The sequence below is a fragment of the Clostridium amazonense genome, assembly GCF_056431285.1.
This window is the reverse complement of record NZ_JBWKMH010000028.1, coordinates 115,344-173,014: the sequence shown is the minus strand read 5'-3', so window position 1 is coordinate 173,014 and position 57,671 is coordinate 115,344. Positions and strand designations below refer to the sequence as shown.

Annotated in this window: 41 protein-coding genes, 1 pseudogene and 2 riboswitches (1 of these 44 only partly in view); of the genes and pseudogenes, 7 read left to right on the top strand and 35 right to left on the bottom strand. The window is 26.2% G+C overall.

The genetic code is table 11. The features are described from left to right. Nucleotides 1-995, bottom strand: partial view of a catalase gene (locus AC07E4_RS12260; protein ID WP_430828607.1) — the 5' portion only. Its footprint begins 466 nt before the window's first position; 995 of the gene's 1,461 nt are visible here — the first part of the coding sequence; its start codon is at nt 993-995; the stop codon falls past the left edge of the window. 235 nt (nt 996-1,230) lie between these two features. Between AC07E4_RS12260 and AC07E4_RS12255 the strand changes: the two genes are divergently transcribed. Next, on the top strand, nt 1,231-2,382 hold the full coding sequence (locus tag AC07E4_RS12255) for an amidase domain-containing protein (RefSeq protein ID WP_242838454.1): 1,152 nt from the start codon (nt 1,231-1,233) through the stop codon (nt 2,380-2,382). Between the two features lie 92 nt (nt 2,383-2,474). Here the strand turns inward: AC07E4_RS12255 and AC07E4_RS12250 are convergent, their stop codons facing one another. From AC07E4_RS12250 to AC07E4_RS12240, 3 genes are all read right to left on the bottom strand, one after another. Further along, entirely contained in the window at nt 2,475-3,230 is a 756-nt protein-coding gene (locus AC07E4_RS12250; RefSeq protein WP_478216546.1) for an N-acetylmuramoyl-L-alanine amidase, read from the bottom strand. 587 nt (nt 3,231-3,817) lie between these two features. Then, a complete protein-coding gene (locus AC07E4_RS12245) occupies nt 3,818-4,282 on the bottom strand; it encodes a UPF0158 family protein (protein WP_040330377.1) in 465 nt (154 codons plus the stop codon). 32 nt (nt 4,283-4,314) lie between these two features. After that, entirely contained in the window at nt 4,315-6,114 is a 1,800-nt protein-coding gene (locus tag AC07E4_RS12240; protein WP_430828606.1) for a MutS-related protein, read from the bottom strand. Nucleotides 6,115-6,426: 312 nt separating this feature from the next. Here AC07E4_RS12240 and nhaC point away from each other — a divergent pair, with 312 nt between their 5' ends. Beyond that, a complete protein-coding gene (nhaC, locus tag AC07E4_RS12235) occupies nt 6,427-7,836 on the top strand; it encodes a Na+/H+ antiporter NhaC (RefSeq protein WP_040330374.1) in 1,410 nt (469 codons plus the stop codon). 166 nt (nt 7,837-8,002) lie between these two features. Here nhaC and AC07E4_RS12230 read toward each other — a convergent pair whose 3' ends face one another. Continuing rightward, nucleotides 8,003-8,938, bottom strand: coding sequence for a dipeptidase (locus tag AC07E4_RS12230; protein ID WP_478216545.1), 936 nt, complete (start codon nt 8,936-8,938; stop codon nt 8,003-8,005). 608 nt (nt 8,939-9,546) lie between these two features. Between AC07E4_RS12230 and AC07E4_RS12225 the strand changes: the two genes are divergently transcribed. The 3 genes from AC07E4_RS12225 (at nt 9,547) to AC07E4_RS12215 (ending at nt 11,004) form a co-directional block, all read left to right on the top strand. Continuing rightward, complete coding sequence (locus tag AC07E4_RS12225; RefSeq protein ID WP_040330372.1) at nt 9,547-10,038, top strand: YajQ family cyclic di-GMP-binding protein; 492 nt, start codon at nt 9,547-9,549, stop codon at nt 10,036-10,038. 341 nt (nt 10,039-10,379) lie between these two features. Then, nucleotides 10,380-10,622: an AbrB/MazE/SpoVT family DNA-binding domain-containing protein gene (locus tag AC07E4_RS12220; protein ID WP_040330371.1), complete on the top strand. Its 243-nt coding sequence runs from the start codon at nt 10,380-10,382 to the stop codon at nt 10,620-10,622. A 229-nt stretch (nt 10,623-10,851) separates the two neighbouring features. Then, entirely contained in the window at nt 10,852-11,004 is a 153-nt protein-coding gene (locus AC07E4_RS12215) for a hypothetical protein (protein WP_158644514.1), read from the top strand. Nucleotides 11,005-11,043: 39 nt separating this feature from the next. Here AC07E4_RS12215 and thiE (AC07E4_RS12210) read toward each other — a convergent pair whose 3' ends face one another. The 3 genes from thiE (AC07E4_RS12210) to thiD are packed head-to-tail and all read right to left on the bottom strand — an operon-like array spanning nt 11,044 to nt 13,281. Further along, the gene (gene thiE, locus AC07E4_RS12210) at nt 11,044-11,667 is read right to left on the bottom strand and encodes a thiamine phosphate synthase (protein ID WP_478216544.1); all 624 of its coding nucleotides are present in this window, start codon (nt 11,665-11,667) and stop codon (nt 11,044-11,046) included. Further along, nucleotides 11,660-12,463: a hydroxyethylthiazole kinase gene (gene thiM / locus AC07E4_RS12205; RefSeq protein WP_478216543.1), complete on the bottom strand. Its 804-nt coding sequence runs from the start codon at nt 12,461-12,463 to the stop codon at nt 11,660-11,662. The genes thiE (AC07E4_RS12210) and thiM overlap by 8 nt, the downstream gene beginning before the upstream one ends. Before the next feature lie 35 nt (nt 12,464-12,498). Beyond that, nucleotides 12,499-13,281: a bifunctional hydroxymethylpyrimidine kinase/phosphomethylpyrimidine kinase gene (thiD, locus tag AC07E4_RS12200; protein ID WP_040330367.1), complete on the bottom strand. Its 783-nt coding sequence runs from the start codon at nt 13,279-13,281 to the stop codon at nt 12,499-12,501. A 66-nt stretch (nt 13,282-13,347) separates the two neighbouring features. After that, nucleotides 13,348-13,457, bottom strand: a riboswitch (TPP riboswitch). Between the two features lie 138 nt (nt 13,458-13,595). Here thiD and AC07E4_RS12195 point away from each other — a divergent pair. Further along, on the top strand, nt 13,596-15,953 hold the full coding sequence (locus AC07E4_RS12195; protein ID WP_478216542.1) for an ATP-dependent DNA helicase: 2,358 nt from the start codon (nt 13,596-13,598) through the stop codon (nt 15,951-15,953). Between the two features lie 41 nt (nt 15,954-15,994). Here AC07E4_RS12195 and AC07E4_RS12190 read toward each other — a convergent pair whose 3' ends face one another. The 6 genes from AC07E4_RS12190 to AC07E4_RS12165 form a co-directional block, all read right to left on the bottom strand. After that, nucleotides 15,995-17,329 carry a phenylacetate--CoA ligase family protein gene (locus AC07E4_RS12190; protein WP_478216541.1) on the bottom strand — a complete coding sequence of 445 codons (1,335 nt, stop codon included), beginning with the start codon at nt 17,327-17,329 and terminating at the stop codon, nt 15,995-15,997. Between the two features lie 289 nt (nt 17,330-17,618). Beyond that, on the bottom strand, nt 17,619-19,574 hold the full coding sequence (locus AC07E4_RS12185; protein ID WP_478216540.1) for a GTP-binding protein: 1,956 nt from the start codon (nt 19,572-19,574) through the stop codon (nt 17,619-17,621). A 574-nt stretch (nt 19,575-20,148) separates the two neighbouring features. After that, complete coding sequence (locus tag AC07E4_RS12180) at nt 20,149-20,808, bottom strand: ABC transporter ATP-binding protein (RefSeq protein ID WP_040330362.1); 660 nt, start codon at nt 20,806-20,808, stop codon at nt 20,149-20,151. 15 nt (nt 20,809-20,823) lie between these two features. After that, nucleotides 20,824-23,445 (bottom strand): FtsX-like permease family protein, encoded by a 2,622-nt coding sequence (locus AC07E4_RS12175; protein WP_478216539.1) that lies wholly within the window; start codon nt 23,443-23,445, stop codon nt 20,824-20,826. A gap of 72 nt (nt 23,446-23,517) precedes the next feature. Next, nucleotides 23,518-24,798 (bottom strand): sensor histidine kinase, encoded by a 1,281-nt coding sequence (locus AC07E4_RS12170; protein ID WP_478216538.1) that lies wholly within the window; start codon nt 24,796-24,798, stop codon nt 23,518-23,520. Then, nucleotides 24,771-25,463 (bottom strand): response regulator transcription factor, encoded by a 693-nt coding sequence (locus tag AC07E4_RS12165; RefSeq protein WP_040330358.1) that lies wholly within the window; start codon nt 25,461-25,463, stop codon nt 24,771-24,773. Before AC07E4_RS12165 ends, AC07E4_RS12170 begins: the two co-directional genes overlap by 28 nt. A gap of 315 nt (nt 25,464-25,778) precedes the next feature. Here AC07E4_RS12165 and AC07E4_RS12160 point away from each other — a divergent pair, with 315 nt between their 5' ends. After that, nucleotides 25,779-26,882 carry a DEAD/DEAH box helicase gene (locus AC07E4_RS12160; RefSeq protein ID WP_478216537.1) on the top strand — a complete coding sequence of 368 codons (1,104 nt, stop codon included), beginning with the start codon at nt 25,779-25,781 and terminating at the stop codon, nt 26,880-26,882. A 109-nt stretch (nt 26,883-26,991) separates the two neighbouring features. Here the strand turns inward: AC07E4_RS12160 and AC07E4_RS12155 are convergent, their stop codons facing one another. The 21 genes and pseudogenes from AC07E4_RS12155 to AC07E4_RS12055 all read right to left on the bottom strand — a co-directional run bounded on the left by AC07E4_RS12155 (nt 26,992) and on the right by AC07E4_RS12055 (nt 57,093). After that, nucleotides 26,992-28,797: an ABC transporter ATP-binding protein gene (locus AC07E4_RS12155; protein WP_478216536.1), complete on the bottom strand. Its 1,806-nt coding sequence runs from the start codon at nt 28,795-28,797 to the stop codon at nt 26,992-26,994. Next, a complete protein-coding gene (locus AC07E4_RS12150) occupies nt 28,794-30,596 on the bottom strand; it encodes an ABC transporter ATP-binding protein (RefSeq protein WP_430828595.1) in 1,803 nt (600 codons plus the stop codon). The genes AC07E4_RS12155 and AC07E4_RS12150 overlap by 4 nt, the downstream gene beginning before the upstream one ends. Nucleotides 30,597-30,905: 309 nt before the next feature. Then, on the bottom strand, nt 30,906-32,696 hold the full coding sequence (locus tag AC07E4_RS12145) for an ABC transporter ATP-binding protein (protein ID WP_478216535.1): 1,791 nt from the start codon (nt 32,694-32,696) through the stop codon (nt 30,906-30,908). After that, nucleotides 32,693-34,489 (bottom strand): ABC transporter ATP-binding protein, encoded by a 1,797-nt coding sequence (locus AC07E4_RS12140; protein WP_478216534.1) that lies wholly within the window; start codon nt 34,487-34,489, stop codon nt 32,693-32,695. Before AC07E4_RS12140 ends, AC07E4_RS12145 begins: the two co-directional genes overlap by 4 nt. 18 nt (nt 34,490-34,507) lie before the next feature. Beyond that, entirely contained in the window at nt 34,508-34,984 is a 477-nt protein-coding gene (locus tag AC07E4_RS12135) for a GNAT family N-acetyltransferase (protein ID WP_478216533.1), read from the bottom strand. 183 nt (nt 34,985-35,167) lie between these two features. Continuing rightward, entirely contained in the window at nt 35,168-36,976 is a 1,809-nt protein-coding gene (locus AC07E4_RS12130; protein WP_478216532.1) for an ABC transporter ATP-binding protein, read from the bottom strand. Next, the gene (locus tag AC07E4_RS12125) at nt 36,973-38,775 is read right to left on the bottom strand and encodes an ABC transporter ATP-binding protein (protein WP_478216531.1); all 1,803 of its coding nucleotides are present in this window, start codon (nt 38,773-38,775) and stop codon (nt 36,973-36,975) included. Before AC07E4_RS12125 ends, AC07E4_RS12130 begins: the two co-directional genes overlap by 4 nt. A 201-nt stretch (nt 38,776-38,976) precedes the next feature. Beyond that, entirely contained in the window at nt 38,977-39,249 is a 273-nt protein-coding gene (locus AC07E4_RS12120; protein ID WP_040329546.1) for a CD3324 family protein, read from the bottom strand. A gap of 466 nt (nt 39,250-39,715) precedes the next feature. Next, a complete protein-coding gene (thiC, locus tag AC07E4_RS12115; RefSeq protein WP_040329547.1) occupies nt 39,716-41,020 on the bottom strand; it encodes a phosphomethylpyrimidine synthase ThiC in 1,305 nt (434 codons plus the stop codon). Nucleotides 41,021-41,061: 41 nt separating this feature from the next. Next, entirely contained in the window at nt 41,062-42,096 is a 1,035-nt protein-coding gene (gene thiE / locus AC07E4_RS12110; protein ID WP_478216530.1) for a thiamine phosphate synthase, read from the bottom strand. A 95-nt stretch (nt 42,097-42,191) separates the two neighbouring features. Beyond that, a riboswitch (TPP riboswitch) is annotated at nt 42,192-42,288 on the bottom strand. Nucleotides 42,289-42,383: 95 nt separating this feature from the next. Then, nucleotides 42,384-43,016, bottom strand: coding sequence for a DapH/DapD/GlmU-related protein (locus AC07E4_RS12105; protein WP_478216529.1), 633 nt, complete (start codon nt 43,014-43,016; stop codon nt 42,384-42,386). Between the two features lie 424 nt (nt 43,017-43,440). Beyond that, the gene (locus AC07E4_RS12100; RefSeq protein ID WP_478216528.1) at nt 43,441-45,180 is read right to left on the bottom strand and encodes an ABC transporter ATP-binding protein; all 1,740 of its coding nucleotides are present in this window, start codon (nt 45,178-45,180) and stop codon (nt 43,441-43,443) included. Between the two features lie 2 nt (nt 45,181-45,182). Continuing rightward, nucleotides 45,183-46,919, bottom strand: coding sequence for an ABC transporter ATP-binding protein (locus AC07E4_RS12095; protein WP_478216527.1), 1,737 nt, complete (start codon nt 46,917-46,919; stop codon nt 45,183-45,185). 116 nt (nt 46,920-47,035) lie between these two features. Further along, complete coding sequence (locus tag AC07E4_RS12090; RefSeq protein WP_478216526.1) at nt 47,036-47,656, bottom strand: TetR/AcrR family transcriptional regulator; 621 nt, start codon at nt 47,654-47,656, stop codon at nt 47,036-47,038. Nucleotides 47,657-47,977: 321 nt separating this feature from the next. After that, nucleotides 47,978-48,679, bottom strand: a complete 702-nt coding sequence (locus AC07E4_RS12085) for a hypothetical protein (RefSeq protein WP_478216525.1) — start codon at nt 48,677-48,679, stop codon at nt 47,978-47,980. Between the two features lie 62 nt (nt 48,680-48,741). Beyond that, nucleotides 48,742-49,710, bottom strand: coding sequence for a Kiwa anti-phage protein KwaB-like domain-containing protein (locus AC07E4_RS12080; protein WP_478216524.1), 969 nt, complete (start codon nt 49,708-49,710; stop codon nt 48,742-48,744). Nucleotides 49,711-49,972: 262 nt separating this feature from the next. Beyond that, nucleotides 49,973-50,400, bottom strand: a pseudogene (gene tnpA, locus AC07E4_RS12075) (IS200/IS605 family transposase). A gap of 229 nt (nt 50,401-50,629) precedes the next feature. Further along, nucleotides 50,630-52,603 carry a hypothetical protein gene (locus AC07E4_RS12070; RefSeq protein ID WP_478216523.1) on the bottom strand — a complete coding sequence of 658 codons (1,974 nt, stop codon included), beginning with the start codon at nt 52,601-52,603 and terminating at the stop codon, nt 50,630-50,632. Beyond that, nucleotides 52,593-53,087 carry a helix-turn-helix domain-containing protein gene (locus AC07E4_RS12065; RefSeq protein ID WP_478216522.1) on the bottom strand — a complete coding sequence of 165 codons (495 nt, stop codon included), beginning with the start codon at nt 53,085-53,087 and terminating at the stop codon, nt 52,593-52,595. The genes AC07E4_RS12070 and AC07E4_RS12065 overlap by 11 nt, the downstream gene beginning before the upstream one ends. A 292-nt stretch (nt 53,088-53,379) precedes the next feature. Next, nucleotides 53,380-55,107, bottom strand: a complete 1,728-nt coding sequence (locus AC07E4_RS12060; RefSeq protein WP_478216521.1) for a DUF262 domain-containing protein — start codon at nt 55,105-55,107, stop codon at nt 53,380-53,382. An 891-nt stretch (nt 55,108-55,998) separates the two neighbouring features. Continuing rightward, the gene (locus AC07E4_RS12055) at nt 55,999-57,093 is read right to left on the bottom strand and encodes a TolB-like translocation protein (RefSeq protein WP_478216520.1); all 1,095 of its coding nucleotides are present in this window, start codon (nt 57,091-57,093) and stop codon (nt 55,999-56,001) included. Nucleotides 57,094-57,671 lie beyond the last annotated feature (578 nt).

The window sequence follows — 57,671 nt, the reverse complement described above, 5'->3', positions numbered from 1 at the left end:
TATGAAGCTTCTATTCCTGGTACTAAATTTGCTGGACAAAATGCAGCTTGTTCAACTTCTGCAAAAAAGTTTTTTGGTGCATCTGTTAATGTTAACTTTCCTACTTTCATAAGTGGTAATAAATCTTCTGGCCATGTCTTTGTCGCATCTAAAGGATCAAAATCATAACTAAATTCATCTTTCACATCCATAATTTGAACAAACAATTCATACTCCACATTTTTTCCTTTATTTAAAGTGTCATATAAGTCTCTTACTGCTACATCTGGATCTATCCCTGCAAGCTTCTCTGCTTCATGCCTATCTATTGTTCTAAGTCCTGAAAGTGGTTTCCAATGATATTTAACATATACTCTTTTTCCTTCTTCACTAACCCAAACATATGTGTTTACTCCAAAACCTTCTATAGTTCTAAAACTTTTTATTGTTCCTCTATCTGAAAATAGAAATGTAATCATATGCATTGATTCTGGTGTGTTAGTTACAAAGTCCCAAAATCTATTTGCATCTGGTATATTAGTATCTGGTGATGGCTTAAAAGCATGAATTAAATCTGGAAATTTTATTGCATCTCTTATAAAAAATACTGGAAGATGATTTCCTACTAAATCATAATTACCTTCCTCTGTATAAAATTTAACTGCAAATCCTCTTGGATCTCTTAATGTATCTGCAGACCCCTTAGAACCTATAACTGTAGAAAATCTAACAAATACAGGTGTTTCTTTATTGGGTCCATTTAAAAATTTAGCTTTTGTATATTTTTTCATCGAATTACAAATGCGAAAATAGCCATATGCTCCGGCTCCTTTGGCATGAACTACCCTTTCTGGTATTCTTTCCCTGTTAAAAGAAGCCAGCTTTTCTATGAGCTGTATGTCTCCTATTACTACCGGTCCTCTTTCTCCAACAGTTAACGAGTTCTCATCATTTGATATTAAAACACCTTGATTCGTAGTCAAATAATCATTATTTTCTAAACTTCTTCGACTCATATATCCTCCAATATTATACTTATATATTAATACATTATATTTATATGTTTATTTCTTTATTACCTTATAAAGCATGCTAGAACTATACTTAACTTATATATTTTTAAACTTTATTATATAATTTGTATTTTTTTCGATGTTTTTTTCATTTTAACAATTATTAAATACACATAACTTAAAAGTAATTTGCACAAACTATTTATTATAAATTCAATACTAAAAGGAGATATTTAATGTGAAAAAGACTATTGTAAAGTCAATAATATGCACTTTCATAAGTTTATCATTGCTAATTTCTAATTTTAATTCAGTTTTTGCACTTAACTTTGATGACGATGACAATTTATATTCAGAAGTCTTTGATACTTCATCATCAACAGATGAAAGTGTTCTTAAAGATGAATTTACTGAATTATTAATGGACTTATTTTCAAAACGAAATAGTGCAATACTCTCTGGAAATTGTGAACAATTAAAAAGCTTCTATAATTTAGACAAAAAGGTTAGCTTATATGCTTATGAAAATGAAGTAAAAAAAATTAACTATTTAAAAAATTGGTGTGAAAAACAATCCGTTAACTTTAATAATATTGATGCTATTATTAAAGTTAGAAAAGTTCGTGAACGAGAACCTAATTTATTTGGAATAACTTGTAACGTTTCCAGCGAATTTGATTATACTTATACAACTAATCCTGATGAGCATAATAAATTCAAACTTGGTACCTCTCATTATTTGCATTTGTTAAAAGATGGTGATAAGTACATAATAACAAAGGAATGGTATACAGATCCTTTTTCTGATTCTTTAGATCTTGAAAACATAAATTCCGACAAAATTAAAGAATATATACTTTCTAGAAAAGCTGAAGAAATCACACTAGATGAAAGAACTCAAAATGCAATTGATTATGCACATAAATTCTGTGGTTTATGTGATGAAACTGATTATATTTTTAAATATAATAAAGATTACACTAATTTCAATCCAGCTGGTGGTGATTGTGCTAATTTTGCATCTCAGATTCTTTATGAAGGTGGAAGGTTTAAAAAAAATAAAACTTGGAACTACTTAGGTAAAGATGGTTCTAAAGCATGGGTAAATGCACAAGCTTTTAAAAATTATATGGTTAATAGTGGTAGAGCATCCTATATTGCTAAAGGTACTTATGAACAAATTTATAAAGATGCCTATAATCTAAGACCTGGAGATTTTGTTGCATATGAAAAAGGTGGAAAAATAGTTCATGTATCTACTGTTACAGGGTTAGATTCTAAAGGTTACCCATTAGTTACCTGTCATAATACAGATAGACTATTGGTTCCATATGATTTAGGTTGGAGCAATTCAAATATTAAATTCCATCTAATTGATGTTCACTATTAATTTTTTATAGTTAATAAAAAAAAGAGAATGATTAAAATAAATTTTCATTCTCTTTTTTTGTACTTTAAAATTTATTAATATAAATGTATAACTTATTCAATATTTTTATCTTCGTTGCATTTAATTCTATATTCATCTACTGAATTTGCAACTACTTCCATTAATTTTTGTTGATAATTTTCATCACATAACATTTTATCTTCATTCCAATTGCTCATAAATCCCATCTCTAATATGACAACTGGCACTTTAGACCAATTAAATCCGGTCATGTCACCTCTTTCAAATACTCCATTAACTTTTATACCGCACTCTTCTAAATGTTTTTTCATAATGTTTCCATATACATTGCTTTCTTCATATATAGCTGTTGTATGTTTTCCTGTTTTAGATGGTATTAGAATAGATGCACCTGTTTTTCCCGAATCATTTATTCCATCACAATGTATTCTTATAACTAAATTAGCGTTTTTATCATTTGCAAATTGTGCTCTTTCTGCATTGCTGATATTTACATCATGTGTTTCTCTTGTCATAACAACTTTATAACCCTTATTTTCAAGTAATGTTTTTAATTTTTGAGATGCCTCTAGATTTACTACATATTCTGGCTTTTTTGTAGCAACACCTGCTGTTCCAGATGATACTCTAGGTTTTTTTTGTGATGCTCCTGGTGCTATTGGTTCACCCTTAGAGTCACCTTTTTCTTGATGTCCAGGATCAATACAAATAATAAAATTTTCTTTTGTATTCTCTAAATTTAAAGCTTTTACTACATTGCTACTTAGATTTAGTGTGATTACTAACATTAATATTATAACTAATTTTATTTTGTAACCTTTTTTCATTAAAATTCCTCCTTAGATCAACACATTTATATTTAATAAATTGTGAAATTTAAATACATCTGTTTCTTTTTAATAAACTATATATATTTATTATCTCTCTTTTAAAAGGAATTTATTAAATATATTACTTTTTACTACTATTCCTTTTTAAATTTGTTGCACTTGTAATATTGAAATTTCCTTCTTTCATTAACAATAATTATTTAATACAATAAATAATTATTAATTTAACTTTACAAATTAATCTTATTTATCAAATTTACAAATAGTCTATTTTAATCATATATTTATCTATTTTTAATGAATTTAGTTGATTTTAAATTAAAATTATTTCTTTTTAATAAACATTTAATTATTTGTATTGACCATTTTTATAGCTTATATATAATTTAATTATAGGATACCTATTTTTTACTTTTCAGTTAAATTAAAGTTTTATTTTATTAAAAATTATTATTTATTGCAAAGTTTTTAAACTTATATAATAATTTTTATAAAAACTATATCATTCAAATTCCCTTATTTAATTTATTCATAAAATAAAGAAGTAGTAATTTCCCCATTACTACTTCTTTATTTTTAATATATTAAATGCAATCTAAACTCTTATCTTTACACCATTCTATTATAAATTTTTCAAATTCATTATCTCTAACCTTATACCATTCATCAATTAGTCCACACGAATATAGTGAACTTTTAAATTGTCTAAATGCACTTTCTCCTTGAACATCTGAATTCAAAAGTTTAAGAAACTCTTCATTGTTGCAGTTTTTTATGAATTTCTCCATTGTACTATATTCATCAAATTCATCTCTATTTGGTAATTTAATATAATCACATGGATTTTCTATAAAATCTTTGGCTTCTAAAATTATATCTTGTTTCCATTCATCTATTTCTTCAATATTTTTATCAGATTCTGCAAGTTCTATATCCTCTTTAGATAGCATAACTATTTTACCAGTTAATTTATTATAATAATTATTTATATCATCTAACTCCATCTCATATATTTCTATTATCTCTTTTAAACTTATTTTATATCTCATATTTTAATCTCCTATATTCTTTACTTTAGTTTCTATTCTTCTAAAATTTCAATGCCTATCATATTCATTAAATACTTTGCATTAGTAGATGTAGCCTTTCCACTTTTCATTTTATAGTCAAAAAATATTTTATTTTCCTTATAGTGTTCAGAAAAATGATAGTTTTTTATTCTGTTATATTTATCTAATGTACATAACTCTAAATCATGTGTAGTTATACAACCAATCACACCTATTCTATTAAGATTAGCTAAAACATTCAATGCCCCTGTTATTCTATCACTAGAATTTGTTCCTCTAAATATTTCATCTATTAAAAATATCATATCTTTCTTTTCTTTAGAATAATCTATTATTTTTTTTATTCTTACAAGTTCTGCATAAAATGTAGATACTCCATTTTTAAGTTCATCACTTATTCTCATAGATGTAAATATGTTCATTACTGAGCAAGTCATATCACTTGCACATACAGGTGCACCACTATATGCTAAAACTAAATTTATTCCAATTGTCCTTAAAAATGTAGTTTTTCCTGACATATTAGAACCTGTAATAACTAAAATATTATCATCCATATTTAAATCATTATTTACTCTAGCATTTTGATTTATTAGTATATGCCCTAAATTTTCAGCTTTTATTAGTCTTTTATCTTCTTTAATTTTAGGATAACATATATCTTTATTTATATGATTAAGTACAGCTAAACTCATAAGGCTTTCTATTTCACCTATTGATACAATATATTTTTCAAGTTTATCATAATATTTTTCTTTCCACTTTTCTAATGAAAATATACACTGATAATCCCATAAAAATAATCCATTCAATATAAAAAATAAAAAAGGATTAAATCTTAATCTAATTTTTATCATTATATTATCTAGTTCCTTCATAGCACTTAAAGAATCACTATTTTTACTAAATAATATTTCTTTTATTTCTTTTAACTTTTCACATTTAAACTCTTCCTTCTCTAATAACTTAAGAATTTTATAATATTTATCAAAACCATCTTTAAATTTATTTATTTCATCAAAACTATTATTTATTTTTGCAAGTCCTATTGACCATATAAATAATTGTATTGCAAAGATTAAAATCATTACTTTGTAAAAATTTATAACTTTAAATATCAATACAAATAGTAATAAAGGTACTGTTATCATTGGTAGTATATATATAATTTTTTGAAGTATTTTAGAATTTGTAAGCTTATCATTTTTTCTAGAATACTCTATTAATTTTTCCTCATTTTCTAATTTTCCCTTTAAATCTTTTGTGCAATATTCTATGTTTTGACATAGCTCTAAATTATCTTTTAATTCTTTTATTGCCTCTTGTCTTCTTAAGATTTCTTCTTTGTTACACAGTGGATTTAATAGTGTTTTTGCTAAAGTTTTTCTTCCTATGGAAGTATTTGTTGTATTTACAAGTTGAAATAGAGATTCTTTACCAATTATATCCAAATCATAAGAGTATTGATGATTTTTATTTATAAATTCTTCCCCTATATCTTTAAAATTAATCCATTCACCATTAATTCTACTTATATAATCTTTATTTATTTCATACATACCTTTTGCGTATGATAATTTTTCACTTATTTTCCTGTGATATATAACTAAAATAATAAATGCTATATAACTTACTACTGCTATTATCCTATAAAATGTATTTATACCTATATTTAATGCTGCATAAGTAAAAAATACAGACCATAAAAATATAATAAGCCTCATTACTCCTATAAAGTTATAAGTTTTATTATATTTCTTAACTTTTTCATCATACTTATCAGTATTTTTTTTAAAATTATCCTCTAACACTAGCTTCCTCCTATTTATTGTATTTAATAAGTTTTAATCATAATAAAAAACATATAATATCATTTTACCACTTTTATCAAATTTCTAAAGAGTATTTATGTAAATTTACAAAATACTTATATTTTTGCTTTATTGTTGTAATGAGTTATTTTAATAAAGTATTAATTTTTTTAAATTTTATACAAACTATTTATTATATAAACAAACTGTATACTTTGTAAATTTTTACATTTCATCCTATTTTATAAATTTTTTTGTATTATAATCAAATAAATAAACTTATTTTTTAATGATTTTAAGGGAGTTGATTTTATGAATAATAATCCTAAGCCTAAGGTTTGGGAAGCATTAGTTCCAATATTAATCTTAATTGTAACTTTAGGATGTGCAATAATCTTATTTGATGCTTCACCTCATATTCCACTTGTCATTGGTGCTGCAGCTGCTGCATTAATGGCTATAAAAGTAGGATTTAAATGGAGTGATTTAGAAAAAGGAATTGTTAAAACAATAAATTTGTCACTAGAGGCAATAATTATACTAATGATTATTGGTATTGTTATAGCTTCATGGATAGCTTCTGGTACTGTTCCTACTTTAATTTACTATGGACTTAAAATTCTATCACCATCCATATTCTTAGTTGCTACCTGCATAATTTGCTCTATTGTCTCCGTTTGTACTGGAAGTTCATGGACTACTGCTGGAACTGTAGGTGTTGCCTTAATGGGGGTAGGATCTGGCCTTGGAATTAATCCTAGTATGACTGCTGGTGCTATAATATCTGGTGCCTACTTTGGAGATAAAATGTCTCCACTATCTGACACAACAAATCTTGCTCCTGCTGTTGCCGGTTCAAATCTTTTTGATCACATAAAACATATGGTATATACAACTGGTCCTAGCCTTATTATATCTTTGATTTTATTTGGTATATTAGGTGCTGGATTTAGTGGAAAAGCTTTAGATGTTTCACAGATAGACTTAATCACAAAAGGACTTGAAGATAACTTTAATTTAAGTCTCTTAACATTAATACCACCTATTGTAGTTCTAATAATGGTTTCGAAAAAATTACCTGCTACTCCTGTACTTCTACTAGGATCATTACTTGGTTGTATTCTAGGAGTATTTCTTCAAGGTATTGCTCCTGGTGAGTTCTTTTCAATTCTAAATGATGGTTTTGTTATTAATAGCGGTGTACCTATGATTGATAAACTTCTTAGTCGTGGTGGACTCCAAAGTATGATGTCTACAGTTGCTCTAATATTTTGTGCCATGTCCTTTGGTGGTATAATGGAATATGCAGGATTTTTAAATATATTAGCTGAAAAAATTCTAAAATTAGCTGTTAATACAGGTTCTTTAGTTCTTATAACTGTAGTTTCTTGTATTACATTAAACTTTTTAACTGGAGACCACTATCTTTCAATTCTAATTGGTGGCAGAATGTATAAAGATGAATTCGAAAAAAGAAATTTAGCACCTAAAAACCTTTCTAGAATATTAGAAGATGCTGGTACAATAACATCACCTTTTGTTCCTTGGAGTACTTGTGGTGCATTTATGAGCAAAACATTAGGTGTTGCAAATTTTGCATTTTTACCATTTTGTTTTTTAAATTTAATAAATCCTATAATATCTATAATATACGGATTTACTGGAATAACCATGGCTAAAATTGATGAAGATAAACCTATTGGAAAGAATTTATCTATGTAATCTTTAATTTTTATTTTCTTTATATATAAGATCAAAGTCTTAGATATAATCTATAAATTACAATGCTTTAGCTAGACTTGTTTTTGTCAAACTATAAATAACTATATAAGAAAAAAGGTAATATATTTTATAGCCAAATAAAATATATTACCTCTTTTATTCATAATTATTTTAATATTTCTTTTAAAACTCTCTCTGTATTTCTAAATAATATTTTTTCTATTTCATTATCTTTAAAACCTTCTTTTTGTAATCTATCACTTAATTTCATCATTTCTGATGTATTCCTTATTTCTACTTCATTATCTATTCCATCAAAATCTGAACCTAATGCTAAAATATCTATTCCACCCACATTATATATATGTTTTATATGAGCTATCATTTCATCTATGCTCGAAACTTCTAAATCTCCTAAAAAATCTGCACAGAAATTTAATCCCATAACTCCGCCTTTATCAGCTAATTTTTTTATCATTTCATCAGTTAAATTTCTAGGATGATTAGTTACATATCTTGAATTAGAATGAGATGCTACAAATGGCTTTTTACATATATCAACTAAGTCATAAAACCCACCATCTGATAAATGAGAACAATCTGGTATTATTCCTAGCTCTTCCATATATTCAACTATCTCTTTTCCTTTTGGAGTTAAACCTTCATTTTTATATTGAAATCCACAATTTGGATATCCTAATTTATTAGGATAGTTCCATGTAAGTGTTATGAGCCTTACCCCTAAATCATAAACCTCTTTTATCCTCTCAATTTTACCATCTAAAACTTCGCCTTCTTCAATTGTCAGGAAAGCTCCTATTTTACCTTCTTTATTGCATTTTGTAAGTTCTTGAAAACTTCTTACTACTTCTATTTCCTTATTATTAATTTCTATTTCTTTCATAAAATTATCATATTGCTTTTTAAATTCTAAAAATGGATCCTCTGTATGTTCTAATTCTATAAAAAAAGCAAAAAATTGAGCTAATGCATTACCTTTTTTTAACTTATTTATGTCTACCTTTAAATTACTTTCTTTTAAATTTAAGTTTTGATAAAGAAGTGCACTTGCAGTATCACAGTGCATATCAATAAAATTCATTACTATTCCCCCTTTTTAGTCATATTAAAAATTAACATTTATATATATAGATTAACATTTTTTTATATAAATTTCGAACTAAATTAATTTTATGTCTTATTTATACCTCAAATAAAATTAATATAATATTTATCCATAAAAAGTTTATTTTCAAGAATAAATTCCAAATATAGAAAAACAAGTTCAAAAATGAAATTACTCCTATTTAAATTGAAAATTCTAATTAATTTAATTGAAAATTGAAAGTTGAAAGTGAATGTAAAAATTTGATTTCCAATTTTAAATAATGATTTTTTATTAAATTTGCTAAGCAAATTAGTTGAAAACAATATAAAAACGTAGTTTTTAGGTATTTCTATTTTAAATATTAAGAACGAAGTGAGTAATATTCACCATCACTATTCACTTTTCACTCTTACTTTTTAATTGGATTCCAACATGATAATTGAATAAACTATAAGCTTAATACTATCACTTAATAAAGATATTATTTAAAATTTGAATTTGGAACCCTATGTTGTTTTATTTTTTTATTAGTGTATAATTATAAAGTATATGTTTATAATATTTTAAATATAATATATGTTCACTATTTAGGAGGATTTGAAATGGCAAGTAGTTACTCATTTGATGTTGTATCAGAAGTTGATATGCAAGAAGTTGATAATGCAATTAATCAAGCATTAAAGGAAATTAAACAAAGATATGATTTTAAAGGTTGTAAAGCTTCTATAGAACTTTCAAAAGATGAAATTAAAATTGTATCTGATGACGAGTACAAATTAAATGCAGTTATAGATGTTTTAAAAGGTAAACTTATAAAAAGAGGTGTTTCAGCAAAGGCTTTAGATATAAGCAAGATTGAAAATGGTTCTTTAGGTAGTGCTAAAACAACTGCTAAAATAATAAATGGAATTTCTAAAGAAAAAGCAAAAGAAGTAGTTGCTGAAATTAAAAGCAGTAAAATCAAAGTCCAAACTCAAATACTAGATGAAAAATTAAAAGTTACTGGCAAAGACAAAGATGACTTACAAGCTACTATACAACTTTTAAAATCTAAAGACTTTGGAATAGACTTACAATTTACAAATTATAGATAATTTAAAACCTATGATTTTTTTCATAGGTTTTTTTTATTTTATTCTACATATAATATACTTTGATATTAATCTCATTTCATATATATTACATTTTATATATTTTTCTAAATTTTTTATTTAAATTAAATAAAATTTTCCCATTGTAAAAATTTTTTATTTAACAACTTGTACATTATGTATATTTTTAGATTAATTGGATAATTTAATAATATAGTTCCACTGTTATAAAGTTTTTTATATTTTTTACATCAAAACTAACACCTATATAAGTAAGTTTTGATAATATATACTATAAGTGTTTTTTCACTTATAAATTTATCGTAGCGATTAGGAGGATAAAAATGAAATCAACAGGTATAGTTAGAAGAGTAGATGAGTTAGGTAGAATAGTAATACCTATAGAGCTTAGGAGAACTTTAGATATTGAGATTAAAGATGCATTAGAAATATATGTAGATGGTGATCAAATAATTCTAAAAAAATATGAACCAGCATGTATATTCTGTGGCAATGCTAGAGATGTAGAAAACTATAAAGGAAAAAATATTTGCAAAAGCTGTCTTGCTGAATTAAATCAAAAATAAATATAAAACTATATAAAGAAAGTGACTTTTATTTGATATTAGAGATATTTTTTTCTTTATTGTTATAAAAAGTCACCCTTTATATATATAAGTCATAATATAGAATATAAACTAATCTAAATAATAAAGTTTAGATTAGTATTATATTAACAACAAACTTATTTTTATATTAGGAATCTTAATAAAACAAAATGATTTTATAAGATTCCTTCTAAATGGGGGTTATAAAATGGATGAACTTTGGTTCTTTATTATATTATTATTTTTCTGGCCAGTAATAGGTCCTTGTGGCATAATAATTCTACTTCTTTTATTCGGAGGATTTGATGATGATTGTGGCTGTGGCTGTGATTGTGGATGTGACTATGGCTGGGACTTTTAATAAATTTAGAAAAGGGTCAGTAAATTGACCCTTTTCTTCTTATTTTATAAAAAAGCTTTTCAAGTTTTTAGCTGCTAATTCTATATCATTTTCAGAAAGTATAGCACTAACAACAGCTATACCATCTATATTACATTCTATTACCTCTTTTGCATTATTCTTATCTATTCCACCTATAGCAACTATAGGTATTTTTATATTATCTCTTATTTCTTTTAACATATTTAATTTAACATTTTTAGCATCTTTTTTAGTGCTTGTACTATAAATAGCCCCTATTCCTAAATAATCTGCTCCATCCTCTACAGCTTTTTTAGCTTCTTCCAAATTTGACGCTGATATTCCTAATACTTTATTTTTTCCTATTAATTCTCTAACTACTTTAGCTGGAATATCATTTTGTCCAACATGAACTCCAGCTGCATCTATTGCTAGTGCAATATCTACTCTATCATTTATAATAAGTGGAACATTATATTTATCAGTGATTTCTTTAACTTCAATTGCATATTCAAGGAAATCTTTTCCACCACACTCTTTTTCTCTTAATTGAACTAGAGTTACGCCACCTTTAATAGCATTTTCTACCTCATCTTTCAAATCTCTATTTTTTAAAATATTTCTATCTGTCACTAAATACAGTGAGTAATCTATTTTATTCAAAAATTACATCTCCCATCTCTAACTGCTTTTCATCTAACAATGATAGTTTATCTATTATACCTACTCTTAAACTTCCAGTGCCCTCACCTTGTTTTAAGTCTTTAACAGCATTTTCACCACACAAACTCATAGAAAGTGTACCTAATGTTGCAGCTATAAATCCATCCTTAATTGCGCCTATGTATGAACCTATTAAGGATGCTGTCATACATCCTGTTCCCGTTATTCGTGCCATCATCTCATGTCCATTATTTATTTTGGCAACTTTTTTCTTATAACATATGACATCTTCTTTTCCTGTAATCACTACTGTTGTGTCTAACTTTTCTGACAATGCTTTTCCTAGCTCTACTGCATTTTCCATATTTTCTATTGAATCAACACCTTTTACAGTAATATTAAGTCCCAATATACTTTTTATTTCAGCCATATTTCCTTTTATTACATCAAACTTAATATTTTTAACTAAATCTTCTAAAAGTTTCTTTCTCGCTGATGTTGCACCTGCCCCTACTGGATCTAAAATTACAGGTTTTTTAAATCTATTTGCTATCATCCCTGCCTTTTTCACTATATTAATCATTGATTTATCCATAGTTCCTATATTTATAACTAATGCTGATGCAAAACTTAAAATTTCCTCTAGTTCATCTTCACAAAAACTCATAAGTGGTGATGCACCTATTGCTAAGGTTACATTAGCACAATCATTTATTGTTACAGCATTGGTTATATGATAAACCAACGGTTTCTTTTCTCTTACTACATTTATGTACTTTGAAAATTCATTTATCATAATTATCCCTATTACCTTTCAAATAACTTTATTCTTTAATAAAATTTATAAAAATGATTTACAGGTCCACTACCATGTCCTACATCAAAACTATTTTTTATTGCACCTGTTATATATTCTTTTGCAAGTCTTACAGATTCTAAAACATCATATCCATTTGCTAAATTTGATGCTATTGCTGATGATAAAGTACATCCTGTTCCATGTGTATTTTTAGAGTTAATTCTTTCTCCTACTAATTCCACTATATTATCTTTTGATACTAAAACATCAATACAATTACCTTCTAAATGACCACCTTTTACTAATACATATTCAGGTCCCATTTGAAGGATTTTTTTACCTGCTTCTTTCATATCCTCTATAGTATCTATCTTCATATCACATAAAACTTCAGTTTCTCTTAAATTAGGTGTTAAAACTTTTGCTATTGGAAGTAAATTTTCTATAAGAGCCTTTTTAGCTTCCGGTTTTAAAAGATCATATCCTGTTGTTGATACCATAACTGGATCTACAACTATATTCTCTGCATTATATTTTTTTAATTCACTTGCTATTTTTATTATAATTCTTTCATTAGATACCATTCCTATTTTTGTAGCTGACACTTCAATATCCTCAAATATAGCTCGTATTTGAGATTCTACAGTACTTTCTGGAATATCAAATATATCCGTTACCCCCATAGTATTTTGTGCTGTTATTGCTGTTATAACACTCATTCCAAAAGTTTTATTTGCTGAAAACGCTTTTAAATCAGCCTGAATTCCAGCTCCCCCGCTACTGTCTGACCCTGCTATTGTAAGTACCTTTTTCATAAACATCCCTCTTTCTTTTTTTAATAAAAAAACTCCTTACCAAAACTTGATAAGGAGCATAATATTCTTAATATACTTTAAGATTTCCTACGCTGGCATTATCCAGATCAGGTCAACGGTCGAAATATCTACAATTTCCTCTCAGCAAAATGCTTTTTGCTCCCATACTTACATTTATTTCTTTGTTAATTCTATATTAAAACATATTTAATAAAATAACAAGTGACGAATATATTTAATTCTCCCTTGTAAACTTATCCTACTTTGATAAAATATTATTATATTACAATCTTTATACGAAATGGGGTTAAGTTTTGGATAATGACAATACTTGTGCTAAGCTTTCTGTAAGAAGCCTAGTAGAATTTGTTTATAGATATGGTGACTTAAATAGTGAGTATGTATCTTCTAGTTCTGCTATTGAAGGAACTAAAATACATAAAAACATTCAAAAAGAATATGAAAATGAACATAAAGAAAAAGAAGAAGAATTTTTAAAAGAAGTTCCAATTAAAGATACTTTTAGTTATAAAAGTTTAAATATTTTTTTAGAAGGTCGAATTGATGGTGTAATTTCAAAAGATAACTACGCTGAAATCTTGGAAATCAAAAGTACATCACGAGATATACTTTCTATTGAAATATACAATGAACTTCACATAGCCCAAGCCAAAATATATGGTTATATGTATTGTAAACTCTATAATCTTGATAAAGTAACTATTAAGATTATATATGTAAATCGAGATACATTTTTATCAAAAGATTTTAGTGAAATTTTTTCTTTTGATGATCTTAAAGATTTCTTTTTTTGTACTATTGATAAATATTTCAAATTTTTAACTTTAGATTATAATTTTAAAAATTTAAGAAATAATTCTATAAAGATTTTAAAATTTCCCTTTGAAAAATATAGACCCAATCAAAGAGAGCTTTCTGTAACAGTTTATCAAACAATAAAACATAACAAAAAATTATTTTTAGAAGCTCCAACTGGAATTGGTAAAACTATTTCAACTGTGTTTCCATCATTAAAGGCTTTAGAACAAAAACTAGGTAATAGAATTTTTTATCTTACGGCAAAAAGTAGTACTAAAATTATAGCTGAAAATACTATAAATCTTTTAAGAAATCAAGGTTTAAAGTTAAAAACTTTAACTTTAACAGCAAAGGAAAAAATATGTTTTAAAGAAAATGTGAATTGCGATCCTACTATTTGCGAATTTGCTAAAGGACATTTTGATAGAGCTAATAATGCTATACTAGATATTATTGAAAACGAAGATAACATAAATAAAGAAATAATAAATAGTTATAGTATGAAGCATAAGGTTTGTCCTTTTGAAATATCTCTTGATTTAATAAGTTATTGTGATTTTATAATATGTGATTATAATTATGTTTTTGATATGCAAGTATCTTTAAAAACATATTTTAATGAAAAGAAAAATGAAAACATATTACTAATTGATGAAGCCCACAATTTAGTTGATAGAGCTCGTGATATGTATTCTTCTTCACTTTCTAAAAGTGAATTCTTAAACTTAAAGAAAATTATAAAAAATGATGACTTTTCACTTTATAAAAAATTGGATAAAGTAAATAAAGTAATGATTGAAATTAGAAAATATAATGAAGAAAATAACTTTTATATATTTGATTCTGTCCCAACTGAATTTATAAAATCTTTGCACATAGTTTTTGATGCTATGACAACTTATCTTGCTAAAGATAATATTAATTTTAAAGATAATGTATTAGATTTATATTTCAAAATTAATGATTTCCTTAAAAAAAATGATATTTTTGATGAAAATTATATTTGCTATAGCGAAAAAACTAGTTCTGAACTTACAATAAATATATTCTGTATAAACCCTAGTTCAGCTCTTAAAATTTCTTTTAAAAATGCAGTATCTACTATATTATTTTCTGCAACTCTTTCACCTATGCCATATTATAAAGAACTTTTAGCTTTTGATGATGGTGATTATAATCTTACTTTGACATCTCCATTTGATACAAAAAATAGAGAAATTATTATAGCTAATAATGTTTCCACAAAATATACAAAACGTGAAGCAAATTATAAAAAAGTTTGTAATTATATTCATACTACCTTCAATATAAAGAAAGGAAATTACATGGTATTTTTTCCTTCTTATAAATATATGAAAGATATTTATAATTTAATGACTGAAGAGTTTAATTACAACAATATAATTATGCAAGATACATTTATGACTGAAGATGAAAGACTAAATTTTATTGATAAGTTTAATACAACACAAAACATAATAGGTTTTTGTGTTCTTGGTGGAGTATTTTCAGAAGGTATAGACTTAAAAGGAGATTCTTTAATTGGTTCTATTATCGTTGGAGTAGGACTACCTAAACTTTCATTAAAACAAAATTTAATTAAGGATCATTTTGATAGTAAAAATGGTGATGGATTTCATTATGCATATACTTTTCCAGGAATAAACAAAGTAATTCAAGCAGCTGGAAGAGTTATAAGAAGTGATGATGACAAAGGAATTATATTTTTAATAGATGAACGTTTTTCCTCTTCATTATATCAACAACTATTACCAAAGCACTTTTTCCCACAAACTATCATAAATACTTCATTAAAATCTGAAAATATAATAAAACAATTCTTCAACATATAAAAAACGGAGTTGTGTTAAAACATATCACAACTCCATTTCTTTTATATTTCTTTTATAACTATCTTAGTTTTTCCAGTATTTTTATTTACCTGTAATTTATCTACAAACTTTATATTATATTTTACATTGTTTAAATCTTTAGCACTTAAAAATCTATCTATTTGATTTTCTATTTCTCTTTTTTCTAAATTTTCATTTGCCCTACTTGATGTTATACATCTTATTTCAAAATAATTTATGCTTTTCTGTACAAATTGATATTTTGTTATTCCTTTAACATCTAAATCATCTAAAAATAATGGATGAAGAAAATCTCTTTTTCCTTTTGAGTTTACAAACCACATAATTTCTTCTTCTCTTCCCATAACTTTGTTCATATGAGTATATGGAAGACTACCAAACTGTTCTTTTGTAAATCCATCTACAATATCACTTAATCTATATCTTATAAGTGGAAATTCTCTGTTATATAATGGTGTTATTATTAATCTATTACTATCATCTACTTCAGTATAATTTAAATCATCATAAAGATAAATTCCATCATAAAAGCTACTACCTGCTCCTATAAAAATAGATTCAGTGCAACCATAATAATCAATTACATCTGCACCAAACACTTTCTTATAATATTCACTAGCTTCTTTTGTTAAAGATTCTCCACCAGTGATTATTTTCTTCGGTTTTATATCTATTCTTCCTTCTTCCTTTAATGATGCAACTAAATTTAAACAAGATGGATAACCTGACAAATAAGTAGGATTATAATCTTTTATAAGTTTTACCCATTCATCTAATGGTTTTTGTGCATTTATAACAACACTTTTACATTTATATTCTTGCATTCCAAATATAGCAAGTGCAGTACACGCATATCCACTTCCCACTGGTGCTATATAAAGATTTCTTAAAGGAAAATCACTTAATCCTAATTTTTTTTCTCCACCTTGCAATGTTAATCTCACAAAGTTAGATTCAAGAATCATTAATGCTCTCTTATTATACAAAAAATTAGTAGGAATTCCTGTACTACCCGATGTATGGACAATATATTTTTCTCCTACTCTTGGTAATAAGCTGTCACCCTTTATAGCATTTTCAATTTTGTCTTTAGATATATTGCTTACTGCTATATCATAAAAATTTTCTCTAATATATTTTTTATCAATGATAGGAATATCCCTAATATTTATATTGCTTAAATCTCCATATTCTATTCCATTTGAAGAATATAACTTCTTATAAAATTCACTATTTCTATAAGCATACTTTATTGTCCTTCTAAACTTACGTTCACTATAATTTATAATTTCTTCTCTACTAAATTCATTATGTTTGTATAGTTTCTTACCGTACTTAGCTAAATCTATAAGCATATCCTTTCACTTCCTTATATATCGTATCAAAGTCAAAATAACCTCTTTATCAATTGACAAATATACAGTTACCATTTATTCCTATTAATATATTTTCAACTAATCAAAAATTAACAATAATAGTTGATGTTGAATATCCCCATGGATTGAAATCCACTCTACAATATTTTCTTTGCCTTTAAAACAAATTATAATATTTTATAAAAAACTAGTTTTTAACTAATTTTCGCTTCCTATAAATCAGTATATACCATTATGTGTAAAAATGTTAAATTAGTTACATACTATATCATTTCAAGCAATGCATATGATTCTCTGCTTCATTTCCCTTTACAATAAATCCTTGACCTTTAGAACAAAACACAGAACTGGATGTATACTCTATATCTGCATCCTTATTGTAATTTATTTTTTCTATAATTTCCTCACTATTATGACACACATCGTAACCAGCAAAATTAAAACTAATCTTGCCTTTTCCTTTTGTAACTTTTATAAGTTCTTTTCCATAATCCATAAATGTTGCAACAGGGCCTCTTCCTTTTATAACTACTTTGTCCATTTGTATATCAGGTGATTCAAAAATCCCATTTAATTTCTGTATATCACTTATTATTCTTCCCATATAATCCATTTCAGCCTCTATCTTGAAATTATAATAAGGTTCTAATAAAATATTATTTGCTTTTTCTAACCCTTGTCTTAATGCTCTTAATGTAGCTTCTCTAAAATCTCCACCACAAGTATGTTTATTGTGAGCTCTACCAGTTAGTAATGTTATTTTCAAATCTGTTAATGGTGAACCTGTAAGAATTCCCCTATGTTCCTTTTCAAGTATATGTGTACCTACTAAATTTTGATTACCTGCGGTTAAATCATCACTATGACATTTACTCTCATAAACAACTCCTGATCCTCTTTCTCCATTTTTTATACTAAGATGTACTTCTGCATAATGTTTTAAGGGCTCAAAATGTCCATATCCTATACTCTCATTTTCTATAGTTTCTTTATACAAAATCTCACATGGTCCAAAATCTACATTCATATTAAATCTTTCATTTATAATATCTTTTAATATTTCAAGTTGTATAGTTCCCATAATATTTACATGTAATTCTTTTAAATGTTCATCCCATTTTATATTTAAATTTGGATCTTCTTCCTCTAAAATTTTAAAAATATTTAAAACATCTTTTATATTTAGTGATGCATCATAAAACACCTTTGATTTTAAAGTTGTCTTTATATCACTATATACCTTTTCTTTTACCTCACCTAATCCATCTCCAGCTATAGCATTTTGAATTCCAATAATGCCACATAATTCACCAGCTTTCACACTTTCTACTGCTTTAAATTTAGTACCATTATAAATTCTTATTTGATTTATTTTATTTAAATTATTACTATTTCCACATTTAACACTAATCTCTTCTTTTACTTTTAATCTTCCCTTAAGAACTTTAATATATGTAATTCTATTTTTATCTTCATCATACTTAACTTTGTAAACTCTTCCACTGAACAACTCATCTTCATTGTAGTTAGTATAAGTTAAAATATCTAATGAATCTATAAATTCATATATTCCTATATCTTGAAGTGCCGAACCTATAAAACAAGGAAAAACTAAATTATTTTTTATCATTTTCCTCAAAGCTTTTATACATTCTTCTTTTTTCACTTCACATTCTAAATATCCTTCTAATATTAATTCATCTCTTTCTGCTATAAATTCAACAACTTCATTATCTAATTGTTCATCTTTTAAACTATCCTTTATAAAAAGAGTATCTAAACTTAAGTTGTTTTTAATTTCTTCTATTATATTTTTATAATCCACATGAGGAATATCTATTTTATTTATAAAGAAAAATGTTGGTATATTATGTTTTCTTAGTAAATTCCAAACAGTTTCTGTATGACTCTGTATTCCATCAGATGCACTAACTATAATAATTGCATAATCCATAATCTGAATTGCTCTCTCCATTTCTGATGAAAAATCTATATGTCCTGGAGTATCTACTAAAAAATAATTACTTTCATTATAATTAAACATAGCTTGATCAGAAAAAATTGTTATTCCCCTTTCCTTTTCTATATAATGACTATCTAAAAGTGTATTCTTATGATCCACCCTTCCTCTATTTCTAATACATTTTGTGTGATATAAAACTTGCTCACAAAACGTAGTCTTTCCTGCATCTACATGTGCTAAAACACCAATTGTTTTATTCATATTTATTACCTCTATTTCATATTTCTATCTATAAAAAAAGCTGCCCAAACTAACTTCTCAGCCACCATTTTAAAACACCAAAATTAACATCTTATTTTAATTTGAAAATAATAGCTTTCTCAAATGATATTACTTATCTTATAGTTTATTCCATTGTTATGTTTGGAACCAATTATCAATTAACAGTTAGCAATTACCAATGCTGGTTAATATTATTCACTTCGTTCTTAATATTTATGAATAGAACTGCCTAAAAACTACGTTTTTATATTATTTTCAATTAATTTACTCTGCAAATCATTATAAAAATTGTTTTTTTTAAAACTGATACTTCAGTTTTATCCTTCATTGTTAATTGTTCATCGTTAATTGCTAATTTGTGTATAACACTCGACTATATCTTTATCAATTGAAATAAGAGTAATTTCATTTTTCAACTTGAAATCCTATAGTATTAATTGTATTTTATCATAAATATTAACTACTTTATATTTATATACATATGAAAATATGAAGATTAAAAGTTAAATTATAAAAATAAAAGCTAGTCTTTTAAGACTAACTTCTATAAAAATCAACTTATAATCTTTCCATCAGAAAGTGTAATTATTCTATCTGCCGCTGATGCTATTTCTAAATCATGAGTTACCACAACTAGTGTTTGTTTATATTTCTTAGAAGATAACTTAAGTAGTTCCATTACTTCTTTTGAATTTTCCTTATCAAGATTTCCTGTTGGCTCATCTGCAAATATAATTGAAGGTTTGTATATCAACGCCCTTGCTATAGCAGCCCTTTGCTGTTGTCCTCCTGAAAGCTGAGATGGAATATGATTTTTTCTATCTTTTAATTCTAATAAATTTAATAATTCATTTAAGTAATACTTATCTGGTTTTTCATGATCTAATAATACAGGTAGTTCTATATTTTCCTCTAAAGTCAAAACAGGTATTAAGTTAAATGATTGAAATACAAATCCTATATTTCTTCTTCTAAAAACTGCAAGATTATCTACATCTAAATCATATATATTTTCATTATCAATAATTACATTACCTTCTGTTGGCTTATCTATTCCAGCCATAGCATGTAAAAGCGTACTTTTCCCTGAGCCACTAACTCCTACTATAGCAACAAATTCTCCTTGATTAATAGTCAGATTTATATTTTTTAAAGCCTCCACCTTTATATCTCCACATCCATATGTTTTATAAAGATTTTCTACTATTAACATTGTCTTCCCCCTAAACTACTTTTCTTTATGTTTTAATAAATTTTCTTTTTTTACTCTTTTTAGCGGAATATATATTGCAAGTATTCCAATCACTAAAAAAAATACTATACTTATTAAAGTTTCTTTATAAGGATACACATATGCTATATCATGTGCACTTCTAAACATCACATTTAGGAATATAGAATTTATTCCCCCAATAATAGCTCCATATATTATTCCTATAACAGAATACAAAATTCCTTCTAAATACATTATTTTATTTATGCTATTTCTTGAAGCCCCAACAACACTTAAAAGTTCTAGTTCTTTACTTCTTAAGGTTACATTAGTATTTACTACATTAAACACATTTGCCATACTTATAATAGTTATAAATGCTATAACACTAAAATAAAATAGTTTACTAAACTTAATATATTTGTCATCTACATCAGTAAAAATTGTATTGCTACTAAAGTTTTCACTATCCATATTACTAATTTTTTCATTTTCAATATATTCGTTCCACTTATCCATTAATGTTTTTCCAATATCACCTCTTTTTTTATTTCCTAAATCTTCTTTATAACTTACAACCATACCCTTAACTTCTGCTGGCTGCAGCCTATCTAATTCTAACTTTTTATTAACGTCTTTTTCATTATCTTTAACTGAATTTATGCGTTTCTTTTCAATTAAATCATTATAAAGTTCTGTAGTCATATATATTGTTGGATAAGCATTCTCAATGCTTTCTTTATCAAAAAGATTTACTCTAACTGTGCCCAAAACCTTTACCTTCATAACTTCATTTACTGTACTATTATTACTTTCAAATTTATTAGTACTCATTAAATTTGATGTATCAATTAATATTTCATCTCCAACCTTCAACTTTGTAATATCTTTCTTATTATATTTTATATTTCCTAAATTTTTCATGTCTTGTTCATAGCTTACTTGAGTAATATAGACACCTTTTCCCTTTTTCATTTTTTCTTTATTATTAAAACTATTTAAAAGATATGGCGAAATTTCATCAATACTTTCTAAATCAATAGGCACTATTTCTGATTTTAAATTAGTATATTGGGAACCATTTATACTTATTGTATCTCCTTTTACCATTACTTTATTTTTAGGCATAAAAGTATAGGATTTTATGCCCTCATATATTTTATATACATTTTTAACTCCATCAATCTTTTTTGCATTATCTACAAGTAACTTTATTTCTTCACTATTTCTTTTTATAATTTTCATACTATTTTTATCATCATATATATTAGTAAAATAATGATTATACCTTGCCATATTCTTATCTATTGGAAAAGCCTCATATGGTAGCTTGTCTATATTGCAAACTAAACTGCTAAATGTAATAAAAATTGTTATTGATATTACAATTGAAATTACTGTTGATTTAAATCGTCCTTTATTGGTTCTTATATTTCTATTTGCAATAATTCCTTCAATGCTAAAAATTTTACTATTTAAATTCATTTTTCTATTATTAAGTTTTTTTATCTCACAATTCCTATTAGTAAAGCAATCTAATGGTGATATTTTTTTTACTTTTCCTAGCACTGAAATTACTGATAAATATAATGTAATGAAAGTAATTAATATTGCTATTAAAATACTTTCTAGAGAAAAATATGTTTTTACAGTAAGTGTATTATTTAAAATTAAATTGTTAAATGTTTTAAATAGTTTAGAACTTGCTATAACACCTAAAATTAATCCTATGGGAAGTGCTATTAATCCAATTATAAAAGTTTCCTTGATTATAATTCTTCTAATTTGTTTATTAGTTCCACCTATAGCCTTTATTAACCCGTATTCTTTCATTCGTTCCATAGTAGCTATATTAAATGAATTATATATAAATATTAACGTTGCAATCATTACAACAATAGCTACCATAAAAAAAGTAATGTAATCTATAATTGCACTTTTACTTCTTCCTTCACCTATTGCATTTAAAAGTGGTTCATTTTTAAAAACTTTATCACTTTTTATATTAAAATCTTCAACTAATTTATCTATTTTATCATTTAGCTTTCCTACCTCTTTTAATTTTAAATAAACTTCTACATTATCCATAACTATATTCTTACTAATAGTATATGCATCAAATATTTCTAAAAACGGTCTATTTATACATTGAGAAAAACCTACAACAGTATATTCCATGCTTTTTCCATGAAATAATTTAACCGTTATCTTATCTCCAATCTTTTTTGTATCACTCTCTTTAAAATCTCCACTTAATATTATTTCATTGGAATTTTCCGGAAATCTCCCTTCTTCCACCCTTACACCCAATAAACTAAACTTATCACTATTTATTTCATTAATAACTAATGTTTTTTCTCCTAGTTTTACATTTCCAACTTTCTGACGAAAAGTTGACTTATCTACTACTACATGCGCCTTAATATTTTCATATTTTTCCTTTTCATCTAATTCAAATTTAACGTGGTAATCTCCATCAGCTCTTAGCATATTAATAATGTTCTGCTGAGAAGAATAAATTATATGCCCAGTACCACTTATGAACATAATAGCTACTATTATTGCAATTATATTAAGCATGCTCCGTTTTTTATTTTTCATAAAATATTTATTAGCTATATCTATGTAGCTTTTCACATTACTTCCCCTCACTTTCCTCTACACTTATAAATATACACTTTAATTCTTACTATAAGATAAATACCTTTCTTACAAATTTGTAAGAAAGGTAACTATAAATTTACTTCCCTTATCTTTTATACTTTCTACTTCTAAAAACCCTCCCTGACCTTCTATTATGCTCTTAGAAAGAGCCAATCCTATGCCTATAGAATCTTTTCTTTTTATTTTGCTTTTCCCCTTATAAAATCGTTCAAAAATATGTGGTAAATCTTCTTTATTAATTCCAGTCCCATTATCACTTATACTAATTTTATGATAAATAGAATTATTTTCATAACAAATAGAAATTTCACCATAGTCACTTATGTGCTCAATAGAATTTTTTATTATATTAGTTAAAGCTTCACTGGTCCATCCCTTATCATGAGGATATACTCCTTCTTGAAGCTTTAATTGTAAATTTAAATTTTTTTCTTCAATACTTGTTAACAAAGGCTCCAAAGCATTTTCTATAGTTTCTTTTAAACTACTGTTTATCTTTTTATATTCAACAACTCCACCTTCAATTTTAGCAAGTTTCAATAATTTTCTTATAAGCCATTCCATAGAATACACAGAACTCCTCATCTTATAAGCTATTTTTTCTACATCACCTTTATCCATAGAAGAGTTATTACTTAATACTTCAGTAAATAAACTCATAGATGTTATTGGAGTTTTAAGCTGATGGGATATATTTACTAAGGTATCCTTCAAAAATACTTTTTCTTTGTTAAGCTGATTTATTGCATTTTCTAATCTCTCTGCCATTTGATTAAAATTATGTGAAAGTACACTAAACACACCTTCCCCCATAAATGAAAATCTTAAAGAAAAGTCTCCTTCAACTACATTTTTTATTCCCTTATTTATCATTTTTATATAACTAACAATCTTTTTATAAAAAATAAGTACAATTAAATATAATATAAACATAGAACTAATCACTAAAGCATTGATATGTAATTTTAATGTTTTATAAGATTTATTTATATTTGGTAACAATTTAATATCCATATTTTCTTTATAACCATAAGAAGATAAAATTTGCTTTCCTTTTTCACAATCCCCATATTTAGCACCTTGTGTGAAAATTTTAGCTATGGTGTCTTCTTCCATAGCTTGTCTATTATAAAATGAACCTATTATTGCATAACTTTCATTTATATAATTTTGTTTAATTTTTTCAAAGCTAATATCAATACTAATATTTAATATAATCATTAAAAGTGCTACAACAATACTCCATAATAAGTTAAATTTTAAATAATTATTTTTATATGTATATTTCATTTTGCACTTTACTCCTCTATAACATTTTTGTTCCATCTATAACCTAACCCTCTTAAATTTACTAAAAATTTAGGCTTTGATGGTTCATCTTCAAGTTTTTCTCTAAGTCTTCTAACATATACAGCTGGTGTATTTTCATCTACAAAATCTCCCTGAATATCCCAAAGTCTATGTAGAATTTCTTCTTTAGAAATGACCTTGCATGGATAAGACATAAAATATAAAAGTAATTTATATTCAACAGATGTTAAAGTAATTTCTTTTTTATTCTTGTACACTTTTGCACTTAAGCTATTTACTTCTATATCTCCAGAAATAAGTTTTGTTTTATTTGAGTTATTTGTTCTTCTAAGTACAGCTTTAATTCTTGATAAAAGTTCTTTTATTCTAAATGGTTTTATGACATAATCATCTCCACCAAGATCAAATCCTAATACTACATTAACCTCTTCATCTAATGCTGTTAAAAATATTATTGGCATCTTGCTCTTTTCTCTTACATATTTACAAAACTCATATCCATTGCCATCTGGTAATCCAATATCTAAAAGAATAAGTTTAAATTCTTCACTAAATAACCTTTGAGCCATAGCCATATTTTTAGCTAATGCTACCTGAAACCCTTCATTTTTCAAATTATATTCAATGCCTAAGGCAACAGCTTCATCATCTTCAACTAGTAAAATTTTAATATTATCCATAATTCCCCCTATTTCAGTAAGTATTTTCACATTTATCCTATAGAAATAACCATAGGTTCAACATTATTTATAACTTAATTCCCTTACAATAACTTTACAAGGTATATTATACATTTTTTACAATTATTTTTCCTTTAAATAGTAAAATACCATTAAATAATTTATTTAATAATAAATAATAAATATTAGTATTAATTATCACCTTGTGATATTATTAATAGATGTGCAAATAAAAACTTAGATATATTAAAACTGTAAATAAAGATAAAATTAAAAAGGTTTTAATTTTATCTTATAAACGAAAGGTAAGAAATAATGAATTTTAAAGAATTAGGAATTAATAATGATATTATTGATATATTAAAAAAATCTGGTATTACAAATCCAACACCTATACAAGAAGAAAGTATTTCATTCATAAAAGAAGGAAAAGATGTTATAGCTGAAGCTCAAACAGGTACAGGAAAAACTCTAGCATTTTTACTGCCTATGTTTGAAAATATATCTCCAAATATAAATGAAGTCCAAGGGCTTATTGTAACTCCTACAAGAGAACTTGCAATACAAATAACAGAAGAGGCTATGAAGTTAAAATGTGCTAAAGATATAAATATATTAGCTTTATATGGTGGAAAAGACATAGGTTCTCAACTAAAAAAACTTAAAGGAAATACTCATTTAATTATTGCAACTCCTGGTAGATTGTTAGATCATCTTGATAAGAAAACTGTAAATCTTTCTAAGTTAAAGACTTTAGTTTTAGATGAAGCTGACCAAATGTTATTTATGGGATTTAAAAATGAAGTAGAAAAAATTATAAAAGAGTGTTCTAAAAAACATCAAACATTATGTTTTTCTGCAACTATGGATTCAGCAGTAAAAAAACTTGCATATAGATATATGAATGATCCAATAGTTGTTGCAGTGAAAAAAGAAGAAGTTACTCTTACTAATATTAAGCAAAATGTAGTTGAAACTACAGATAGACAAAAGTTAGATTCACTATGTACTGTGTTAAAAGAAGATAATCCTTTTATGTCAATAATATTTTGTAGAACTAAAAGAAGAGCCGACAACCTGGAGCTATCTCTTGCTAAAAATGGTTTCCGTTGTGAAAAACTTCATAGTGATGTACCACAAGCTAAACGTGAAAGAATAATGAAAGCTTTTAGAAATGCCGATATTCAATATTTAATAGCTACAGATGTTGCATCTCGTGGTTTAGATGTTAGTGGCGTAACTCACATTTACAACTATGACATTCCAGAAAGTGTTGAATCATATATTCATCGTATAGGTAGAACTGGAAGAGCTGGTGAAAAAGGATACACTTGTCTTTTTGTAGATCCTAAAGATGACAGAATGCTTCATGAAATTGAAAAAGCAATTGAATTTAAAATCGAAAGAAGATATGTTTAAAGTCATTTCTCCTGTTTTTAAAAGATAAAAAAATATATACATAATAAAAAAAGAATCTAAAAAGCTTTAATTACTTATTAGATTCTTTTCTGTTTTGCATATTTTAAAACTAAACTGTTTCCTCTTCTCTTACATACCATTGTCTTTGTGCATCATACATTTCTCTATATTTCCCATTACTCTCCATTAGTTCTTCATGACTTCCTATTTCTGATATTTTTCCATCATCCATAACTACTATTCTGTCTGCAATTTTAGCTGAACCTAATCTATGAGTAACTATTATTGCTGTATTCCCCTTAGCCATTTCTGAAAACTTTTTATATATTTTTGTTTCTTCAACAGGATCTATTGCTGCTGTTGGTTCATCTAAAACTATCATTTTATGATTTTTATAAAATCCTCTTGCAATAGCAACTCTTTGCCACTGTCCACCAGAAAGATCTACACCATCAAACTCTCTTGAAAGCATTGTTTCATATCCATTTGGAAAACTTCTTTCATTTATATCTAAATCTGATTTACATATAGCAATTGCTAAATTATTTTCATTATAATCATCATCACATATTGCATTGCTAATGCATATATTTTCCTTAAATGTCATTTTGTATTTTTGATATTTTTGAAAAACACAAGATATATTTTCATATAATGATTTCATAGATGCTTTTTTAGTATCTACATCTCCTATTTTTACAGTTCCCTCTGTTGGCATATAAATACCCATTATAAGTTTTACTAATGTAGTTTTTCCTGCTCCATTTTCTCCTACAATAGCAATGGTCTCATTTTCTTTAATCTCTAAATTTATATCATCTAAGCTCTTTTTGTTAGTATATGGATACTCAAATGAAACATTTTCTATCTTAATTCCTATTTCTCCATCTATATTTACATCTTCACCTATTCTTTCAGGCATGTCCAAAAATCTAATAAAGTTTCTAACTAACCCCAACTTTTTCGTAATATTTCCTATGTGCTTGTAAATGACTTCTTTCATCATGCTAAACATAACATTTATAGATTCAAAGACTGCTCCAAAAGCTCCCACTGATATTTCTTTTTTCATTAATGCATCAAATAATAAATATAGAACTCCGGCATATCCTAAAAATGTTAATACACTCATAAATATTTCTATAAGTGCTAGTCTTTTTTCAGTTTTCCATATATCAGTATTCAATCTCTTCAAAGCATCTTGATATAAGCTTTTAAAATAATTAAATGCACCTAAAATTCTAGTTTCTTTAAAGTACTCTTTTCCCACTATACATTCTTCATAATATTCAGTTTGTCTTCTTAGTGGTGCTACTTTATTTTCTAAATCTCCAAACATTTTAATCCTAAGAAATTGAGTAAATCCAACTGGTACAAAAATTATTAATATGGATATAGATAAAAGAGGCTTTAATTTATAAAGATATATAGCCATAAATATAAAGTATGGAGTATACGCTATGACTATAAGCAAAAGTAGTCTAACAGTTTCTATTGCTCCCATTGCCCCTTCTTTTGCTTTATTTATATCATCTAAGCAATTGGGATTTTCAAAGTCTAGTTGATTTAACCTTGCTGCCTTTGCATTAATTAATTTAAAAAAGTTTCCCTTTATTATTTTTCCTAAATTATTAGACATAAAAATTAATACACCATTTAATACCTGAATTGTAATAACTACACTTCCTAGTAATATTACACCATATATTACTTTTCTGAAACTTCCACCTATATTTACTTCTCTTTCAACTGTATCAAAAAATCTTTGTGTTACATAAGTGTTTACTCCCCAACCAATGCCATTAATAGCCCCTATAATATTAACAATTATCATATATACAGGGCATGAGAAAAAGGCTAATGGTATTGTTTTCTTCAACACTGTAAAAAATGATATATCTTTCTTATTTATCATAAATACCATCTCCTTTGACTTTCATACATATTTTTATATATTCCATCTAAACTCATAAGTTTATCATGTGAACCATTTTCTACAACATTACCATTGTCTATAACAAAAATTTCATCTGCGAGTTTAGTAGATCCTAGCCTATGACTTATAAAAATAGTAGTTCCGCCTCTACTTATTTTCTCAAACTCCTCATACATATTACTCTCGCTTATTGGATCTAATGATGCCGTTGGTTCATCTAAAATTTTAAGTGAAGCATTACTTACAATTGCTCTAGCAATTCCTAGCCTTTGCCACTGTCCTCCCGAAAGATCTACTCCCCCCTCTTTAATCTTTCCAAGTTCTGTATTAAGCTTATTAGGAAGAATATTTACAACTTCATCTAATTTTACTGTTCTAATAGCATCTTTTATATATTCATCATCTTTTTCATTTTCCATTTTATTAATATTACCTAGTGCAACATTATCTTTAATTTTTATAAAATACTTTGAAAAATCTTGATGCACTATAGCAAACATTGACTTTAAATCAGCTTTTCTGTATTCTCTTATACTTTTATTATTTATAAGAATTTCACCCTCAAAGTTATCATATAATCCAGTTATAAGTTTTGTTATTGTACTTTTTCCAGCACCGTTAGTTCCTACAAAAGCATAATGTCTCCCTGCATCTATTTTAAATGAAAGATTCTTTAATATATAATTTTGCATTCCTGGATATTTGAAGCATACATCTTTAAATTCTAGTGATTCTATATCTATACTATTCTTACAAGGTTTTTCTATAGCTCCTTCACTTTCTTTCATATTTATTAATTCAGTTAAATCCTTTAAATACTCTTTATTTTTTGCAAGAGTATCTACATTCCATGAAATTCTCCATGATAACGTATTAATTATTCCAAAAACTGCATTAGATATAGCTATAAAAAAGCCTACAGTAATTTCCTTATTTAGCACTGGCTTTACAAATACAACAACTATAAGTACTGAAATTAATGTTGTTATAACTCCATTAGATTTCATTTTTACAAACCATTTTAAAAGCACTTTACATTCTATTTTTCTTGCCGTTTCATACTGTTCTATCCATTTTTCATTTACAGCATCTGTATACTGGAATAAACTTCTTTCATCTACAGCTTCTCTTCCTGTAAGTACATCTCCTAAATATTCAAACTTTCTTTGATATTTTGAAAGTTCTCTTTCAGCCTCATAACTAGCTTTTCCACCTTTTAAAGCTAGCTTAAATAATGGAACCGAAATAATCAATATGACAATTGGTGTCCACCATACCTTAGTAAATAATATAACTAATAATCCTATAACTCTAAGTGACATCTCCATCATTGTTAATAAATTATCTAATGCATCTTTAGATTTTGTTTCAGCATCTTTAGATACTCTAGACATTAAATCCCAACTTTTACTATTTTCTATATACTTATATTCAACCTTTGATCTTTTTTCGACTATGCTAAACTTAAAAGCCTCTCTAAGTCTAATTTCAAGCTTTGATTCCACAAGTTTTAAAACCTTATCCGAAGTCCAACTATACGCAATTAGAATTATTAATATAACTAATGAATCAATTATGGAACTATATTGTTTTTCATTTTTAAATATTGCAATGGCTGTATCCAAAAAACTCCCTACTACCACCACTTGAATTGTAGGAATTAATCCATTTAAAAGCTTAATTATAAAAAATAATATAGTATAAACTTTAGATGCATTAAATGGAATTTTTAAAATATCTATGGTCTTATAATTCTTCTTTTCCAAATTAAACTCCAAAATTCTCACCCCTTTAAGCGTTTAAAGTAAAGTTATAAAGACTATATAATTCATTTTTAACAACTCTACATATTATAAATATCTGTGTACCTTTTTACATTATAGCACCATTTATGTAAAATATTATAAATTTTTTATTAACAATATATTACATAGTTCTAAAGTTATTTTTTTCTTAATATACTAATGTATTATTTATAATGAACTTATGATTAAATATTGATTAATAAAAAAGGAATTTAAAAACTATAACATTTTTTAAATTCCTTTTCATTTTATTTACTTAAATATCTATTTTAAAACTATTTTTTATCTTACATACCATTCTCTTTGTGCATCATACATTTCTCTATATTTTCCACTACTCTCCATTAATTCTTCATGACTTCCTATTTCTGATATTTTTCCATCATCCATAACTACTATTCTATCTGCAATTTTAGCTGAGCCTAACCTATGAGTAACTATTATTGCTGTATTCCCCTTAGCCATTTCTGAAAACTTTTTATATATTTTTGTTTCTTCAACAGGATCTATTGCTGCTGTTGGTTCATCTAAAACTATCATTTTATGATTTTTATAAAATCCTCTTGCAATAGCAACTCTTTGCCACTGTCCACCAGAAAGATCCACACCATCAAACTCTCTTGAAAGCATTGTTTCATATCCATCTGGAAAACTTTTTTTATTTACATCTAAATCAGATTTATATATAGAATCCTCAAAATTATTTTCAATGTACTTATCATCACCATCTACATATCCAATAACTACATTTTCTTTAAGTGTCATTTTATATCTTTGATATTTTTGAAAAACACATGAAATATCCTTATATAATGATTTCATTGATGCTTTTTTAGTATCTACATTTCCTATTTTTACAGTTCCTTCTGTTGGCATATAAATACCCATTATAAGTTTTACTAAGGTAGTTTTTCCTGCTCCATTTTCACCTACAATAGCTATAGTTTCATTTTCTTTTATTTTTAAATTTACACTATTTAAAGATTTATTTTTAGCATATGGGTATATAAAAGATACATAATTCATAACAATGTCAAAAGTATCTATATTTATAGCTTCACCTGTTTCTTCAGGTATTTCTAAAAATCTTATAAAGTTTCTAACAGCTCCTAAACCTTTTGTGAGTTCACCTATATGACTACAAATTATTTCTTTCATTATACTAAACATTATATCTACCGATGCAAAAACAGCTCCAAATGCACCTATTGATATTTCTCTTTGCATTAATGCCCTAAACAATAAATATAAAACACTAGCATATCCTAAAAGTGTTACTATACTCATGCCAATTTCAATAAAATCTACTTTTCTCTCTGCTTTCCATATTTTTTTATTTAGTAACCTTAATGACTTTAAATGCAAATCTTTAAAATATCCAAAAATCCCTAAAATTCTAGTCTCTTTATAATACTCTTTTTCTACCATGCAACTTTCATAATAATTATTTTCTCTTCTTAATGGAGCTGCTTCATCTTCTAAATCTCCAAATACTTTCACCCTAACAAATTGTGTTAATGCTACTGGTATAAATATTAATATGATTGAAAATGTTAAAATAGGTTTTAATTTGTAAAGATAAATTCCCATAAAAATAAAATAAGGAACATAAAATGTTAAAAGTAATGCAATGACTATAACTATTTCTACACTAGCAGTTACTCCCTCTTTAGCCTTATTTATATCATCTAAAAATTTAGGGTTTTCAAAATAAATTGGCCTTATATTTCCAGACTTTTCATTTACTATTTTATTCATAGAACCTGTTATTTTCTTTACTAAATTCATACTTGCAAAGTTACTAAGTCCATTTAAAATCTGATTTATAATAAGTACTATTCCTAACAATATAGTCATATAAACTACAGTTTTAAAATCACCTTTGATTTTTATAGTATTTGCCACCGTATCAAAAAACTTTTGAGTCATAAATGTGTTTACTCCAAAAGAAACTCCATGAAAAACACCTAATATACTACTAAAAATAAAATATAATGGACAAGTCAAAAAAGCTATTGGTACTACTGTTTTTAGCATTTTGAAAATAGATATACGTTTATTATTATTTATCATAAGTACCAGCTCCTTTGACTTTCATACATTTTCTTATATGTTCCATTTAAATTCATTAATTTTTCATGTGATCCACACTCTACAACTTTTCCATTATCTATAACAAAAATTTCATCCGCAAGTTTAGTGGAACCAAGTCTATGGCTTATAAAGATAGTAGTTCCCCCTCTACTTATTTTCTCAAATTCTTTGTACATATTGCTTTCACTTATTGGATCTAATGCTGCTGTTGGTTCATCTAAAATTTTAAGTGATGCATTACTTACAATAGCTCTAGCAATTCCTATTCTTTGCCACTGTCCCCCTGAAAGATCTATACCATCATTCTTAATTTTTCCAAGCACAGTATTAAGTCCTTTAGATAATTTTTCTACAAATTCATATAATCCAACAGTTTTTAACGTTTCCTCTATATATTTATCTTCCTTTCCCATATTATTTATATTTCCTAATGCAATATTATCTTTAATACTTATATAATATTTTGAAAAGTCTTGCCAAACTACGGAAGTTAAAACCTTTAATTCACTTTTTGTATATTCATTTATACTTTTTTGATTTATAAGAATGTCTCCCTCAAATTCTTCATATAATCCTGTTATTAATTTTATTATTGTGCTCTTTCCTGCACCATTCGTTCCTACAAATGCATAATGCTTTCCTTCTTCTATTACAAATGAAAGATTTTTTAATACATAATTATTTGTTTCTGGATATTTAAAAGATACATTTTTAAATTCTAAAGACTTAACTTTAATTTGTTTCTTATATGGTTTATCTATGGCACCATCACTTTCATCTAATTTTACAAATTCATCTAAATCTTTTAGATATTCAGCATTTCTTGCAAGTTGATCTGAGTAATTTGTTAACTCCCATGACATCATTTGTATTAATGCAAACACTGCATTTGAAATTGATATAAAAAGTCCAATACTAATTTTTTCATCTAAAACTGGTTTTATAAAAACAAGTATTATTAATATGGAAAGTATTGCAGTTAATATGCCACTACATTTCATTTTTATAAACCACTTTACTTCCTCTTTATACTCTATTTTCCTTGCAATTTCATATTGTTCTTTCCAGTTTTCATTTATCTTATTTGTATATCCAAATAAAATTCGCTCATCTACACAGTCTCTTCCTAAAAGAACATCACTTAAATATTCAAATTTTCTTTTATATTTTGAAACTTTTCTCTCTGCATTATATGTAGCCTTGCCTCCTTTTAATGCTACTTTAAATAGTGGAACTGAAACTAAAACTATAGTAAATGGAGTCCACCAAACTTTGGTAAATAACACAATTAATAATCCTAATACCCTAATTACCATACTACTCATTGATAATAAATCTCTATATGCATTTTTACATTTGCTTTCTGCATCTTTTGAAACCCTAGATATTAAATCCCATATATGTTCATTTTCAATATATTTATATTTTAATTTTGCTCTTTTTTCTATTATTTTAATTTTAAAACTTTCTCTTAGTTTAATTTCTAATTTTGTTTCTATCATCTTTATAACATTATTTGAAATCCATACATAAGCTATTAAAATCATTATTAGTGCTATATACATAAAAATATCACTATAATCTCTTTCACCTTTAAATATTAATATTGCTACATCTAAAAACTTAGCTGTAACTATTACTTGTAATGTTGGAACTACCCCATTTAAAATTGAAAATACAAATAATAATAACGAATAAATTTTTGATGCTTTAAATGGTATTTTTATAATATCCATAATGTTATAAGTTTTTGATTCTAATTTAAATTCCAACTCTATCATCCTTTTAACTTATTTCCATTTTTTATTCATTTCAATAAATTCTTTCTGTTCTCCATTAGCATTCATTATAAACTCATCAATTTTTTTGAAACCTATTTTTTCATATACTTTTATAGCTCTCTTATTAAACTTTGCAACTAATAGATTAATTTCATTATACTTAAATTTGCTTTTTCCAAATTCTAAAGCTTTTTCTACAACTTCTTTACCAAGTCCTTTTCCCGTAAGTTCTGGCTTCATTTGAATGCCAAATAAAAGCACCTCTTTACCATTATCATCTTCATCTCTATCAAAACAACAATTCCCTATAAGTTCATTATTTTCATTGTAAATGACAAATGCAAATTCATCTTCAAACATGTTTTCTATACATTCTTTTTTGGCTTTTGTTTTATCATTGTCATAAAATGAATACTCCCCTTCAAATTTCCAATTTACCATTAACTTTGACTCTTCTCTTGTAGCTTTTCTAAACTCTAAATTCATTTTTCCCCCTCCTCAAATAACTTCTATACTAAAATACTAACATAGCCCTAAAGGAAACTATATCCCTTAAACAATTACTAATTAAACTTGAGAATATAGACTTTCAAATAATAGAAGCATAAAAAAGAACCTAAAAAGCTTTAACTACTTCTTAGATTCTTTTCTATTTTACATATTTTAAAATTAAACTGTTTCCTCTTCTCTTACATACCATTGTCTTTGTGCATCATACATTTCTCTATATTTCCCATTACTCTCCATTAGTTCTTCATGACTTCCTATTTCTGATATTCTTCCATCATCCATAACCACTATTCTATCTGCAATTTTAGCTGAGCCTAATCTATGAGTAACTATTATTGCTGTATTCCCCTTAGCCATTTCTGAAAACTTTTTATATATTTTTGTTTCTTCAACAGGATCTATTGCTGCTGTTGGTTCATCTAAAACTATCATCTTATGATTTTTATAAAATCCTCTTGCAATAGCAACTCTTTGCCACTGTCCACCAGAAAGATCCACACCATCAAACTCTCTTGAAAGCATTGTTTCATATCCATCTGGAAAACTTTTTCTATTTACATCTAAATCAGATTTATATATAGAATTATCAAAATTATTTTCAATGTACTTATCATCACCATCTACATACCCAATAACTACATTTTCTTTAAGTGTCATTTTATATCTTTGATATTTTTGAAAAACACATGAAATATCCTTATACAATGATTTCATTGATGCTTTTTTAGTATCTACATTCCCTATGTTTACAGTTCCTTCTGTTGGCATATAAATACCCATTATAAGCTTTACTAACGTAGTTTTTCCTGCTCCATTTTCACCTACAATAGCTATAGTTTCATTTTCTTTTATTTTTAAATTTACACTATCCAGTGATTTTTTATTAGCACATGGATATTGGAATGAAACATTGTCTATATCAATTCCTATTGATCCATTTGTATAAACTTCTTCACCACATCTTTCAGGCATATCTAAAAATCTAATAAAATTTCTAACTAAACCTATTTCCTTGGTAATACTACCAATGTGCATATAAACTATTTCTTCCATCATTCCAAACATCATATCTACAGATGCAAATACTGCTCCAAATGCTCCTATAGATATTTCCTTTTTCATTAATGCATCTAATAATAGATATAAAACACCAGCATATCCTAAAAAAGTTAATATACTCATAGAAAGTTCTATAATTGCTGCCTTCTTCTCAGCTTTCCATATATTATTATTAAGCAACTTTACAGCATCAGTATATAATTTTCTAAAATAATTAAATGCACCTAAAATTCTAGTTTCCTTATAATATTCCTTTCCAACTATACAACCTTCATAATATTCAGTCTGCCTTCTTAATGGTGCTGACTTATCTTCTAAATCTCCAAATATTTTTACTCTAACAAATTGGGTAAATGCTACTGGTATAAATATTATTACTAATGATATAGCTAAAATAGGTTTTAATCTATAAAGATAAATTGCCATGAAAATAATATATGGAAAATAACACATAAGTATAAAACTAAGTACTAGAATAAGATTAATACTTCCCTTAGCTCCTTCTTTTGCCTTATTTATATCATCCAAACATTTAGGATTTTCAAAATCAACTTGATTAAGCTTTCCAGCTTTTTCATTAATTAACTTTAAAAACTTTCCTGTCATCTTTTTTTCCATATTATTGCTCATAAAATTAGACACACCATTCAGTACTTGACTTATAACAAGTACAATACCAAGTACTATGGCACCATAAAGTATTTTTGAAAATGATCCTCCTAATCTTACTTCTCTTTCTGTTAAGTCAAAAAATCTTTGTGTTACATAGGTATTTACACCAAAGCTCATTCCATGAAACATTCCTACAATGTTATTAATCATAAAGTATATAGGGCATGCAAAAAATGCTAATGGTATTGTTTTCTTTAGTATTGTAAAAAAAGATATTCCTTTATTATTATCCATCATAAATACCATCCCCTTTGACTTTCATACATATTTTTATATATTCCATCTATATTCATAAGTTCATCATGAGAACCACTTTCTGCAACTTTACCATTGTCTATAACAAAAATTTCATCAGCTAGTTTAGTAGAACCGAGTCTATGACTTATGAAAATAGTAGTTCCTCCTCTACTTATTTTTTCAAACTCCTCATACATATTGCTTTCACTTATTGGATCTAATGCTGCTGTTGGTTCATCTAAAATTTTAAGTGAAGCATTACTTACGATGGCTCTAGCAATTCCTAATCTTTGCCACTGTCCTCCAGAAAGATCTATTCCATTGTCTTTTATTTTTCCAAGCTCTGTATCTAATTTATTTGGAAGAGTATCTACAAAATCATTTAATTTAACTGTTTTTATAGCTTCATATATATATCCATCATCAGATTTGTTCTCCATAGAATTAATATTTCCTAGTGCAACATTATCTTTTAATTTTACGAAATATTTTGAAAAATCTTGATGTACTATAGCAAATAAAGATTTTAATTGGCTCTTTGTATATTCTCTTATACTTTTATCATTTATGAGGATTTCACCTTCAAAGTTATCGTATAAACCAGTTATAAGTTTTGTTATTGTACTTTTCCCTGCACCATTTGTTCCTACAAATGCATAGTGTTTTCCTTCATCAATTTTAAAAGAAAGTTCCTTTAGTATATAATTATTAGTTCCTGGATATTTAAAAGACACATTTTTAAATTCTAAGGATTTTACATTTTCAGAAATGTTATAAGGCTTCTCTATAGCACCTTCACATTCATCTAAATTTACTAATTCACTTAAATCTTTTAGATACTCTTTGTTTTTTGCTAAAGTATCTGCAATATTAGAAATCTGCCATGACATTATTTGAATTAAACCAAAAACTGCATTAGATATAGCTATAAAAAATCCTATAGTAATTTCACCATTTAAAACTGGTTTTATAAATACTATAATTATAATTACTGAAAGCAATGTTGTTATAACTCCACTAGACTTCATTTTTATAAACCACTTCAAAAGTACTTTATACTCTATTTTTCTAGCAGTTTCATATTCATTTATCCATTTTTCATTTATATCATCAGTATATCTAAATAAACTTCTTTCATCTACAGCTTCTCTTCCTGTAAGAACTTCTCCCAAATATTCAAATTTTCTTTGATACTTTGAAAGTATTCTCTCTGCATCATAACTAGCCTTTCCACCTTTTAAAGCTAATTTTAACAATGGCACTGAGATTGCTATTATAACAAGTGGTGTCCACCATACTTTTGTAAATAATATAAAAAGTAATCCTATAACTTTAATTGAAAATTTACACATAGCTAATAGATTTTTATACGCATCTTTACACTTAATTTCACTATCTTTAGAAACCCTTGACATTAAATTCCAAGTCTCATCGTTTTCTATATACCTATACTCTAACTTCGCCCTTTTTTCCATTATACTAGTTTTAAAACTTTCTCTTAGTTTAATTTCCAGCTTTGCCTCTACAAGTTTTGCTAACTTGTCAGAAACCCAAATATATGCAAGTAATGCTATTAATATGATTATTGGAGCAATTACTTCATTATAACTTTTTTCATTTTTAAATACTGCAATTGCTGTATCTAAAAAAGTAGCTGTTACCACTACTTGAAAAGTAGGGACTATTCCATCTAATAAGCTAATTATAAACAACAATATTGTATATAGTTTAGATGCTTTAAATGGAATTCTTACAATGTCAAAGGTTTTGTAATATTTCTTTTCTAACCCAATCTCCAAAATTTTCTCCTCCTTAATAATTTTAAATTGCTAAAATATAAAAATTCTAAATGCATACAATTTATGTAATTTATTTCCCTTTTATATTATATTACTATTTTATTAAAATTCTATTTACAATATATTCTATTTTTTTAAACAAACTCCAATACATTATAAAGGTTTAAGCAAAAGCTTAAACCTTTATAATAAAATTATTATTTAATTATATTTCTCAGAACTTATTATTCTTCTGATACTTTTTTCAGAAAGATAATATTCTTCTGATAATTTTGAAACTGAATATCCATTACTATATTTATTAAAAATACATCTATTTCTTTCTTTAAGACTTCTTCTAGTTCCATTTTTTTCTCCCCAAGATTTCTTTTCTCCATCTTTTCTTGGAATATATAAACACTCTCCATCTATATATTTTTGAATTATTTTTATTACTTCATCTGGTAAAACAGTTTCAGCCTTAATATAAGCCATATCTTTGCTCCTCCTTATAATATTTATAAAGATTTATCCGCAAAGACTGCTATAATAACTTTTACGCTCATAACAAAAACATAAGTTTTTATCTTATATAGGGTTCTAAGTTCATCTTTAAAATTATTAACTCCAAAACTTAAAATCCCTAAATAGTGAGACTAGCTCGCAACCATCTTAAATTAAATATTTGTTTTGAAATCAATATATTTACATCTAAAAAAATAGTTTTAAATTCGAGCTTGTTTCCTCTATAGCAGTCATTGCTATGAGCCTTCATAAAGTCTTAAATAAAAGATAGTTCTTTTATCTACTGTAATTAACAATCTATATCCCTCCAAACATATCTTACATTATTTGAAATCATTTCCTTTTTATTATATCATTTTTTTATATCAAAACATTAAAAAACTGTAAGATTTTACTCCTACAGTTTTTTTATTTATTCTAGTTAGGTTTTTTTATATTATTTTAGTATATCTACATCTTCACCTTTTAAAACCTTTTTCATATTTCTAACTGCGCACATTTTTCCACACATAGTGCAAGTATCACTATGCTGTGGAAGTGATTCTTCTCTATATCTTTTTGGTTTTTCACTATCTATTGCAATTTCAAACATCTTATCCCAATCAAGATCCTTTCTTGCTTTACCCATTTCATTATCTCTTTCTCTAGCTCCATTTACACCTTTTGCTATATCACCAGCATGAGCTGCTATTTTACATGCAACTATTCCTTCTTTCATATCTTCTAGATTTGGAAGTCTTAAGTGTTCTGCTGGTGTAACATAACATAAGAAATCAGCTCCATAAGTTGCTGCTATAGCTCCACCTATAGCACTTGTTATATGGTCATATCCTGGCGCTATATCTGTAACTAAAGGTCCAAGTACATAAAATGGTGCACCATGACAAAGTTTTTTCTCTAAAATCATATTAGCTTCTATTTCATTTATAGCCATATGTCCTGGTCCTTCTATAATAACTTGTACACTTCTTTCCCATGCTCTTTTTGTAAGCTCTCCAAGAACCATAAGTTCTTTAATTTGAGATGCATCACTACTATCATCTATACATCCTGGTCTGCATGCATCACCAAGACTTAATGTTAAATCATATTTTTCACATATATCTAATAATCTATCAAAATGTTCATAGAATGGATTTTCCTTGTTGTTAAGTTCCATCCAAGCATATAATAATGAACCACCTCTTGAAACTATATTTGTAAGTCTAGGATTTCTTTTAAATGTTTCAACAGTTTCTCTATTTAATCCTGCATGAATAGTTACAAAGTCAACACCATCTTTAGCATGTTTTTCAACTACATCAAAAAACTCATCTACAGTTAAATCTTTAAGTTCTTTATCATAAAAACCAACTACATCATACATTGGAACTGTTCCTATTATTGCTGTAGACATATCAATAAGTTTTTTTCTAAACTCATAAGTTTTTCCATAGTTACTTAAATCCATTATTGCATCTGCATTCATATCTAATGCAACTTTAACTTTTTCAAGCTCTGCATCTACATTGCAGCAATCTCTTGATATACCTAAGTTAACATTTATTTTTGTAGTTAAGCCTTGTCCTACACCCTTTGCTACTAAACTTTTATGATTTTTATTTGCTGGTATAGCTACTTTCCCCTCTGCTACTAACTTTCTTAAAGTTTCAACTTCCATTTTTTCATTCTTAGCTACTATTTCCATCTCTTTTGTTATAATATTTTTTTTAGCAGCATCCATTTGAGTTGTATATTGCATAATTAAATCCCCTTTCATACTTATAAAATTATACTTATATTTTAAAATGATGTTGAAAAAATATTTCTTATTGAATTTACCTTTTCAGTGATGTCACTAGCTCCAACTAATTCAGAAATCATAGCAACACAATTTCCACCATTTTCTATAACTGACTTAATATTTTCTTCTTTAATTCCACCAATTGCAACACTTGGCATATTTATATTTTCTGAAACCCATTTTAAATAATTTAAACCATCACTTTTTTCTATGTTCTTCTTAGTATTTGTATCAAACATAGGACCAACGCCAATGTAATCAATTACATTAGAATAATATAATTCTAAAGCTTCTAAAGCTTGTTTCTTATTATGTGTTGAAAGTCCAATTATAAAATTTGGATTTAAATTTCTAACAACAACAGGTTTTAAATCCTCTTGTCCTAAATGTACTCCATCAGCACCAGCAGCTAAAGCAATATCAATATCATCATTAACTATAAAAGTTACATCTGTTCCTTGAAGAATTTTCTTAATCTCCAAGCATTGATTTATCTTATAATTCTTATCTTTATTTTTCTCTCTATACTGAATTACTTTAATTCCATTCTCCACTAACTCTTTCGTAACTGTTATATTATCTTTTCCATTTGAAAAATCTTCACCTAAAATAGCATATATACTATCTTTAAAGATAAATTTTCTTTTAATCATTTCTTTTTCAAGTTCATATGATTTAAATCTTAATTTTTCGTATTTTTTGCCTATTTCGTAATTTCCTAAAATTTTTAATATTTCCTCTATTGTTCTTAAACCTTCTTGAGCTCTTTTAAAATTAGATTTTATAATATCATCTACAGTATTCTTTTTATCCAAAGTAGATGCTTCCGAAATTTTTCTTCCAACATCGCCACTTGAATCTCTGCTATATATAAGTTCATTTGAACTAAAAGTTTTTCTTACTTCATGACGAAACTCTCGAAGCTTCTTTGTTGTATATGTATTTTCAAAGTGAAATCTTGAAATATCCTCTAAAACTCGTATCCCCTCACAAACTCTATTAATATTTGCATCCACAGCTCTATATAATGACATAATCTTCAGTCACCCCTTTATTCTATCTCATAACTTTTTTGCAAAAATAAAAAGCTTGCCCCTAGGCAAGCTTAAAACATACAAACATCATAAATTAACTTAACAATTTGCTTCCCTACGGTGGTATTAACCACATCAGGTTCAAGAGTTAGACATAATCTTCTCAGCCTTAAGGCACCCCTAGCTACATTTCCAATATTCAATTCTTCTTACAACTTCATTATAACAACATTTACACATATTGCAACATAAAATTTCAAATTATTTATTTTATTTCCAAATTAATTTTATTTATAATTCTTACCAAACTCCATATTTACATCAACAACTTTTTCTGAAAAATCCACTTGCTCACTTGATACACTTAACAAATTATCTGCTTTTTTTTGTGTATCTACTATAGCTCCAACTGGAACATATTTACCTTCAGATATCCTAACACCACTAGTCACTATTGCTCCAGTATCAATATAACAGTTATCTTCAACTATAGCATTAGAAACAACCGCTCTAAATCCCACAAATGTATGATTTCCAATAATAACTGGTCCATGAATTAATGCTCCATGCGCTATACTTACTTTTCTTCCAACATAAATTGAATACTCCTTATCATTTACATAAAATTTATTATTCTTTAATCCATGAAATACAACTCCATCTTGTATATTAGAACCAGATCCTATATAAAATGGACTTCCCTCATCTGCTCTTAACACTACACTACAACCTACAAAAACATCTTTTTCTATGTTCACATCTCCTATCACACTAGAAAATGGTCCTATAAATACACTTTCATCTATTTTAGGAAATACACTTGTAGTATTAAACATAGTAGATGGGTTTTCAGAAACAAAATAAGCATACGCATTTCTTAACCTTATTGGTTCATACTTTTCATCTTTAATATTATACATCTCAACACCTTAATCACTAAGTAATCTACTTTATTATATTAACTTTAATACCAAGTTGTTAAAATCAATAATTTATATTATAGGGTTCCAAGCTGAAAAATGAAATTATTCAAGTATCAAATGAGAATAGTGTTATTCCAAGAAACAGTAATTATTTAAAACGTTATTCATAAAAATTTCAAAGAAACTTTAATGAATTTGCCATTTTATTTGCAAGACTAAACAGCTATTAGTGAACTAAATTGCTTTGTAAATTATTATAGAAATTGATTAAAAAAAACTGATATTTTAGTTTTATCTTTTATCGTTAATTGTTAATTTTTGTACAACACTTTAAATTGCTTTTTCTCAATTAGAATAAGACTAATTTCATTTTTAAGTTTGAAATCTATATTATAGCTTTATTAAACATAAATTTATCAATCTACTTTGCTTCTAACTTCCATCCTATTGATTCTTTTCTTGCATTAATAAAAGTAGAATAAATACCTTCTTTAACTATCAAATCATCATGTTTACCTTTTTGTTCAATTTTACCATTATTAATTACTAATATTTGATCTGCATTACGAACTGTTTTCAATCTATGAGCAATCATAATAATAGTTTTATCTTTTGTTAGCTCTTCTATAGCAATTTGTAACCTATCTTCATTCTCTGGATCAACATTAGCTGTTGCTTCATCAAATATTATAATGGCAGCATCTTTTAAAATAGCTCTTGCTATTGAAATACGTTGTTTTTCTCCTCCTGAAAGACTTGCTCCTCCTTCTCCAACAACTGTATTATATCCATTAGGTAAACTCATAATAAAATCATGGCAACATGCTTTTTTAGCTGCTTTTATAACTTCATCATGACTAGCATCTGGTCTTCCAAACTTAATATTGTTTTCAATAGTATCTTGAAACAAATAAACATTTTGAAATACCATGCTAATTTCATTCATCAATGATTCTAATGTATATTCTTTAATATTTTTTCCACCAATTTTAATAGTTCCACTATTTACATCCCAAAATCTTGCAATAAGATTACACATAGTTGTTTTTCCTGAACCACTTGGTCCAATTACTGCAGTCATAGTTTTTTCAGGAAATGTTATAGAAATATTATCAAGAATTTTCTTTTTATCATAAGAAAAACTAACATTTTCAAATTCAATATTATAATTTTTAGGAATAATATCCTTTCCATTGCTATCCATTTGTGGCATACTATCAGTTTTATCAGCATGATCTATAGAACTGCTTACTACACGAAGAACCGCCATTGCACTTCCAGCTGATTCAATTTGAGCAAATACCATAAATGAAACAATAATACACATTAAAGCATTAGTTAATTCCATGTTTCCGTCTAAATACATAAAAACAGATACTATAATCATGATTACACTAAATATATTTAAAACCATTGCTTGTGCTATAGTATATGGTGTAAATAACTTTTCAATTTTAAAATTTGAACTTCTATTATATTCTAATGAATCACGAATCCTCTTATCGCCTTTACCTGTCAAATTAAATGCTTTTATAATATGCATTCCCTGTATTTGTTCCAATACTGCTTCTACTAATTTGGACTTAGATTCTTGACGCTTTGGTGCCAATACTCTTGATTTCTTTTCCATTAATGAAGTTACAAATAAATATATAATTGTTCCAACAACAACTAATAGTCCTATTTTAAATTCAAACGCTAATATCATAACAGTAAACACAATTGAATTAATAAATCCACTTAAAATATTTACTAAAACCATTGGTGCAGTATTTTCAACATCATCCAAAACTGTGGTTGTAATTCCTGTAATTTCACCAATACTATTATTATTAAAATACCCCATAGGCACAGCTTTTAATTTATTACCTATAGCTATTCTCTTATTTGCAACCATAAAATATCCTGCATGAGTTTGTTGTAATTGTGAAAAATAGTTTGTAATTGTTCTTCCAACTATACTTATTATTAAAAAAATTAAAGCAATCCATGCTGAATTCTTACTATTTTCTTTTTCAACAAGTCCTATAACAATAAAATAAATAGCACTAATTTGAAACATATGAAATATTGCAAATAAAAAACCTATTATAATTGATTTATTAATATTATTCTTCTCTTCGCCTGCAAAACTCCATATCTTCTTTAACGCACTAATCATAATTACTCACCATCCTTTACACCAATATGTGCTTGCCACATAGATTTATACAAAGAGTTTTTTTCTAGAAGTTCCTCATGTGTACCAAATCCAGACACTTCTCCATCTTTAACAACAAAAATCTTATCTGCATCAGTTATAGTAGACAGCCTATGTGCTATAACAATTACTGTTTTTCCAACTACAAGTTTTGCTAGTGCTTTTTGAATTATTGCTTCATTTTCAGGATCTATATATGCTGTAGCTTCATCTAAAATTATAATTGGTGAATTTTTAAGCATAGCTCTTGCTATAGATATTCTTTGTCTTTCTCCTCCTGATATATGACTTCCACCACTACCAACTAAAGTTTCATATCCATTATCTAACTTTATGATAAACTCATGACAACCAGATAATTTTGCAACTTTTTCTACGTCTTTATCTGTTGCTTTTAAATTCCCCATTCTAATATTCTCTCTAATAGTTTCATCAAATAAATAATTATCTTGTGATACAAAAGACACTAAATCATATAATTGGTTTAATGGAATTTCTATTAATTCTTTTCCTCCAATGCTTATACTTCCTGACTTTATATCCCAATATCCAGCTATTAATTTTGCAATTGTTGACTTTCCACTTCCACTTGGTCCTACAAATGCAGTTAAACTTCTTTCTGATATATCCATATTTATTTCATGTAAAATTTCTTCATCATCATGATATCCAAAAGAAACATTTCTTAACTTTATATTCATGTTTTTTAAATTAACCTTTTCTGTTTTATGAAATTGTTCTTTTCCTTTTAAAATGAAATCTATAGATTCCACAATAGTTCCAACTTTTGCTAAGCTATCTATAAAATCCATTGCTGCTAAAAGTGGACCTGCTATACCAAGTGATAAAATAATTGTTGTAATAAAAGTTTCTATACTTAAACTTCCATTTACGTACAAAATCCATCCAATTGGCAAAATAGTAATCAATGTTGTTGATGATACTGCTTTTGATAAAGATATTGGAAATTGACAACTTTTCATCCAATTATAAAAATATGAAGCATTTGCAAGTACTTTATCTTGAAATTTTGCATAAGATGTTTTTCCTTGATTAAAAGCTTTAATAACTTCTATTCCTCCAATATATTCAACAATAGTAGAATTCATTTCACTATTTGTTTTAACAGAACCTTCATACTGCTTAGCATAATTTTTCATTACAACTCCCATAAATAGCATCCCCACAGGAATTGAAACTACAGATAAAAGTGCCATTCTCCAATCTAGCACAAATAAATAAATCAAAATACATATAGGACCTAATATATTTGCAGTCATTTCTGGCAAAAGATGTGCAAGTGGACGCTCCATGCTTTCAACTTGATCAACTATAATTTGCTTCATCTCTCCACTAGATGTATCTATAATTGTTCCAAGTGGCATTTTAGGTAACTTATGAATTATCATTTCTCTTACATTCTTCAAAATTGAAAAAGTTGATTTGTGTGACATTGATAATGCAAGTGCATAAAAAACTGACTTTCCTAAATATCCAGCTAATGCAACTAGACACCAACAAATATAAATCTTTTTATTAGAACCACCCTTTAATAATTCAATAATAATTTTAGTTGCTGCAAAATAAGGAACTATACCTGATAATACACCAATTATAGCCATAACTATTGCAGAAATTAATCCTCCATGCTCATCTTCTCCAAGCTCCCAAAGTCTTGCCATTGGTTTTTTCCCCTCCATATGAACCCCTCCTTGTAAAACATTTATAAACTCTTACTAAAATATTTAAACTAAACTTCTAATTTACAGTTATGATAACTTTGTTATCATAACTGTAAAATTATTGGTCTTCATATTTAAAGACCAATAATTTTTCTCCAACCTTCTGAAAAGAAAGTTGAAAGAGTATTAACACATTGAAGTGCTTCCTCTCTTTTATAATCATGAAGTACTGTTTCAAAAATACATGAATAATAAGAATGCACTATCATATGAATTTCTTTCATACTAATACGATTAAATTCAATTCCTTTTTCTTCTAAAACATCATACATTTTTAATGTATCCTTTATTTCCTCTTCTACCATCCAATCTGTGAAATTTACATACTTTGTTCCATCTGAGCATTGTAATAATAACTTAAAACAATCAAAGTGATCAAACATATAGTTTATAAACTCCTGTAAAACTTCTGCAGAAACATTCCAAACTTTTTCTAGACTTCCTTCTAAAATATAATCAAAACACTTATCTTCTGCTATACTATATTTCTCTCTAAGCCCTTGAATTGCTGGTTCAACCAATGCAGAAAACAATGACTCCTTATCTTTAAAATGTCTATAAAAAGCACCTGTTGTAATACCTGCACCTTTGCAAATCTCTCTTAAATTTGCTCTCTCATATCCTTTTTCTATAAATAATCTTTTCCCACTCTCAATTATTTTTTCATGTGTCAATTCATAAGTACTACTACTCAAAATCCTTCCTCCTAACAATAATAACTTAGTCATGATTATATGATAACTAAATTAACTTATCAATATTGTCACTTAAAAATTCTGAAACCATAGTAACTACTTAATTTAAACAACCCTTTCTAAATTAACATTTTATAATATCCTTAAAATCATAAACATTAATACTCAAAGATAACTTAGTTAGCTAACAACTATATTTTACCATTAATGATTATCATTATCAATAGTTTTCCATTAATATTCTAAAAATAATAAACCCCAATACAACAAAGTGTTATATTGGAGTATGGTGGATGTGAAGCATGACCTTTAAAAATCCACTCAAAAATACTGTAAATTTATAAAACTTCTTAATATATTTATAATTATTTTTTTAAACTCTTCATTCCAAATTAATAGTAAAATAAATAACATTCCTATTAACATTAATATCTTACTCCTGCTTATCATACATTTATTATTTGTTAAAAGAAGAATTCCTGGAGATATTCTTCTAACAAATACTTTTCTATTAATCTCTATTTCTCTTCCTTTGTCAACTAATAGAATAACTTCATCCTCAGTTTCCGTATTAACTAAATAAATATCATAAAAAATTGATATAATAGGATTTATATGATACATATTAGCCTTCATATATAAATAACCTATAACACTAAATAAAATTATTACTATTAATAATTCCTTTGTATCTATTCCTTCTTTAGTTATTACATCACTATTAAACGCTATAAACGGTATTATATATCCAGATATATAATTTAGCATCTCATTTTCCATGCTATTACATTTAGTTATTTTAATATCTCTATTAGGCTGTCCTCTCTTTATAGGTATATTTATATACCGTCTTATAATAATTAACGGTATAACTATAAACAATACTAAAATCCATAATGCTAAATGATAATTCTCTATATTTTTAATGAATATTATAATAGAAAGAGGTACATATGAACTCAAAAATAGAAGAACTTTAAACATGTATTGTTGAAATTTTTCAAACTCATTACTATTTAACATATTTCCTCCTCTAATAAATCATAAGTATATTTTTCTAACTATAGAATATAAACTCTAATAATTTATAATAATACCTTTTTATCTGCAAAGATAGGATTTCCATCTATAATAGTTTCGGCTCCCTCATTGTTTAATACTCTTAATAAATGGTCTATAGACTTTCTCTTATCATCTAATAATATTTCAATTTTATCATTATCTGTGATTTTAAGCTTCAATTTACTTCCACAGCGCTCTTTCATAGTCTTAAATTCATCTATACCATATATATCAGCAGTACCCTTTTGTTGAATTTGATATAATTTACTTTTCATAATTTTACTTGCATTACAGTAGCTTTCCAACTCATCAAAATTACTTATTATACTTTTTTCATTTATCTTTTTCAAAACATTTTGTGAAGCCTTATTAATATGTTCATCGTATTTAAATAATCGTCCAAACCCCACACCATCAGCAATAAACATATAATCTTCTATAGCTAACCCCACTAATTTATTATCAAATTTTAAATAGTTTGTCTTTATTTCTTTTAAGCTATCTCCATCCTCATTATCAAATCCAAACATCATTTTTTCTCTTTTATAAAAAGCTGATGCTGTCATTTTATAAAATGCAAATATTTCTCTATCTTCATTCCCTTTACTATAGGCATACTTAACTACATAACTTTTACTTTTACTTATAATATTTTCAATGTTCCTATTATTTAAAACTGCTGTATTATCAAAATCTTCTATTCGTTGTATTATTTTATTATAAATAGGTATATCTTCTAATTTCATATAAGATACTTCTTGAGTAATATTAGGCTTTATGCATTCTGGATAATAATATATTTGTATATCATTATCTATATTAAGAACGCTTTCTTTTAATGCCTCTTTAAACTTTTCATTCCTTTGAAAATTTAATCTATATATTTTATAGTTTTCCTCTTCATTTGTTAATAAAAATATACTCATTCCTAAATATCTATAACCTTGTGTATTACCTAGAATACTCTTTAGCTCACTTAACTTTTCTCTCACAGTTTTATCCTCCCAACAATTTGTAACCTAATTATAACACAAAATTTGATAATATTTACTTTTAGAAGCTTTTTATATAAAAACTATTACCATATATTTCTTATTCTACGCCTTCATTGCTTTTAAGCAACTAAATAAAACCACACGTTAAACTAGTAGGTTGTTCTAGCTCTATAATAGCATATTACTGGCAAGTGCTATTACGCACTCTAAACGTTCTGCCAACCGCATGCTTTTCCAGGCTGCACATAAAAGGTGTTTTTTACCTGACTTTTCTTAATTGCTTATACTCAAAATTTTCTTGTATTTGATTAGTTATATATTCCTCTATTATCTACTATTATTTCCTACTATATCCACACAATACACTCTACATCAAAATTGTCTATTTCCATATTTATATTTCAAGTTTGCATGTCTATCAAATATCATTGGTGAACTTTTCACCTTTAAATACCCCATAAATTGCGAAATACTTAACTTCGGTAGAATACTTACAAATATATGTATATGATCTTTACATGCATTTGCTTATATTATTTCTACTCCCTTTTGTTTACATAATTCTCTAAGTATTACTCCTATATCTACTTTTATCTTTCCATAAATTATTTGTCTTCTATGCTTTGGTACAAAAACTATGTGATATTTGCAATTCCATTTACTATGTGCTAAGCTACTATTGTCCATTTGGACACTTCCAATATAATTTAATTTTAGTCGGCAAACCTAATTCTATTTTATATTGGAGTTTTTCTTTTTTCTACTCATATCTATAAGCTTTTTAGAACCACTAGTTGAACTAGTGGTATTCAATATACAAAAAACCTGGACAACACATTTCTGTATTGTCCAGGTTTTCATGTTGGAGGCGAATCGTCACCTTTGAAATCTACCATTTTTCTACAATTAAATATCTTTATAAGTTTTCATTTATAACATCTATTAAACCATTTTTAAATGTATCTATTTCATTATTAAGCATACTTGCTATATATGTACTTGCATCGCTATTATCAATTTTCATTTCATACCATGTAATAACATCATTAGTATAACCTGGACCATCACCCCATCTGCTCATTACTTTATTCCAAAATTCATAATCCTCTTTTTTGAAAACATTATCTTTGATATAATTGTAAAAACCTACATTCATCTTATCTATATATTTATAAAAATATTCCCTTATAGCTTGTACTGAATAAGATATGATTCTTTTTTCTTTTTCTGTTTCTACATTTTCATATATTTGCTTAATAGCATAGTTTGCAATTTTAATTAATGACTTTTTAGATATCTGTTCTATTTCATTGCATCCAACTAAATAAATGTCTCTCTCGAAATATATTCCATATCTATTATTTATAGCCATTATTGTTGCAGGGTAAAGAGATTTGAAGTATGCACTCATAATATTATTAATCAATAACTTTTCTGAAATACAATAATAATTTTTTTTTAGACTAATAATTTTTTCTATAATTGAATTTTTATCTAAATTCAAGCTATCTAATTCTTTGTTCTTTATAACTTCAAATTCTTTATATTTTAACTGTATTTGATTCAATATAAATGCTTTTCTATTATCAACCATGCTTTTTATACTATCTATTAATTCTTTTCTATCGTCATTTCTAATACAAATCTTATATTGTTCTGCCTCTTCTTTCGAACCATAATCTTCTATATCATCCATATCAATACTGATTGCACCTTCAGAATCCATAAATCTTTTAGGATTTGCAAATATTATATTATTTTCATCAATCTTAATATTATTACTATTTAAAAGATCTATTAATTGTTCCTTTTTATATTGTATACCTCTAAATTCTTCACCTGCTTTACCGTCTTCCATCAACACATTTTCAGGTTCTCCATCATAAAAATTCAGCATATATCCTACTCTAGATATGAGCTCATAATCATCTTCATGTATATAATCACTTAGCAATTTTATCATACTATTAGAAGGTGATTTGAATTTATCTACTAACATTAAAATTTTATCATTTTGATTTTTGAAATAATTCCTTACATCCTTTCTATCAGTCGGAATACCTCCACCTTCTAATCCTCTTGTATCAATAATACTATGTATATTTCCTAAAGATTTAAAATCGAATATTTTTTTACTCACTTCTATTGTTACACATTTAGGTAATGGTGCATAATCTAAATGCATTAAATTTATCTCCCTAAATATAGATCTTATAGATGCCTTCTCATCTGATACATCACAATCAAAAATAATTGTTTTTCTGTTCTCTAAATTGCACCTTTCTACTAAATCTTCAACTAATTCTTCAAACCTATCTTCGTATTTATATGCATATTGTTTGATTAAATCTATTTTTGCTACATTATCATCTACCTCAAATTCATGGAGATTAATCATATTTACAATTGCTCTATGCATTTCTGGTGGGACATCACATCTATAATTCTTATCATTAAAAACGTCATGATAGATTTTTTTACAAAACCCTATGATTATATCTACAGTTTCATTATCAGAATAAGGTTCTATCTTTATTCTGCTTATATCTTTATTCGCCTGTATGAGAATAACTTTAAACGACGTAGTAGCTCCAGATCCTGTATCTAATACATCTTGATAAATATCAATTTTCCTCTTTTTCTTATTTGTTGTCTTTGTTTTCTGTCTTCTATAACTAAAATCCAGTATAAAATTAATAATACTTGTTTTTCCTATACCTTTATCAGCCATAAATACAATAGATGGTGCTGTGTTATATAAACTATATAAATACTTAACTTCATTTATAAGCTTTTCAACTTTTTCTTTTTTAATTCCATCACTTTTAATATAGCGCTCCATTTGAGTTACTATATCACAAACATCATTTGTAAAAATACTATTCTCCATCTTTCATCTCTCTTTCAATTATTCCTTTTAAGTAATTAATGTCTCCAATATACTTTAATATTTCAATTTTTTTCTTACAATTAGGACATAGCATTACTATTTTTTCACTATTACCTTTAATAATGATTTTATGAGTCTCTAAATAAGGTGTTCCATCCTGCAAAAAAAAAGGAGCCATTTGCCTGCATAACTCACAAAATCCTCCTGCTCTTTTTCTAGCCTTTATTATTTCAGAATCATTTTCAATTTCGTCTATACTATTAATTATTTCTGAAATTATATAGTTTTCATCATAAAAAAATTTTGTATCCACATTAAATATAGCGGCAATCTTCATTACTAATTCAATATCTGGATTTCTCATTCCCCTTTCATACATCCCTAAGGTAGAAGCTGGAATATCTAATTTTTTTGCTAATTCTTGTATTGTTAATTTATTTTTTATCCTTAATTCCCTTATTTTTTTAGTAATACACTTCCTCATAAGTATATTTTAACACAACATATTATCATTAACAACACAATTGTGTTGTTAACACATTCACTAATAAGTTCTTACTTATAACTATTCTATTCTCTTATGTACTTTTACTGTATATATTATTTTCTTCCTTGTAATATCTGTATTAATTCAATTCTAATAATTTTCTTATAATAAAAAAGTGATGACAGATTCTTTCCATCATCACTTTTTATGTTCCTATAGAGATTATCTATTCGATATAGATGTCCTACTCTATTCAATATATTTTGATTAAATATTCATAAATCTATTTTTATATTTTCCATACTTCATTATAAGCTAGATCGGCTAAAGAATCTGTTCTTCTATTTATTTCTTCTTCATTCCATAATTTATTCTTATATTCAGCCACAAATTCTTTAACTATATATAGTTCTGATTTTCTTAAATATTCTATTTTTTTATCGAAATCAATGTCTCCCATATCACTATTTATTTCCTTATCAAGAGGTAATAAGTTTCCAATTACAGGCATACATGACAACTTTGTGCTTTGTGATAATATATGCTCTAAACTTATAATATTAATTGATAATTCATTTGTCTTATGTTTATATAATTCTATCTTTTTGAAAATATACTGAATTAATTTCTTATACTGAGTATTTTCATTTGTAAATACTATCTTATTAAAATTAGCTTTAAACACATTAAAATCAGGAAGTTTTTCTTTTAATTCATTAACTAAATTTTTGATTGCTTTATTCATAGAATCTTTATCTCTACATGAACTAATATGCCTTGCATGCTTTGAGTACATTCTTTCTATATTAGATGCTCTCGATGAACACACAGCTGTAAAAATAAAATGAAACTTTTCTAATGACTCTATTGATAATTTTAAATCTTTTAAAGATATTAACTTCTTTTTTCTTGCACTAAGTAAAGATAATATAATAGTTCTAACTTGAATCACATCAAATATGCACAATGCACTTAATGAATTATATATAAACCTTTCTTCTTGTAACTTATAATCATCAAGATTTGGATTTACAATCTTAGTGTATACCTCAGACATCTCTTCTAATTCATTCATAAACCTTTTATATTCTAGTTCATTTTTATTTGTTCTTTTAATAAATTCTTCATACAGTTTTTGATTTGTTACTAATGGATATTTTGATATCCAATAATGCCTATAGAAAGTACTTAAATTTATTTTTATAGTCCTACTATATAAATTTTCCTTCATTTTTTTCCACTTATCTTTAGCAAAATCTGTAGGATGTTCTTTAGATAAAACATTAAATATTCTATTCTTTACTAAATCTATTGATTCTAAATTTTTTCCTTTTGCATTAAGAGTTTCAAATATAATGTATGCTTCATTTAAACTTTCAACAGTTATGAAAATAGTCTTAAATGCTAATACTTGCGATCTTATCAGCTTAATCATATCTAATGTATTAAGTTTGTTATATGCTCCAAAAAATTTATCTTGTTCTCTATCAAGATTATTCTTATCTAATTTTTTTATAAAAAAATTATATGCATACAATAATTTCTTTTCTTCTTCAGTTGATGCTTTATACGCTTTATCTTTTTCCTTTGCTTGAATTCTACATTGTAAAAAAGGCTTTGGATTTTCATTTACTAACTTAAAAAAGCTATTATCATCGTCATCTGTACCCTCAATATATTTATATGTAGCATTAGATGCTTTTTCATCTCCATGTATTCTTAGCATTTCTGATATTGCAGATAACAATATTGTAATTGTAGTTAATCTTTGTTGCCCATCAACCACTTCAAATTCACTATCTTTTGAATCATCTCCAATAAGTACTAATGAACCAATAAAATAAGGATTTTCTTTTATTGGTGTCCTTTCTTTATTTATATTTGCAAAAATATCCTCCCATAAAGTTGACAATTCAGCTTCTTCCCACGCATATTCTCTTTGGAATCTTGGTATAATATATTTTCTATTTAAATCCAATATATCTCTTACATTTCTTGTGTATGCTTGTAAATTCATTTTTTACCTCTTTATTGAATAAACTTATTTTTTACTATATTATACCATGATCATGAATATAAAAACCCACAAAAATCCAATAAAATGATTTTCGTAGGTTTTATGGTGGAGGTGAAGCTTATCTAATATTCCATTACTTCCTTTTAGCTACTTTTCTTATTAGTTCAATTTTATCAATATCTAACTCTATTAATTCTTTTATTGTTTCGTTATTCATTCCCTTTTTTATTACTTTTTTAACTATTTCTATAGTTTTTTCTTTTTTCCCTTCATCTTAAAAATTTATATAATGAAAAATTTAAATAAACTACTCATTGAAAATTGAATTAGAAGCTATTATAGATTTTCATTTAATTTTTAAAACCTAATCCAAGGACGGATTAGCTGTTGCACAAGACAGGACGTCGATTCAACAGGTAGTTTTTAAAATTAAAGGAAAAGATATTTACAGCTTCTTTGAAAATTTCACAGATTAGTGTTTTAAATTTTTTCATTACATATGTTATTATTGAGAGTTTTTACTTTTTTAGAAAGCAACCTTAAATCATCATTGTTAAAATTTTGAAAGTGTTTTATGTATTCTCCTAAGTATATGTCATATCAAATTTCTAAGTTATATCCATAACAAGAGGGACAGGCATCTTTATGTTTAGTTTCCTTTGTTTATTGTAGCTTCCTATAATTTGAAAGATAATAACTATAATCATCAAAGCCAGTCCCTGTATCTACAAAAGTTATACTTTCTACTATTTATCAATTTATTTTCTTCTTTTAACTTCTTCTAACTCTACTTCTAATGTATTAGCAATTAACTATTAAAATTATCCATCTTCAATGGTTTAAAAAATTTAAATATAGATTACTTTTTCTTGCAATAAGATTATTTTCAATTTATTTATATGTAAAAGAGATATTTGAAATAAATGCATCTGGTATTTTGAAAAATTCGTTTAATTCCTTTTCCTCTAAATTATAGCAATACAATATATTGGGATAAACTATTATATTGCTATAAATAGTTTTTTCACTTGTTCCAGTTGGTATAGCAGCAAAGTAAAGCTTTTTTCCATTAGAACTAAGAGTTGCAATATATGGTCTTGAAATTTCAAGTACTTCATTTCCTTTCACAAGTTGTTCTTGTGTTAACAAAGTATGTATTTCTTTACTCTTTAAGTCTAATTTATAAAATCCTTTTTCATTATCATTAATACCTTTTCCACCTAGTATTATAGAATCTTTAGACTTTGATAAAGAAATTGAATCTAATGTTGAAGCCTTTATTTCAGTTATTACCTTTCTATTACTTCCGTCCATATTCATTTCTATAATACAGTAATTAATTTTTGCTAAATCATCATTTTCTTTAAATTTTTTGGTTATGTATTCATTATATGAAAACGCTAATGCTATAATTTTATTATCACTAATATCAAAATCTTGCACACCTAAATCAAGAGAACTTAATTCAATAGTTTTCCTTTCTTTTTCATTAACATCTATTCGAGATATTTGTGGAATTGGTGAATTTTTATCTCCACTTTTTGCAAATATAATATTTCCCTTTTCGTCACCAAAATGCAAATTAAATTCACCCAAAGAATCATTAGTAATTTGATCAATTTCTTTAGATTCAATATTAAGTTTAAAGATATCCCAAGGACCATTTCCAATGGCATCAGAATAAATCAAAATATCTCCAGACTTATTTATCTTACCTGATATCATTGGTTCTCTATTTTCTACCAATTTCTCTTTTACTTCAGTTTTTGTATCTACTACCCATATGTCACTTCTATTATCATTATTGGTACTGGTAACAGACACAGTTAACCATTCACCATTATCTTCATCAAAATTACAAATTACTGATTTGCTAATTCTCTTATTTAAAATAATAAAAACAGCAAAGATAATAGTTAAAATTATTATTAAAATGCTTTTCATATAACTCTTAATATTTAATATATTAAAATATTGTTTTGACATAACACTATAACACCTCTATATTTGTTTTTTGGTAAAACCTTTTCTCTATATAAGTTACCTAAATTTACTTTTTTTATTATGTCTAACTGAAAATAAATTATCAAATTGTATTTATGTAAATAACGATTATATCCTACATAAAATTCCACTATACAACTTCTCTTCAATATCATTATCCATGATATTATTGAAACTTTGTAATTTTTTTAATCACATTAACTCCTTATTTATCTAAGTTTGGAAAGTGTTTTATATATTCTCCTAATTATATGTTATATCAAATTTTTAAGTTTTATATCCATAACAAGAGGGACAGGCCTCTTTATGTTTAGCTACCTTTATTTATTGTAGTTTCCTATCATTTGAAAGATATTAATTATAATAACCAAAGCCAGTCCCTGTATCTACGAAAGTTCTACTTTTTACTATAAGTTACAATTACAAATTTTAAATATGCTTCTTATTAATTAGAATTTCATTTCTATTTTTTAATAAATATAATTTTTATGTTTATATAATAAGATTTTTTCTTTTTTTATCAAGAAACAGGAATTATTCAAATAAGTATTTCTTTTAAA

Coding starts and splice junctions, on each gene's coding strand:
- AC07E4_RS12250 (WP_478216546.1), bottom strand. CDS start 3,230: ATGAAAAAAGGTTACAAAATAAAATTAGTTATAATATTAATGTTAGTA.
- AC07E4_RS12245 (WP_040330377.1), bottom strand. CDS start 4,282: ATGAGATATAAAATAAGTTTAAAAGAGATAATAGAAATATATGAGATG.
- nhaC (WP_040330374.1), top strand. CDS start 6,427: ATGAATAATAATCCTAAGCCTAAGGTTTGGGAAGCATTAGTTCCAATA.
- AC07E4_RS12230 (WP_478216545.1), bottom strand. CDS start 8,938: ATGAATTTTATTGATATGCACTGTGATACTGCAAGTGCACTTCTTTAT.
- AC07E4_RS12225 (WP_040330372.1), top strand. CDS start 9,547: ATGGCAAGTAGTTACTCATTTGATGTTGTATCAGAAGTTGATATGCAA.
- AC07E4_RS12220 (WP_040330371.1), top strand. CDS start 10,380: ATGAAATCAACAGGTATAGTTAGAAGAGTAGATGAGTTAGGTAGAATA.
- AC07E4_RS12215 (WP_158644514.1), top strand. CDS start 10,852: ATGGATGAACTTTGGTTCTTTATTATATTATTATTTTTCTGGCCAGTA.
- thiM (WP_478216543.1), bottom strand. CDS start 12,463: ATGATAAATGAATTTTCAAAGTACATAAATGTAGTAAGAGAAAAGAAA.
- thiD (WP_040330367.1), bottom strand. CDS start 13,281: ATGAAAAAGGTACTTACAATAGCAGGGTCAGACAGTAGCGGGGGAGCT.
- AC07E4_RS12190 (WP_478216541.1), bottom strand. CDS start 17,329: ATGCTTATAGATTTAGCTAAGTACGGTAAGAAACTATACAAACATAAT.
- AC07E4_RS12185 (WP_478216540.1), bottom strand. CDS start 19,574: ATGAATAAAACAATTGGTGTTTTAGCACATGTAGATGCAGGAAAGACT.
- AC07E4_RS12180 (WP_040330362.1), bottom strand. CDS start 20,808: ATGTTAATAGTAGAAAATCTTTATAAAACATATGGATGTGGAGATATA.
- AC07E4_RS12170 (WP_478216538.1), bottom strand. CDS start 24,798: ATGGAACAAAAATGTTATAGAGGAGTAAAGTGCAAAATGAAATATACA.
- AC07E4_RS12165 (WP_040330358.1), bottom strand. CDS start 25,463: ATGGATAATATTAAAATTTTACTAGTTGAAGATGATGAAGCTGTTGCC.
- AC07E4_RS12160 (WP_478216537.1), top strand. CDS start 25,779: ATGAATTTTAAAGAATTAGGAATTAATAATGATATTATTGATATATTA.
- AC07E4_RS12155 (WP_478216536.1), bottom strand. CDS start 28,797: ATGATAAATAAGAAAGATATATCATTTTTTACAGTGTTGAAGAAAACA.
- AC07E4_RS12145 (WP_478216535.1), bottom strand. CDS start 32,696: ATGATAAATAATAATAAACGTATATCTATTTTCAAAATGCTAAAAACA.
- AC07E4_RS12135 (WP_478216533.1), bottom strand. CDS start 34,984: ATGAATTTAGAGTTTAGAAAAGCTACAAGAGAAGAGTCAAAGTTAATG.
- AC07E4_RS12130 (WP_478216532.1), bottom strand. CDS start 36,976: ATGATGGATAATAATAAAGGAATATCTTTTTTTACAATACTAAAGAAA.
- AC07E4_RS12120 (WP_040329546.1), bottom strand. CDS start 39,249: ATGGCTTATATTAAGGCTGAAACTGTTTTACCAGATGAAGTAATAAAA.
- thiC (WP_040329547.1), bottom strand. CDS start 41,020: ATGCAATATACAACTCAAATGGATGCTGCTAAAAAAAATATTATAACA.
- thiE (WP_478216530.1), bottom strand. CDS start 42,096: ATGTCATTATATAGAGCTGTGGATGCAAATATTAATAGAGTTTGTGAG.
- AC07E4_RS12105 (WP_478216529.1), bottom strand. CDS start 43,016: ATGTATAATATTAAAGATGAAAAGTATGAACCAATAAGGTTAAGAAAT.
- AC07E4_RS12100 (WP_478216528.1), bottom strand. CDS start 45,180: ATGATTAGTGCGTTAAAGAAGATATGGAGTTTTGCAGGCGAAGAGAAG.
- AC07E4_RS12095 (WP_478216527.1), bottom strand. CDS start 46,919: ATGGAGGGGAAAAAACCAATGGCAAGACTTTGGGAGCTTGGAGAAGAT.
- AC07E4_RS12085 (WP_478216525.1), bottom strand. CDS start 48,679: ATGTTAAATAGTAATGAGTTTGAAAAATTTCAACAATACATGTTTAAA.
- AC07E4_RS12070 (WP_478216523.1), bottom strand. CDS start 52,603: ATGGAGAATAGTATTTTTACAAATGATGTTTGTGATATAGTAACTCAA.
- AC07E4_RS12065 (WP_478216522.1), bottom strand. CDS start 53,087: ATGAGGAAGTGTATTACTAAAAAAATAAGGGAATTAAGGATAAAAAAT.
- AC07E4_RS12060 (WP_478216521.1), bottom strand. CDS start 55,107: ATGAATTTACAAGCATACACAAGAAATGTAAGAGATATATTGGATTTA.
- AC07E4_RS12055 (WP_478216520.1), bottom strand. CDS start 57,093: ATGTCAAAACAATATTTTAATATATTAAATATTAAGAGTTATATGAAA.